Below are 55,806 nucleotides of genomic sequence, written 5' to 3'. Positions count from 1 at the left end.
CGCCGACGAGGGCGCGCTGGCCGAAGCCGCCGTCCCCGTCGCCGGCGACCTCTCCGCGGGCCTCGGCCAGAGCGTCTCGGTGCCCCACGCCACCCTCGTCGCCGCCGACGCCGAAGCCGGCGGCGACCCGAAAGCACTGGTCACCGCCCTCGAGGATCGCGGCCTCGCCCTGTGGGAAGCCCAGGAACTCGCCGGCATGCTGCTCGGCCAGGAAGCCCGCGGCCAGTTCACCGCCGAACGCACCCTCCGCGACGGCACGATCCGCCGCTCGCCCCACCCCACCGCCTTCTTCGACACCGACGCGGGCCGCTACCTTTTCCAACTCACCGACGACCCCGACGGCCACACCTGGGCCACCATCACCCCGGCGGACAACGCGGTGCTGGTGGAACGGGTACGGGAGCTGCAATCCGCGTTATGAGGCCTTCTTGATGTTCGCCGAGACCACTTCGGCGAACTTGCGCGTGGTGTCACAAGTCGGCCCCGAGGGCGTCGTGTCCTCGGGCCCGATCACCACGATTTCGTCCCACCAGCCGGCTTCGTGCTGCGGGTAGGTCCATTCGACCGTGCACCCTGCTTGGTCGGCCTCGTAGTACACCTGGATGTCACCGACTTGGGTGCGCTGTGGATTGGAGATACCAGCACCGGGCTGCGTCACGCGGTCGACTGAGATGTCAAAGAGCTTGTTGCCCTGCCAATAACACCGGTGGATACCTTGGACCTCGGTCCGCAAGTTGTCTTGGACGGCTTCTTCGAGCGGCTGCCTGAGCTTGGGTGAACAAAGATCGGCGTCGACCAGGCTGCCCGGTGGAAACGGATACGTCGGTCAAGGTGCACCCGATGGCGTCTTGGCTTTGGTGGCGTTGAACGAGCCGACGTTCGTGCGGTCCCCGGCTTGAACCCGCGAGCGACGCACCGAGAGAAATGTTGAGGCTCGACACCTCGGCGTAAGTCGGGGTCTTTTCGAGGTAAAAATCGCATTGCTCAAAGGGCTCTGAGGTGAGGGCTTGAGGATCGGCCCTGTCTTCGGCAGCGAATCGCGGGTCAGCAGTTGGCACGGGTCCACGCGACGGAGCGCAGCGAGATCGCACCGATTGCACCGGGAGCGGGCCGACGGCGTCGATCGCCTGTCGCAGCGACGGGCCGGCCACGAACACCGACGCGAGCCACGGCAGGTCGGCGTCGGGATCGGCGTCCATCACCGCGGCCGTGTACGCGCCGGACACCATCCGCGACGTCTGAACCTCTCGCCGGAACCGCGAGCGGAACCCGGGATCGTGCGCGAACCCGGGATGAACCTGCTTGACCGCGGCAAGCCGACCGTCCTGCGACACCCCCAGCGCGACGCGGCCCATTCCCCCTTCGCCGAGGGAAGCGACAAGACGATAGCGCCCGACTTGTCGTACTTCGCCCGGATTCAATGGCTTCACTTCTGCTCTTACCTCCCCGATGATCATGCTAGTGCGGTGCACGCGGGTGGAAGTTCCGGAGATCCACACCGGCGGTGTGGCCGAGGTCTTAAAGTGAGCGGGAACCGGCCTGGTCAGGTGCGCGTCTGATCGGACGGGAAGCGGAAGGGGATGACGCACGGTGCCTGTTTACGACCCGGACTCCATGGCCATCGTGGCCAAGAAGGTCGAGCAGCTGAAGGACGAGTTCGAGAAGTCCCGGCAGCACCTCACCGGAGTCGACGACGAACCTGAAAGTCCTTTCGGAACAATGGGGGGTTCGAAGGACGTGCACGGTGCCGTCGGTCAGTTCAAGCAGGGTGTGCACGGTGAATTCGAGGCCGCCGGGAAACTGATGGAGGCGACCGGCTTCATTCTCCGCAAGGCCGCCGGCCTGATGGCGGAGACCGATGCCGTGGCCAAGAGCGACCTGACCGTTCACGAAGACCGGAACTGAGGCTGGGACGCATGCGTGAGGGGGCAGCAGGGTGGCGTTGATCGACTTTCCGCCCAACTGGCAGACGGTGACGCAGAAGGCGTCGAAGGTCGACGGGATCAAGCCCGAGGCGATCGAGAAGGCGGCGCAGCAGTTCAAGGACGCCGCGCAGCAGGCGGGTGACCACAGCGCCGCGCTGAAGTCGTCGACCGATTCGCTGGCGAGTGGCGTGTGGAAGGGCGACGCGGCCGATTCGTTCGTCGCGTACGTCCGGCAGATCACCACCGCGGGTGACAAGGTGCAGGGCCACCTCACCGACGTCGGCAACGACCTCAGTCAGCTGTCGTCGAACTTGAGCACCCTCAAGGGCAAGGTCGTCACCGCCAGGGATCAGGCGCACACGGCGATCCAGAACCGCATCAACACCGAAACGCCCAAGGTGCAGGCCGCGCAGAAGGCCGAAGCCGACTACGCGAACTCGGACAAGAAGGGCGCGGCGCCGAGCCCGACTTCGCAGTCGATCATCGACGCGGCGAACGCGGCGAACCTCAAGGACGCCACGGCCGCGGAGCAGACCATCGACCCGCTGCTGACCCAGGCGGACGGCATGGTCAAGAGTTCGCAGCAGTTGATGCAGACGCAGATCGAGGGCGGCTACTCGAAGGTTCCCCTCCCCGGTAAGGACGGCACCGTCCCCCAGAGCACCGGCGGTCTCCACACCAGCTCCCACCACGGCGGTGGCGGCGGAGGAGGCGGCGGCGGTGGCGGTGGGGGTGGCGGCCTCGGACCCAGCGGCGGCCCGCCCGGGTCCCCGCCGCCGGGCAACGTGCAGGAGTGGATCGACGAGGCCATCAAGATCCTGCAGGCCAACGGTGTGAACGTCACGGAAGCCGACGTCAAGAACATCTGGGCGATCATCCAGCACGAATCGGGCGGTAACCCCAACGCGATCAACAACTGGGATTCCAATGCTGCCGCCGGGCACCCTTCCAAGGGTCTGATGCAGTGCATCGACTCGACGTTCCAGGCGCACAAGCTGCCGGGGCACGACAACATCTACAACCCGGTCGACAACATCATCGCGGGTGTGCGGTATTCGCTCGATCGGTACGGCTCGATGAGCAACGTGCCGGGCATCGCCGCGATGGCGCACGGCGGCGCGTACCGCGGGTACTGAGCAGGGCAGCAAGGCACGACAGCACAGCAAGACAACCGAAGCGCGGCTCGTGAGCGGCAACCGTTGCTCACGAGCCGTGCCCGGTTAGCCTGGCGGCATGGTCGACATCGGTGCTTTCGGTGGGCCCGCGCTGCGGGCCGGCGTTCCCCCGTTCCACGTGATGGACGTGCTGTCCGCGGCGCAGGCGAGGCAGCGCAGTCACGGGGACCTGGTGTCGCTGGCGGCGGGGCAGCCGTCGGCGCCTGCGCCGGAGGCGGTGCGGCGGGCGGCGAAAGAGGCGCTGGACAAGTACACGCTCGGCTACACCGAGCAGCTCGGCATCCCGGAGCTGCGTGAGGCCGTCGCAGGGCATTACCGCAGTACGTACGACGTGGATGTCAGCGCGCAGGACGTGGTGATGACCACCGGTTCGTCCGGGGGCTTCCTGCTGAGCTTCCTCAGCGTGTTCGACCCCGGGGCGCGGGTGGCGATGGCGCGGCCCGGTTACCCGGCGTACCGGAACCTGCTCAAGGTGCTCGGCTGCGAGGTCGTGGAGTTCGCAACGACCGCGGAGACCAACTTCCAGCCCACCGTCGACCTGCTGGACGAGCTGGGGCCGCTGGACGGCCTCATCGTGGCGAGCCCCAGCAACCCGACGGGCACGGTCCTGCCGCCCGGGGAGCTGGCGGCCATCTCGGGCTGGTGCGCGTCCCACGGGGTGCAGCTGATCAGTGACGAGATCTACCACGGCATCTCCTACGAAAAGCAGCTCGACTGCGCGTGGCAGTACGGCCGCGAAGCGCTCGTGCTGGGCTCGTTCTCGAAGTACTTCGCGATGACGGGCTGGCGGCTGGGCTGGATGCTCGTGCCGCAGCGGTTGCACCGGGCCGTGGACGTGCTCACGGGCAACTTCACGATCTGCCCGCCCGCGATCGCGCAGCACGCGGCCGTCGCGGCGTTCACGCCGGAGTCGTATGCGGAGGCCGACGCGCACGTGGAGCACTACCGGCGCAACCGCGATCGGCTGTTCGCGGGGCTCAAGAAAATCGGTCTCGACAAGCTCGCCCCCGCCGAAGGGGCCTTCTACGCGTACGCCGACGTCTCCGCCTACACCACCGACAGCCTCAGCTGGTGCCAGCGCCTGCTCGCCGACACCGGGGTCGCGATCGCGCCGGGCGTGGACTTCGACCCGGTCGACGGCGGGAAGTTCGTGCGGTTCTCGTTCGCCGGGGCCACCGAGGACGTCGACGAAGGCGTCCGCCGCCTGGGGGAATGGCTCAGGTGAACCGGTCAGGGGGAACCCCGATATCCCCCTGAACGTTGGCTGGACGGAGAGAGTTTTCGCGCCGCGGGTGGCACGCTGGACAGCACCGGGCCGGCGTGGCGCGGAAACGTCATGGAGGAGCCATGTTCTGGAAGATCGTCGGAGGGCTCATCGTCGCCTGGATCGCCTTCATGGTCCTCGGCGCGGTGATCGGCTTCGTGTTCAAGGCCGTGCTGTGGATCGCGATCATCGGCGGCGTGGTGTTCCTGGGCACCGCGGCCTACGGCGCGATCAGCGGCAAGAAGGACGCGAAGCGCATCGGGCGCTGATCACTCGGGCTTCAGGGGGACGCGACCTTCGGTGCGGCGACCGGCCACGACGGCTGGGCGCCGCATCGACGTTTTCGCACCCTGACCTGATCCTCATCGCTTCCTCACATCGGTCCGCCACCGTGGAGCGCGTACCGCTCCGCCGAGGAAGGACCGATGACCACCACTCGAACCGCCGGGTCACTACTCGTTCTGCTGTGTGCACTCGCCGTCACGGCGTGCTCGGCCAACTCCAACGCCGCCGCCAACCCCAACGCCACCGCCCCTGACCAGCCGGAACAGCAGACCTCGACGCGGCAGACCTCCACAAAACCACCGGAGACCCAGCGGCCGCCCGCCACCCCGCCGCGGCCGTACGAGGTCACCGTGCCGGAGCGTACGCGCAAGACCGCGTCGGGTTTCCCCGTCAACACCTGCGTGCCCGACCGGCTCGATCCGCAGGTGCTCAGCCTGACCACGTCGGACGGCTTCCACCTGCCGGCGATCGAGCTCGGCTCCGGTGACCGCGGGATCCTCCTCGACCACGAGTCCGGCTACTACATCTGTTCCTGGCTGGACACCGCCGAGAAGCTCGCGGCCAAGGGTTACCACGTGATGGTGTTCGAGTACCGCGGCCATGGCGCGGCGCAGAAGAACGACGGCTCCGTAACCGGCAATTTCGACACCGACACCAGCGCAGCCCTCGCCGAGCTGCACCGGCGCGGCGCGAAGTCGATGCTGCTGGGCGGCGCCTCGTGCGGCGGCAGCTCGGCCGCCCGGCTCGCGGCCAAGGAACCGCAGTTGGTGGGCCTGCTGATCCTGTCCTCGCCCAGCAACTGCGGCGGCGACTCGGTGGCGGCCATCCGCACGGTCACCAAGCCGGCGTTCTTCGCCGTCGAGCCGGACGACTACAGCGGCAACATGATCGGCGAGGTGAAGAAGCTGTACGAAGCGTCCGGGGCGCCGCCGGCCGACAAGCACCTGGAGATCCTGCCCGGCGGAACCCACGGCACCGACATGTTGCGCGACCCCAAAACCCAGGACCGGCTGGAAAAGCTGATCTTCGACTTCGTCGACTCGTGTTTCCGGCGGAACTGACCACAGTGGACTAAGGAACTCGCGCGACCCCGGCCAGCGTCGTGAAGTTCGTCGGTGTGAGCGGGGCCAGACGCGGGCCGCCCGGCCACCACAGGTGGGGGTACGTCAGGCCAGGCGGCAGGATCTCGAGCCCGGTGAAGAGCGACGCGATCTCCTCGCGCGTGCGGTAGAGCGTGTCGAGGCCGGCGGTGGCGAAGCGGGATTCCAGAGACGTCGCCAGCTCGGCGGCCGCGCTGCCGTCCGCGGGGTTGTACTGGTGCAGCAGCACGACGTACGAGCCGGGCGCGAGCGCGTCGACGTACGCCTTCACCACCGCACGCGCCACGGCGAAGTCGGGGATGTGGTGCACCACCGCGCACAGGATGAGGCCCAGCGGACGCTCGAAGTCCAGGTGGGCCGTCACGTCCGGGTGCGCCAGCGTGCGCTCGGGGTCGAGCAGATCGGCGCCGACCATGTGCGTGTAGTCGTTCTCCGCCAGCAGCGCGCGGCCGTGGGCCTGCACCACCGGGTCGTGGTCGACGTACACCACGTGCGCCTCGGGGTTCACGCGCTGCGCGACCTGGTGCGTGTTCTCCACCGTCGGGAAACCCGAGCCGAGGTCGAGGAACTGGTCCACGCCCAGGCGGTCGGTGAGCATCCGCACCGCGCGCACCAGCCACTGCCGCACTTCCTGCGCCATCGTCTGCGCCGCCGGCGCGAGCTCCAGGATCTGGTGCAGCACGGCGCGGTCGGCGGCGTAGTGGTCCCGGCCGCCCATCAGGGCGTCGTACACCCGCGCGTTGCTCGGCCGGTCGAAGTCGACCGGCGCGAGGTGGTCGGCCACAGGGCACCTACCGGGGAAGATCCGTCGGGACGCGCACAGCTTAGGTGATCGGGTTCACGCCGGGTGGGCGGCCGGGTCGCGAGGGTGCGGCCTCAGTCGAGCGCGGCGCGGGCGGCCTCGGCGCCGTCCCACAGCTGTGCCCGGATGCCGACGGCGCGCGCTCCCTCCACATTGGACTCGCGGTCGTCGAAGAACAGGCACTCCTCCGGCTTCGCGTCGAGCTTTTCCAGTAGCAGGTGGAAAATCTCGGGGTCGGGCTTCGCGAGTTTCACGTCACCCGAGAACAGCGTGACGCGGAACAGCTTCGCCCACTCCTGCTCGCGCACCCAGTTGCCGAAGGACGAAGGCGCGTTGGACAGCAGCGCCAGCGCGGCCCCGGCTTCCGACAGCGCTTCGAGCAGCTCCAGCGACGACGGTGCCAGGTTCGACCAGCCCGCGACGTCGATGGCGGTGAGCTCCTCCGACATCGTGTCGTCGACTCGTACGCCCACGCGGTCGCCGATCGACGTCCAGTACTCGAGGTCACTCGAACCGCGGTCGTACGCCTCGCGCACCGCCCAGTAGACGGGCTCGAACTCCTCGGCGGGCACGCCCATCGTGGCGGCGAGCTTCGGCAACGCGGTGGTGCGCGTGCAGAGGACCTCGCCGTAGTCGAAGACGATCCAGTTCATCGCGAGGCCGCCTTGATGCGCTGCAGCGCGTCTTCGACGGCGGTGGGTTCGAGGTCGCGGTGCAGCACGAAGCGCACCTTGCCGGCCATCGGCAGCGCCTGGATGCCGAGCGAGCCGAGCCACTCCAGGGCCACGGCGCGGTCGGGGACCTCGGCGAGCACGATGTTGGTGTCCGGCGTGGCGACGCCCCAGCCGTGCTCGGCCAGGCCCGCGGCCAGGCGCCGGGCGTGCTCGTGGGTCTCGGCCAGCTCGCCGACGTTGTCCAGCGCGACCAGGCAGGCCGCGGCGAGAACACCGCCCTGGCGCACGCCGCCGCCGAGCATCTGGCGCATCCGGCGCGCCCGCTCCACGAACTCGACGCTGCCCGCGACGACCGAGCCGACCGGCGCGCCGAGGCCCTTGCTGAAACACGCGCTCACGCTGTCGACACCGACGGTCAGCGCCGCAGGCGGCACCCCCAACGCGACCGATGCGTGCCAGATGCGCGCGCCGTCGAGGTGGACGTTGAGCCCGGCCTCCTTCGCGACGGCCACGAGCTGCGCGTGCTCCTCGGGCGGGGTGACGGCGCCGCCGGCCGCGTTGTGCGTGTTCTCCAGGCAGAGCAGCGTGGTGCGCAGTGTGAAATACGGACCGGGGTTGCCGATGGAGGCGCGCAGCAGGTCGGGCGTGGGGCGGCCGGGGCCGGCGTCGTGCTCCAGGATGTCGGGCATGCCGCCGGCGAGCCACGCGGCGGAGCCGAGCTCGTTGGTGAGCACGTGGGCGCCGCGCGTCGCGAGGAAGCGGTCGCCGCGCTGGAGGTGCACGGACAGGGCGATGAGGTTCGCCATGGTCCCGCTGGGCGTCCACAGCGCGGCGGGCATGCCGAGCGTCTCGGCGGCGCGCTCTTCGAGCCGGGCGATGGTCGGGTCGATGCCGATCACGTTGTCGTCGACCTCGGCCTCGGCCATGGCGGCCCGCATGCGCCGATCCGGGCGGGTGACGGTGTCGGAGCGGAAATCGAGCGGAGTCGAGGTCACGCCGCGATCACATCACACCGCCACCCGCGCGATCAATGCGGCGGGGGGTGGAGGGAATCGGCGGTCTCGTGCAACCGTGGACGCCCCCGGTTCCGTCATTGAGGACGGATGAGCAGAAGAGCGGAGCAGCAGACCGCGTGGACCAGCGCGACGAAGACGAGTTCGCGGAGTACTTCTCCGCGAAGCGGGACGCCGTGCGCCGGACCGCGTACTTGCTCTGTGGCGATTGGCACAAGGCCGACGACCTCGCCCAGACGGCGTTCGTCGCGCTGCACCGGAGGTGGAAGAAGATCAGGGACCGCGCCGCGACCGACGCGTACGTCCGCAAGACGCTCGTGCGCGCCGTCATCGACGAGTCGCGCCGGCCGTGGCGCCGGGAGTGGCAGACCGAGGTCATGCCGGAGCCGGCACCGGACGGCCCCGGCCTGGCCGACAGCGTCGCGACCAGGGAAGACCTGCTGGCGGCGTTGAAGGAAGTGCCGCCGAAACAACGCGCTGTGCTGGTGCTGCGGTTCTTCGAGGGCCTGGACGTGACGGCCGCGGCGAAGGCGCTGGGCTGCAGCGAGGGCAACGTGAAGAGCCAGACCGCGCGAGGGCTGGCGAACCTGCGAGAGGTGCTGGAACGGGAGGTGGAGGCCAATGGATGAGCGTGAGTTGTTCTCCACTCTGCCTGGCGAGGTGCCGCCTGCCACGTTCACGAAGGACGACGTCGTGCGCGAGTCGCGCCGGCTGACGTTGCGCCGCCGCAACCGCATTGCCGCTGGTGGCAGCGCTGTGGTCCTGGCTTTGCTGGGCTTCGGAGCGTACGGGCTCGTGGCCGGTACGGGCGGTAAGCCCGATTCCGCCGCTGTCATGAATTCGGCCGAAGCTCCCGCGCAACCCGGTGTGTCGGCTGCGCGTCCTTTGGGTACTGGGGAGGGGAACTTCCCGGCTCTGCCGCCTCAGCAGGGAGGCAGTGGAGACGGGAGGACCGGCCCTCGGGTCGAAGGCGCCTCCGGGTGCGAAAAGGTGGACTGGGAGCTCGCCACCGCCCTCGCTGGCGAGCTCCCAGGCCACTTCACCGCCACGGAAGCCTCCCAGGGCAGCGTCTGTACGACGGGCGCCCGCGGCGCCGGGTTCCCCCTGCCGGACGGCGCGATCTCCGTGGCCGTCTTCCCGCGCGGGGCGCCGGTGACGTACCCGGCCCAGTCGGCCGGAGCGGTCACCGCGCGTGCTGCCACCGGTACCGGCGGGACCCTCGTGCTGGTGAGTGTGCCGGGGACGTTCGGGCACCCCGCGCCGTACGCCGGTGAACTGGCGCGCTTCGCCGCCTCGCTGGCACCCCGGTTCTGACGGCCCGTTGATGGCGCGGCTGGCAGAATGACCGGCCATGACGGCAGCAGCAACCACCCCCAAGGGCGAGCGCCGCCGGGCCACCCTCGTCGAAGCCGCGGCGGAGCTGCTCGCCGAAGGCGGGTTCGACGCGGTGCGCCACCGAGCCGTCGCCGAGCGGGCCGGCCTGCCGCTCGCGTCCACGACGTACTACTTCGACTCGCTCGAGGACCTGGTGACCGCCGCGGTCGAGCACCACTCGCAGGTGGAGCTCGCCAACGGGCGGCAGCAGCTGGAGGAGCTGGCCACCCGCAACCGCGGCGTCTCGGCGACCGTGGAGCTCGTGCTCGACCTCCTGCTCGGCCCGCCCTCCGGCGACCCGGAAGCCGACGCCGAGGCCGTGCTACTGCGCTACGAACGCCTCGTGGCCACCGGGCGGCGGCCGTATCTGCGACCGTTGATGCGGACGCTGTCGGACCAGCTGAACGAACTGCTGCTGGAGATCTTCACCCGCTCGGGCACGCCCGTGTCCGCGGCGGAGCTGGAGCGCCTGGTCGCACTGGTCGACGGCGCGGTGGTGAACGCCCTGATCGCCATCGACCCGGCGCCGCGGGCCGCTGCGGCGAGGATGTTGCAGGCGGCGCTCGCCGAAAGCTGACCGCCTACCGCCGCGACTTCTTCGCCTTGTCCAAGTCGTCCCGGGACTTCGTCACCAACGCGAACATCGCACCCTCCGCCGCCCCCGGATCTCGGGCCAGGATTGCGTCCAGGACCTTCCGGTGGGAGGGCACGGGGTTGTCCGAGGGCCCCGATCCGTGCACCAGCTTGTCGCGCTCGGCCAGCCCGATGGCGATGACGCGTTCGACCTGAAGCAGGAAGTTGTTGTGCGTCGCGGTCATCAGGGCGCGGTGGAAGGTCAGGTCGGCGCGGACGCTGGCTTCGGGGTCGTCGCCGGCGGTGGTCATGTCGTCGAGGGCGGCCTGCAAAGCCGCGAGATCCACGGCGTCCGCGCGTTCGGCGGCGATGCGGGCGGCGGCGGGTTCGACGACGGTGCGGACCTCGGTCAGCTCGTCGAGCAGGCCCGGGTTGTCGCTGGCCGCGGTTTGCCAGCGCATGACGTCGGTGTCGAGCATGTTCCACTGGTCGCGGGGCTGCACGAAGGTGCCGCGCTTCTGGCGCGCGTCGATCATTCCCTTGGCGGCCAGCACTTTGAGCGCCTCGCGCAGCGCGGTCAACGAGATGTCGAGCTCTTCGCGCAGCGCGGGCAGGTCGAGCACGGTGCCCTCGCCCCACTCGTCGGACAGGATCCGGGCGGCGAGCGTCTCCACGGTCTGTCCGTGCAGACCGCGGGGCCGGTGTTCGGACAATGGAGGTCCCCTCAGTCGGCAGTGCGGAGTCATCGTACCTCGGACGCGATTACGTCATAAATTATGAATACATCTTGACAGCCGCCAGCCCGGTTGCAAGTCTGTGCCAGCAGTCACTCCCCCGCAGGGGAGCGACGCTCCATTCAGACAAAGGGGTCACAGCGATGACGACTGCAGCAGGCCTGTCCCGCCGTCATTTCCTGCGCAACGCCGGCCTCGTCGGCCTGGGAGCACTCGGTTCGAGCAGCTTCCTCGCCGCGTGCGCCACCTCGGCCTCCAACGGCCCGGTGAAACAGGCCGCCGGTGCGGTCACCGTCCAGTCGAACCTCTCCTCGCCGCAGGCGAAGGTCGCCATCGAGGCGCTCGCCAAGGCGTTCGGGGACAAGGGCGGCGCGACCGCGACGGTCAACACCGTCGCGTCGGAGACCTTCCGCACCCAGCTGCCGAGCTACCTGACCTCGGCGAACCCGCCCGACACGTTCACGTGGTACCCGGGTTCGCTGCTGTCGGGTTACGCGAAGAAGGGCCTGCTGCTCGACGTCGGCGACGTGTGGCAGACGATGGGCAACTACTCCCAGGCCATGCGCACCCTGTCGGGCGACGGCGCGGGCCACCAGGTCTTCGTGCCCACCAGCTACTACTGGTGGGGCTTCTTCTACCGCAAGTCCAACTTCGCCAAGTGGGGCGTGAAGCCGCCGACGAACTGGAGCGAGTTCCTCGCGCTGTGCGAGACGTTGAAGGGCAAGGGCATCTCGCCCATCGGCCTCGGCGCGGGCGGCGGCACGCAGTGGACCGCCTCGGCGTGGTTCGACTACCTCAACATCCGCATCAACGGCGCGCAGTTCCACCGCGACCTGCTCGCCGGGCGCGGCCGCTTCGACGACCCGAAGGTCAAGAAGATCTTCGACCCGTGGCGCCAGGTGCTGCCCTACACCGACCCGAACGGCACGGCGCTCGCGTTCCAGGACGCCACCACCGTGCTGCTGCAGGGCAAGACCGGCATGGTGCTCACCGGCACCTTCTTCGCCGACGCCGCCCCGAAGGACGCGATCGACGACCTCGACTTCTTCCAGTTCCCGATCCTCGACCCGAGCGTGCCCGTCGCCGAGGAAGGCCCGACCGACGGGTTCTTCGCCAGCGCCCGCACGCCGCACGTGGCCGAGGTCAAGGAATGGTTCAAGTACGTGGCCACGGCCGAGGCGCAGGAGCTCTACATCAAGAACTCCTCCGGCACCGTGCTGCCCGCGAACCCGTCGGCCAAGGACTCCGGCACGCCGCTGGTCCAAAAGGGACGGAAGCTGCTCAACGACGCCAAGGAGCTCACGCAGTTCTTCAACCGCGACTCCTCCGACGCGCTGCAGCCGACGGCCGACGCCGCCCTGATCCGCTTCATCCAGAAGCCCAACGAGCTCGACTCGATCCTGAGCGACTGGCAGACGGCCGCGGCGAAGGTCTGGCAGGGGCAGTCCTGACATGGCGGTGCTCGCTGCCCCGGTGAAGCGTCGACGGCGCGCGGTCCGCCGCGTGCCGCCGACGCTCCTCCTGTTCGTGCTCGTGCCCGTCGCTGTCGAGGGCTTCTGGGTCTTCTGGCCGGCGCTGCAGGGGTTCTACCTGTCGCTGACGAACTGGGACGGGGTCTCCGCACCGACGTTCGTGGGGCTCGACAACTACGCCGAGATGTTGTCCGACGACATCTTCGGCACGGCCGCGCTCGACACGGTGATCTGGATCGTGCTGTTCGGCGGGTTGTCGGCGGCCGGTGGGCTCGGGCTCGCCATGCTGCTCAACCGCGAGCGCAAGGGCGTCGGCTTCTACCGGGCCGCGCTGTTCACGCCCGTGGTGTTCTCACTGGTCGCGACCGCGCTGATCTGGCAGGCGATCTACCAGCCCGACGGCGTCTTCAACAACATCCTCGGCGCGATCGGCCTGGACAGCTGGAAACACTCGTGGCTCGCCGATCCCGACACGGCGCTCTACGCGGTGCTGGTGCCGGCTTTGTGGCGCCAGCTCGGTTACGTGATGGTGCTGTACCTGGCCGGTCTCAAGGGCATCGACCCCGCGCTGTACGAAGCGGCCAAATTGGACGGTGCCACGGCCTGGCAACAGTTCCGGCACGTGACGTGGCCGCAGCTGCGCAGCGTCAACTCCGTGGTCCTGTCGGTGATCATCATCGACTCGCTGCGGTCGTTCGACGTGGTGTGGTCGATGACGAAGGGCGGGCCGTACCACTCGTCCGAGCTGCTGAGCACCTATATGTACTCCACCGCGTTCCAGTCGCTGCGGCTCGGTTACGCGTCCGCGCTGGCCGTGGTGATCTTCGTCCTCGCGTTCGGTGTGATCGTGACCTACCTCGTGCGAGCGTTCCGGGAGGACCAGTGAGCGTGACCACGACCCGGCCGGCAGCTCCTGCCGCGCCGGAGGAACGAGTCCCGGCCAAGCGCGGCCACGGCAAGCAGGGCCGCACGTTCGGTTTCCACCTGGTCGCCGGCGGCCTGTCGGTCCTGTGGCTGCTGCCGATCGTGCTGGTCATCACGACCAGCGTCCGGTCCTTTTCGGACATCGCGAGCAACGGCCTCGGCGCGCTGCCGCACTCGTTCGACCTCAGCTCGTTCGGTGAGGCGTGGGGCGTCGGCGGCGGCGGCCACGCGATGCTCAACAGCTTCATCGTCACGATCCCGACCGTGCTGCTGTCGCTGCTGCTCGCGTCGGCCGCGGCGTTCGCGCTGAGCCGTTACCAGATCCCGTTCCGCCGCACGATCATCCTCGTGATGCTGTCGGGCAACCTGCTGCCGCCGCAGATCCTGCTGGTGCCGGTGTCGAAGCTGTCCGAGCTGCTCGGCATCTACGACACGCTCACGGCGCTGATCATCGTGCAGGTCGGCTTCGGGCTCGGCTTCTACACGTTCGTGCTGCAGGGTTTCATGCGGTCCATTCCGGACGAGATCCAGCAGGCGGCGCTGATCGACGGCGCCGGGCCGATCGCCATCTTCTGGCGCATCATCCTGCCGATGACCCGCCCGGCACTGGCGGCGCTCGGCGCGCTGGCGTTCACCTGGACGTTCAACGACCTGCTGTGGTCGATCACCGTGCTGCGCACGGAAACCGTGATGCCGGTGACGCCGGCGTTGCTCGGCCTGCAGGGCCAGTACGTGTCCAACTGGAACGTGATCGCGGCGGGTTCGGTGATCGCCGCCGTGCCGACCGTGGCCGTGTTCCTGCGGTTCCAGAAGCACTTCATCTCCGGGCTCGCGATCGGGGCGATCAAGTGAACCAACGGTGGACGCTCGAACTCGAGTCCACTTCGTACACCGTCACGCTGGAGCCGGGGAACCGGTGGCTGGAGCTCGTCGCGTGGGGTCCGCGCGGCGTCGAGCGTGGTCCGTCGCCGCTGGCCAATCGTGGTGACGTGCACTTCATCACCGACGCGGACGCCGCGCCGGTCGAGTACGCGCCGCGCGGGCTGCGGCCGTTCTCGGGCGCGGACCTCGCGGTGGCGGGGGATTCGTGGTGGCGCTTCGACGCCGACGAGTCCACCGAAACCGTGCTGCGGCTGGCGTTTGTCGACGAGGTGACCGGGCTGCGGGCGGTGCAGTGTTACCGCGCGGAACCGGGCACCGACGTGCTGTGCCGGTGGGTCGAGTTCACGAACACCGGCAGCGCGTCCGTCGAGATCGACCGGCTCGGTTCGGCGGGCGTGTGCGTGCCGACCGGACTCGACGGTGCACGGCTGACGTACCTGACCGGCCAGTGGTCGCAGGAGTTCACGCGCCGCACGACCGTGCTCGAAGCCGGCGGCTTCCGCATGGAGAGCCGGTTCGGCGTGCCGGGGCACCAGTACGTGCCGTGGCTCGCGGTGCAGGACGCGGGTGAGCCGGACGGTCCGGCGTACGGCGTTTCCCTGGCCTGGTCGGGTTCGTGGGAGCTCGACGCCGAGATCGAGCCGAGTGGTCTCACGCGCGTGCGCGCGGGCCGGCTGGCCAATCCCGGCCCGATCCGGCTTGAGCCCGGCGCCGCACTGTCCACTCCGGAACTGGTCTTGGCGTCCAGTGTGGATGGACTCGCGGGCCTGGCCGACGTGTGGCACGCGTACTCGCGCAAGCTCGCCGGGCCGCGGCTCGAGAAGCGCCGCCCGGTGCTGTACAACTCCTGGGAAGCCACCGGGTTCGAGGTCAACGGCGCACGGCAGCTCGACCTCGCCAAGCAGGCCGCGGACCTGGGCGTGGAGCTGTTCGTGGTGGACGACGGCTGGTTCGTCGGCCGCGACGACGACACCGGCGGCCTCGGCGACTGGACGCCCGAGGAATCGTCGTTCGAGGGCGGTTTCGGCGCGTTCGTCGACTCCGTGCGTGGGCTGGGGCTGGACTTCGGCCTGTGGGTGGAGCCCGAGGCGATCAGCCCGAAGTCGCAGCTCTACGCCGAGCACCCCGACTGGGTCTACCGCCTCGACGGCCGCCCGGCGACGCTGATCCGCAACCAGCTGCTGCTCGACCTCGGCAAGCCCGAGGTGTTCGAGTACGTGCGCGGAGTGCTCGACGAGCTGCTCACCGCGTACCCGATCTCCTACCTCAAGTGGGACATGAACCGGCCGCCGACCGAACGCGGCCGCCCCGGCGCGCCGGCGGCGGACCTGGACGCCGAGCACGTCGCCAACTACCACCGGCTGCTCGGCCACCTGCGCACGACGTACCCCGACCTCATCGTCGAGTCGTGCGCCGGCGGTGGTGGCCGCACGGACCTGGCGACGGTCTCGCGCAGCGACGTCGTGTGGCCCAGTGACAACACCGCGCCGCTCGACCGCCTGCGCATCCAGGACGGGTTCCTGCTGATGCACGCGCCGCACCTGATGAGTTCGTGGGTCACGGACGCACCCGGCGTGTTCGACCCGCGGCCGCGTTCGCTGCGGTTCCGGTTCGTGCTCGCGATGGCGGGAGTGCTAGGCATCGGGGCCGACCTGTCGCACTGGAACGCCGACCAGCGGGCAGAAGCCGCAGAGCTGATCGCGCGGTACAAGGCTTTGCGGCCGATCCTCCACACGGGACGGTGCCGCGTCCTTTCCGGACCGGAGAAGCCGACGGCGGCCAACCAGTACACGCTGGGCGACGAGATCGTGGTCTTGGCGTGGAACACCGGCCAGGTGATCGGCACGCCACTCGTGCCCGGTCGCTCGTCCCGCATCCGGCTGCACGGCCTCGACCCGGCCGCCGCTTACCGCGACGAGGCGGGCAAGGAGTACTCCGGCGCCCACCTCACGCACGTCGGCCTGCCGGTCGAATGGACCGCGGCGCACGACGCGGACGTGTTCGTCCTGACCCGGGTCTGAACACAGAACAACGCCCTGCCGGCTTCACCGAGCCGGCAGGGCGTTGTTCGTTCTCCGAAAGACTTACAGGTCCAGCGGCAGCACGAAGCTCGGCGAACCCGTCGGGTACTTCACGACTTCGGCCTTCCCCAGCTGACCGAGCGGGAACGCGGTGATCGTGTCGTCCGACTGCGCCGCGACGTAGCAGGTGCCGTCCGCCATGGCGAAGTGGCGCGGGTGCGCGCCGCAGGGCTGGTCGGCGACGGCGGCCAGCGGTGAGCCGGCGAACGACGTGATGCAGTCCGCACCGCGGTTCGACAGGTACACCTCGGAGCCCAGGATCTCCAGCTGCGCCACGATGTTCTCGCCCTCGAAAGCGCCGTGCGTGGCCGGTGTCGAAGCCACGACCTCGAATGCGCCCGGGGACGTCTCGCGCACCGTCAGCACCTCGCTGGACAGCTCACAGGCCACGTAGGCCAGGTCCGAGCCGGGAATCCGCACGAGCTGGCGAGGCCCGCTGCCCGGGGGCAGCTTCGACACGGCGAGCGGCGACAGCGTGCCTTCGGAGGACAGCGTGTAGCTGCGGATCTCGTCCGTGCCCAGGTCCACGGCGCTCACCACGGAGCCGTCGGCGTTCGGCACGGCCATGTGGACGTGCGCGGACTCCTGGCGTGCGGAGTTCGGGCCGGTGCCGCTGTGCTGCACCAGGTCCGTGCGGCCGGTGATGCGGCCCTCACGCGACAGGCCGAACACCGCGAGGCTGCCGCCGGTGTAGTTGGCGCACAGCAGGAACCGCCCGTCGGGAGTCACCGCGAGGTGGCACGGGTGCGCGCCGCCGCTGGGTACCTCCTCGTCGAGCAAGGACGGCTCTCCGTCCACAAGCGACACCGAGCTGACCGCGCCCTCGTCGGTCTCATCGGTGGCGTAGAGCACCGGCAACGTCGGGTGCTTGACCAGCCACGACGGCGACCTCAGCACCAGCGTCGACTCCCAGGTCAGCCCCCCGGCCGAGTCCCGGCGGAACGTGGCGATGCCACTGCCCTTCCCGCCCATCTCGGCGGTGTAGCAGCCGACCAGCACGACGTCCGTCACGAGCCCTCCCTCACCATCGCGGCCACGCGGGCCCTGATGTCGTCGGCGGTCCCGCGCGTGAGCGCCGAGCCCATGCCGACCGCGACCGCGCCCGCCGCGAGCCACTCTGGCACGTCCTCGGGAGCGATTCCACCCGTCGGCACGAGCGGCGCCTGCGGCAGCGCCGCGCGCACGTCCTTGACCCATCGCGGGCCCAGCGCCGTGGCCGGGAAGACCTTCACCGCGTCGGCGCCCTCTTCCAGCGCCCGCACGATTTCCGTCACCGAGCCGGCGCCCGGGAACGCGGCCGCGCCGTACCGGTGAGCGGTGCGGATCACGGCGGCCTCGAAGTTCGGCGACACCAGGAACCGCGCTCCCGCACGGATCGCGAGCACGGCGGAGGCCTCGTCGAGCACGGTGCCGGCACCGATCACGGCGTCGGGGTACGCCGCCGTGAGCTCCTCGATCGCCGCCAGGGCACCGGAGTTGGTGAGCGGGACCTCGATCGACCGCAGGCCCGCGTCCACGGCGGCACGAGCGGCGACCACGGCGGACGCGGCATCCGCGGTCCGCACGATGCCCACGACCCCTTGCCGCAGGGCGGCGTGCGTGATCTCCCAGCGGTAGCTCATCGGTGTACCTCCTCGCCGCCACCGAGGGCGGCGCTCGTGCGGGCCAGTTCGGCCCGGTCGGGCAGTCCTTCCAGATCCGTGCGCGTGCCGACGACCAGCGCCGCCGACACCGCGCCGGCCAGCAGCGCTTCGGCGGGCGAACCACCGCGCAGCCAGGACGACAGGTAGCCGGACGTGAGCGCGTCGCCTGCGCCCACCGGGTCGACGACCTGCGTGACCAGGGTTTCCTGGCTCCACTCGTACTCGGCCGTGACCGCGCGCGCCACCTTGTCGCGCTGCTTCACCACGACCGTGCCGACACCCTTGGCGACCAAATCGGCGGCCGAAGCGTCGAGCAGCTCCAGCTCGTCCTCGCCGGCGAACACCAGATCCGCCTGGTGCAGCAGCGGTCCCACGGTCTCGCGCCACTGCGCGGGCGACGCCAGCTTGAGCCGCACGTTGGGGTCGAACGCGATCGTCGCCCCCGCCGCGCGCGCCAGCTCGAACAACGCCAGCACCGCGTCGCGCGCGGACAGCGACAGCATCGCCGTGATGCCCGAGACCAGCACGAGCCGCGCGCCGCCGAGGCCGGCGGCGCGGACGTAGTCGGCCGACAGCGAGCACGCCGCCGAACCCGCGCGGTGGTACTGCACGTCGATGCCGCGGCCCGGGGTGTCGTCGCGCAGCAGCAGTCCGGTGAACCCGGCCGGGTCCACCTCGACGCCCGAGACGTCCACGCCTTCGGCCCGCAGCGTGCTCAGCACGGCGGCGCCGGACGAGTCGTCGCCGACGCGGCTGAGCCAGCGCACGCGGTGGCCGAGCCGCGCGAGGCCGACCGACACGTTGGCTTCGGCCCCGGCCACGGACGCGGTGAAGGTGTGCGCGCGCCGCAGCGCGACGCCGGGTTCCGCGAGCAGCAGCCGCATCGCTTCGCCCAGGGTGAGGACTTCGATGTCGTTCATCGCAGGCAGCATACCGCGTGAAATCTTAATTTAGGATTTATTCTTGACGCGACCTCCGCGACCCCGGCATGCTGCTCGCGGGCCGGACGATCACGGCCCCCTTCGGCGCTGTTTCGACGACGAAAGGTGTCGCCACATGCTCCCGCGCTCCCCACGCAGATCCCGCAGGGCACTCACGATCACGGCGGCGGCCGCGGCCGCCGCCACCGTGGTCGGGCTCGCGACCCCCGCCTCCGCGGCCCCGGCCGCGCTCTTCCCGCAGCAGTCCACCGCCGCCGACCAGGGCGCCCCGGACTACTACAACTCCGGCCTGGCGCAGACGCCGTACATGGGCTGGAACAACTACTTCGGCATGCCGACCGTGACCGAGGCCGGCGTGAAGGGTGTCGCCGACTACCTCGTCTCCAGCGGCCTGGCCAAGGCCGGCTACAAGTACGTCTGGATTGACGGCGGCTGGAACGCCAAGGTCCCGCGTGACGCGCAGGGCAACCTCGTGCCCGACCCCGAGCGTTTCCCGTCCGGCATGTCCGCGCTGGTCAAGTACATCCACGACCGCGGCCTGCTCGCCGGCATCTACACCGACGCCGGCCCGTCCGACGGCAAGAACTGCGCCGCGGGCAGCCAGGGCTACTACGAGCAGGACACGAAGCGCTTCGCCACCTGGAAGTTCGACGCGATCAAGGTCGACTTCCTCTGCGGCATCGCGAACAACCTCGACCCGGCGAAGGCGTACACCGAGTTCAGCGCGGCCCTGCAGAAGGCGGGCCGCAAGATGATCCTGAACATCTGCAACCCGGTGACCGACGACTGGGGCGTGCCGCACACGCCCAGCCAGACCGCCGGCGTCTCCTACACCTTCGGCCCGCTCGTGGCCGATTCCTGGCGCACCAACACCGACGTGGCCTTCGGAACCCCGTACGAGGGGATCTACAAGGACATGCTGCGCAACGCCGACGTCAACGCGGCGCACCCCGAGGCCAACGGGCCCGGCCACTGGAACGACCCCGACTTCCTGATCCCGATGCGCAAGACCGAGCAGGGCACCCTCGAGATGAACGAGGAGGAGTCGACCACGCAGCTCGTGCTGTGGGCGGAAATGGCTTCCCCGCTCATCATCGGCTCCGACCCGCGCACGCTGCCGCAGTCGATGATCGACACGCTGAAGAACCCCGAGATCATCGCCGTCGACCAGGACAAGCTCGGGATCCAGGGCGTTCGCGTGGCTTCCAACGGCTCGACCGACACCTACAGCAAGCGGCTCTCGAAGGACGGCGACCGCGCGGTCGTGCTGCTCAACCGCGGTGACGCGGACACGCAGATGACGCTGAACTTCGCCGACGCCGGCCTCACCGGCAAGGTCTCGATCCGCGACCTGCGCGCCCGCGCCGACCGCGGATCGGCGACCGGCACCTACACCGTCACGGTTCCCGCGCACGGCACGGCGTTCCTGAAGCTGCACGGCACGGACCTGGTGCCCGGCACCAGCGTCGCGAGCGGTGCTTCGGCCAGCCCGGCCGTGGTGCGCACCGGCGACAAGACCGTGACGTTCACCCGCGGCCCGCTCGGTGTGCTCCAGACGCAGGGCCTCGGCAAGGGCACCTCGGTCATCGGCGGCCCGTTCCTCGGCCAGCCGGCGGCGAACGCGCACGGCTCGGCCATCGACGTCTACGTCCGTGGTCTGGACAACGCCGTGTGGCAGCTGACCTACGACGGGAAGCGCTGGGGCGCCTGGCACCGGCTCGGTGGCAACCTCACCGACTCGCCGTCCGTGACCGCCGACGGCACGCTCTACACCCGGGGCACCGACGGACAGGTCTGGACCCGCACCACCGACGGCCGCTGGTCCTCGCTCGGCTCGCCGAACGGCGCGCAGATCTACGGCCGCCCCGGCGCCGCGACCTCGACGGCCGGCACCACGGTCGCCGTCCGCACCCCGGACGACGGCGTGTGGGTCCGTACCCGCGGCACCGACGGCACGTGGTCGGACTGGACGTCGATCGGCGGCACCGTCTCGAGCAGCCCGACGCTCGTCGCGCAGGGCGACAAGGTCTCGGTGTTCGCGCTGGCCAGCGACTACACGCTGTGGCAGAACGACCGCACCGGCACCACGTGGGCCGGCTGGTTCAAGCAGCCGAAGTACCCGTCCGGCAGCGTCGTGGGCACCCTCGGCGGTGCGGCTGACGCGAATGGCGTCTGGCTCGGGGTGCGTGGTCCGGACGACCATGTCCGCGTAGACAAGCTCTGAGTACCAGGCTCTGAGCACGAGGAGGATTTGGCGATGTCCACACCAGACAACCCGACGGCCGTGGTGACCGGTGCCGCGTCAGGCATCGGCGCGGCGACGGCCCGGCGCCTGCAGGCCGACGGCTACCGCGTCGTGGGTGTGGACCTCGCCCCCCTCCCCGACGACCTCGCCGGCGTGCGCGGCGATGTGACCGCCGACGAGACCTGGGCGCAGGTCGTCGCGATGGCGGGCGAGGGCGGGGGCATCACTGCGCTGGTCAGCAACGCGTATGTACCGACCACCGGTCCGCTGCACGAGATGCCGCGCGAGCAGTGGCAGCACCAGCTCGACGTGAACCTCACCGGTTCCTACCTCGCGGTGAAGGCGTGCCTGCCCTCGCTGCGGGCCCGGCGGGGTTCCGTCGTGCTGGTGTCTTCGGTCCACGCGCGGTTCGGCCTGCCGGGCCACCCGGCGTACGCGGCGAGCAAGGGCGCGCTGGTTTCGCTGGCCCGCCAGCTCGCCGTGGAGTACGCGCCGGAAGTGCGCGTGAACTCGGTGCTGCCCGGTCCCGTGCGCACGCAGGCGTGGGACCGGCTCACCGAAGAGGACATCGAACGCAGCGCGCGGGCCACGCCCGTCGGACGGCTGGGCGACCCGGGCGAGGTCGCCGCCGTGATCGCGTTCCTGCTCTCGCCGGCGGCCTCGTTCGTCACGGGCGCCGACCTGACCGTCGACGGCGGCTGGTCGGCCGCCAAGGATTCCGCTTAGACCGCGTCTCTTAGGAAGTGGGGGTCAGGTGAAGATCACCGGTATCGAGACGTTCCTCGTCGCACCACGTTGGTTGTTCCTGAAGGTGAACACCGACGAGGGCATCTCCGGCTGGGGCGAGCCCGTGGTCGAGGGCCGCGCCGAGACGGTGCGCGCGGCGGTGCACGAGATGGCCGAGCTGCTCGTCGGCCAGGACCCGCTGCGCATCGAGGACCACTGGCAGACGTTGCGCCGCGGCGGGTTCTACCGCGGCGGGCCCGTGCTCTCCAGCGCGCTCGCGGGCTTCGACCACGCGCTGTGGGACATCGCCGGAAAGGTGCACGGGGTGCCCGTGCACGAGCTGCTCGGCGGGCCCGTGCGCGACCGCGTGCGCGTGTATTCGTGGGTGGGCGGCGATCGTCCTTCGGGCATTTTCGACGCCGTGTCCGCGCAGGTGGAGGCCGGTTTCACGGCGGTGAAGATGAACGTGGCGGGACCGCTCGCGCCCATCGCGTCACCCGCCGAAGCCAACGCCGCGCTGGCCCGGGCGCGTGAGGCGCGTGAGGCGCTGGGCCCGGAGCGCGACCTCGCCATCGACTTCCACGGCCGCGTCTCGCCCGCGATGGCGCGGCGGCTGGTGAAGATGCTCGAAGAGGTCCAGCCGATGTTCGTCGAGGAGCCGGTGCTGCCGGAGACGCAGGGAGGCGCGCTGGCGTCGGTCGTCTCCGCGTCGACGGTGCCGATCGCGGTCGGCGAACGGCTGTACTCGCGCTGGGAGTTCAAGCCGGTGCTCGACGCGGGCGTCGCCGTGGTGCAGCCCGACCCGTCGCACGCCGGCGGCATTTCGGAGCTGCGGCGCATCGCCGCGCTGGCCGAGGTCTACGGCGCGAGCATGGCCCCGCACTGCCCGCTCGGCCCGATCTCGCTGGCGGCGTCGATGCAGGTGGCCTTCGCGACGCCGAACTTCCTGATCCAGGAACAAAGTCTCGGCATGCACTACCACCAGGGCACCGAGGCGCTGAGCTACCTCACGGACTCCGCGCTGTTCCGCTTCACCGACGGCTACGCCGCGCGGCCGACCGCCCCGGGCCTCGGCATCGAGGTCGACGAGGAAGCCGTGCGCCGCGCCGACGAGGTCGGCCACCACTGGCGTTCGCCGGTGTGGCGCCTGGACGACGGCGGGCTCGCCGAATGGTGACCGACGTCGTGTGGCTCGACAACGGTGTGCTGCGGCTCGGCGTCGTCCCGGCGCTGGGCGGGCGGCTGTTGTCGCTGGCGCACGGAGACGTCGACCTGCTGTGGCGCAACCCGGCGTTGCTGAGTCCCGACCTGCAGCCGCTCGACGGTCACGTCCTGGCCCCGAACTCCGGCCGGATGGGCGACTGGGTCAACTACGGCGGAGACAAGACCTGGCCCGCACCGCAGGGCTGGGACGGGCCCGGCCAGTGGGCGGGGCCGCCGGACCCCGTGCTGGACTCGGGCCCGTACTCCGTCTCCGGCCTCACCGGGTGCTCGGTCACCCTGACCAGCGGCGTCGAACCCCGCACGGGCCTGCGGTTCACGCGCGAGCTGACGCTGGGCTCGGGCGCTTCGTACACCCTGCGGCTCACCGCGGCGAACTGCTCCGAGGCGCCGGTGCGCTGGGCCCTGTGGAACGTCACCCAGCTCCCCGGCGGCGGCACCGTCACGGCGGGCCTGACCGGCGTGCGCACCCCGGCCGTCGTGGAGCTCGTGGCGGGCACCGGAAACCCGAAGTACACAGTGGACGGTGGCACGCTCGTGGTGCCGGCGCAGGACGTCGTCGGCAAGCTCGGCGTGCCGGACACCGCGGGCTGGGTCTCGTGCACCATCGGCGAGACCACGCTCACGCTGTCCTTCGACGTCGACCCGGCCGCGGAGTACCCCGACGCCGGGTCGCCGCTGGAGATCTGGCTGGAACACCCGCTGCCGGAACCCCTCGCCGACCTGGGCGACCTCGACCCGCCGGCGCGCATCGTGGAGCTGGAGGCGCTCGGCCCGCTGACCACGCTCGCTCCCGGTGAGACGACGTCGCTGACCGTGACCGGAACCGTCTCGGGCTGACGGCTCAGGCGTTCCAGCCGGGCGCGCGCGACGTGGTTCGTGCCCGTTCGTCACCGTGAGTGCCTCCGATAAATCCCTCGCGCACCCGCGGTCGGGTGTGTCAGGCTCTCCGCCGGCTCGGTGCACGGGGTGCCGAGGCCTTCGCGAGGCCGAACCGGTGGGAGTCACTGTGATCCCACCGGCCCCGCCCACGTCTGACCTGCGCGGGTATCGTGGCCGCGTGACGGACAAGCCCCGGATTCCCAACGTGCTCGCTGCCCGCTACGCCTCGCCCGAGCTGGTGCGGCTCTGGTCGCCCGAGCAGAAGGTGGTGCTGGAGCGGCAGCTGTGGCTCGCCGTGCTCCGCGCGCAGAACGAACTGGGCGTCGAGGTGCCCGAAGGCGTGCTCGCGGACTACGAGCGCGTGATCGACGACGTGAACCTCGAGTCGATCGCCGAGCGCGAGCGCGTGACGCGCCACGACGTGAAGGCCCGCATCGAGGAGTTCAACGCCCTCGCCGGCCACGAGCACGTGCACAAGGGCATGACCTCGCGCGACCTCACGGAGAACGTGGAGCAGCTGCAGCAGCTGCGGTCGCTGGAGCTCATGCGCAGCCGTGTCGCCGCGGTGCTCGCGCGCCTGGCCGCGCTGGCCGTGGAGCACTCCGACCTCGTGATGGCCGGGCGCTCGCACAACGTCGCCGCGCAGGCCACCACGCTGGGCAAGCGCTTCGCGACCGCGGCCGACGAGCTGCTGGTCGCGTTCTCCCGCCTGGACAACCTCATCGAGCGCTACCCGCTGCGCGGCATCAAGGGCCCGGTCGGCACGGCGCAGGACATGCTCGACCTGCTGGGCGATGAGTCCACTTTGGACCTCCTGGAATCCAAGATCGCCGAGCACCTGGGGTTCCGCAACCACTTCGTGAGCGTCGGGCAGGTCTACCCGCGTTCGCTCGACTTCGACGTGCTGTCCACGCTGGTGCAGCTGGCCGCGGCGCCGTCGAGCCTCGCCAAGACGATCCGCCTGATGGCCGGCCACGAGCTCGTGACCGAGGGCTTCAAGCCGGGCCAGGTCGGCTCGTCGGCCATGCCGCACAAGATGAACACGCGCTCGTGCGAGCGGGTCAACGGCCTCGCGGTCGTGCTGCGCGGGCACCTGTCGATGATCGGCGAGCTCGCGGGCGACCAGTGGAACGAAGGCGACGTGTCCGATTCGGTCGTGCGTCGCGTCGCGCTGCCCGACGCGTTCTTCGCGCTCGACGGCCTGCTGGAGACCTTCCTCACGGTGCTGTCCGAGTTCGGCGCCTTCCCGGCCGTGGTCGAGCGTGAGCTGGATCGCTACCTGCCGTTCCTCGCCACCACGAAGGTGCTGATGGCGGCCGTGCGCGGCGGCGTCGGGCGGGAGACGGCCCACGAGGCGATCAAGGAGAACGCCGTCGGCGTGGCCCTGACCATGCGCGAGCGCGGTGCCGAGAACGACCTGCTCGACCGGTTGGCGGCCGACGACCGGCTGCCGCTCGACCGCGGTGACCTCGACAAACTCCTCGCCGACCGGATCTCGTTCACGGGCGTGGCGCCGGCGCAGGTCGAGGAGGTGGCCCAGCGCGTGGAGACCGTGCTGGAGCGCTTCCCCGAGGCGGCGCAGTACGCGCCGGGACCGATCCTGTAAGCGGAACTGACGGGACCCGACGGAAAATCCGGCTACTCCGGAGCGAGGCTGCTTCCTAGCCTCGGGGCACTGGCGACAGAAGAGAGTCGACGATGCCCCTCGCCCGCCGTGGCCTGGTTCTCCTGCTCACCGCCGTGCTGGCGGCCGCGTGTTCGAGCGGCCCGCCGGCCGCTCCCGCCCAAGCTCCGGCGCCGGCGTGCCGGGTGGTGAAGACCCCGGTCTCGGTGCCCGGCGTGGCCGCGCCGGGCCAGCTCACCGGTGATCTGTGCACGCCCCCGAGCGGCAACGGCACCGTGCTGCTGCTCGTCGCCGGGGGCGGCGAGAACGCCGACTACTGGGACCTGCCCGAGCTGCGCTCGAACAGCCTCGTGCGCGCAGCCCTGGCCGAGGGCTACGCCACCTACGCGCTCGACCGGCTCGGCACCGGCCGCTCGACCGTGCCGGCGTCGAGCAAAGCGGTGACCTACGACGCGCAAGTGTCCACTGCGGACCAGGTGGCGACGGCCTTGCGCAGCGACGCCCAGGTGTTCGGCACGACCTGGCACACCGTTGTCGGCATCGGCCACTCGCTGGGCTCCGGCACGCTGGCCGGCGTCGCGGCCAAGCACGCCGGAGTGCTCGACGCCCTGATCCTCACCGGGTACGGCGCCGCCGTGACCCCGGAAACCCTGCAGCTCGACAAGCTCTACCAGGTGCCGGCGCGGACCGTCGGGACCCGGTGGCAAGGCCTGGACGACGGGTACGTGACGGTGCTGCCGGACAAGGTCGAGCAGATCGGCCTCGTCCACGGCCCGGGCACCGACCCGAAAGCGCTACCGGTGATCGGCGCCCACCAGGGAATCCTGTCCGACACCGAGCTGTCGTCGCGGCCGCAGGGCGCCGCCGCGGCCGCGCAGGCGGCCCGGATCACGGTGCCGGCGCTGGTCGCTGTCGGCCAGTTCGACCGCCACTACTGCGAGGGCAATCCGGTGGGCGCGCCGCCGTCGCCGACGCCGCAGTGCGCAGGAGCGCCCACGTTCCAGAGCTACGAGAAGAAGCTCCTGCCGAACGCGTGCCTCGCCACGCACCTGGTCACCGGCAGCGGGCACGCGATCCAGGAGGAGCTCGCCGCACCGGCGGCGAACGCGTTGTACCTGTCGTGGCTGCGAACCACCTTCGGCGGCGGAAAAGCGCAGTGCGCGGAGACCGGCCCGATGCCGTGAGCTACCTCATTCGCGAGCGCCCGCGAAGCCCGCGAGTCCCGTTCACCGGGAAACCGGTTCCGGCTCGACCAGCGCCGGCGCGAATTCCTGTGACCGCGGGCACGAAGTCCACGTACTGAGACGAAGTTACCCGATCGGGCGAAATCCCTAATCTCGGACGCTGAACCCGGAAGCGCCAGGCCGCACCCCGCGGCCTGGCGGTTTTCATGTCCGTGAGCCAGGAAGAAGTCATGCGCAAGCTCCTCAGCACCCTCGCCGTCGTAGTCGCCTCTGCCGTCACGCTCACCGCGTGCGGCTCGTCGGACGCGTCGGGTCAGACGCTGCGCGTCGGCACCCTCACGGACGCGCCGCCGAGCATCTACCTCGAAAACGGCCAGTTCACCGGCTACGACAACGAGCTGCTGCGCGACATCGCCAAGCGCGAAGGGTTCCAGGTCGAGTTCGTCGGCACCGAGTTCTCCGGCCTGCTCGCCAAGGTCGCGGGCGGCCAGCTCGACATCGGCAGTTCCACGATTTCGGCCACCACCGCGCGCAAGAAGACCGTCGCTTTCTCCAACGGCTACGACACCAGCTACACCACCGTCGTGAGCAAGAAGGGCGCGAACCTGGCCGACGCGAGCGCGTTCGCGGGCAAGCGCCTCGGCGTGGTGCAGGGATCGGTGCAGGACGAGTTCGCGGGCAAGCTCGCGGGCGCCGAGGTCGTGCGCTTCCCCGACTACAACGCGGGTTTCGCGCAGCTGCGCGACGGCGGCCTCGACGGCTGGGTGGTGCCCAAGGACATCGGCCAGAAGTACCTCGACCAGAACCCGACCGTGCCGCTGGAGTTCGGCTACACCGTGCTGGACAAGGACACGCCCTCGGCCTACGCGGTCGCGAAGTCCAATCCGGACCTGCTGAACAAGCTCAACGACGGCCTCGCCAAGGCCGTCGCGGACGGCACCGTCGCCCGCCTGCACGCCCAGTTCTTCAAGCAGGCGCCCGTGGCCCCGGAGCTGGCCAAGGGCGGTCCCGGTCTGCCGGTGAAGAACGCGTGACTGTCTTATCCTGCATCGACGGTTCCGGCCGGGAAGCTGAGGAGTGACATGAAGAAGACATTGGTCACAGCCGTCACGGCGGCGGCCCTGCTCGCCACGCTCACCGCGTGCGGAGGGGGCAGCGGCAGCGACGGTGACACCCTGCGCGTCGGCACGCTGAGCGACTCGCGACCCAACGCCTACCAGGAGAACGGCCAGTTCACCGGGTTCGACAACGAGCTGTTGAAGGACATCGCGGCCAAGGAGAACCTGAAGGTCGAGTTCGTCGCGGTCGACTTCTCCGCGCTGCTGGGCCAGGTCGCCAACGGGACGTTCGACATCGGCAGCGCGGGCATCGCGCAGACCGACGCGCGCAAGCAGACCGTGGCGTTCTCCGATCCGTACAACTACCAGTCGCTCGGCATCGAGGCCAAGGAGACGGCGGGCATCACCGACGAGAGCTCCTTGGCGGGCAAGCGGATCGGCGTGGTGCAGGGCACCGTCTCCGACACCTGGCTCGCGGCCAACGCACCCAAGGCCCAGGCCGTGCGCTTCCCGAACGACGCGGCGGCGCTGAGCGCGCTGAAGTCGTCGGCGATCGACGGCGCGGTGTTCGACGCGGCCTCGGCGGAGGACTACTCGGCGAAGAACCCGGGCCTCAAGGTCACCAAGACGATCACCACGACGATCCCGCACGGGTACGCCGTGAAGAAGGGCAACACCGACCTGCTGAACAAGCTCAACGACGGCATCAAGAAGGTCGTCGCCGACGGCACCTGGAAGAAGGTGCACCAGCAGTTCGAGCCGAACGAGCCCGTGCCCACCGATTTCGCCACGGGGCAGTAGCGCGTTATGGATCAGTTTCTCGACACGTTCCTCAACTGGGACTACATCTGGCAGGTCTTCCCCGACCTGCTCAAGACGGGCCTGGTCAACACGCTGATCCTCGCCGGGGTGTCGGCGGTCATCGGCACCGTGCTCGGCATGGTGCTGGCCGTGATGGGACTGTCCAAGAAGATCTGGCTGCGCTGGCCCGCGCGGGTGTACACCGACATCTTCCGCGGTCTGCCCGCGATCCTGACGATCCTCGTGATCGGCCAGGGTCTCGGCACGCTCGCGCGGCCGATCGTCGGCCACAACCCGTACCCGCTGGGCATCACGGCGCTGAGCCTGATCGCCGCGGCCTACATCGGCGAGATCTTCCGCGCGGGCATCCAGAGTGTCGAAAAAGGACAGCTGGAGGCCAGCCGCGCGCTGGGCATGACCTACACCAAGGCGATGCTGCTGGTGGTGATCCCGCAGGGCGTGCGCCGCGTGCTGCCCGCGCTGGTGAACCAGTTCATCGCGCTGGTGAAGGACTCGACGCTGGTGTACTTCCTCGGGTTCCTCACCTCGCAGCGCGAGCTGTTCCGCATCGGCCAGGACCTGGCGGCCAACACGGGCAACCTGTCGCCGCTGGTGGCCGCCGGCGCGGTGTACCTCGTGATCACCGTGCCGCTCACGCACCTGGTGAACTACATCGACAAGCGCCTGCAGACCGGCCGCAAGGTCCGCGCCGACCCCGGCGACGACGGCGGCAGCAACCTGTCGCTCGTGAACACCGAGAGGGTGAGCCTGTGACCACCGCCGTGCGTTCGTCCAGTGTGGAGCTGCGCGACATCCACGTCAGCTTCGGCACGCTCGAAGTCCTGCGCGGCGTGGACCTGAGCGTGCCCAGCGGCCGCACCACGTGTGTCATCGGGCCTTCGGGCTCGGGCAAGTCCACGTTGCTGCGCTGCGTCAACCGCCTGCAGGAACCCGACAGCGGCGACCTGCTGCTCGACGGCACCAGCGTGATCCACTCGAACCCGGACGTGCTGCGCCAGCGCGTGGGCATGGTGTTCCAGCACTTCAACCTGTTCGGTCACCGCAGCGTGCTGGACAACATCGTGCTGCCGCTGCGGAGCGTGAAGAGACTGTCCAAAGAGGACGCGACGGCGATCGCGCACGCGCGGCTGGCCGAGGTCGGCCTGGAGGACAAGGCCCCGTACCGGCCGTCGGCGCTCTCCGGCGGGCAGCAGCAGCGCGTGGCCATCGCGCGGGCGCTGGCGATGGACCCCGAGGTGATGCTGTTCGACGAGGCCACCTCCGCGCTGGACCCCGAGCTGGTCAAAGGCGTGCTGAACCTCATGGCGGGCCTGGCCGAGCGGGGCCTCACGTTGATCGTGGTCACGCACGAAATGGGCTTCGCTCGCAGCGTCGCCGACGAGGTGGCGTTCATGGACGCGGGCCGGATCGTGGAGCAGGGCAGCCCGGACCAGATCTTCGACAACCCGCGCAGCCCGCGGTTGCAGCAGTTCCTTTCGCAGGTGCTCTGAGCGCTCTCGGCAATTTCCCCGAATCGTTCGCCCGTATCACGAAATTCGGTGACTTGACCGGAGAATTCCGGAGCGTAGTCTCGGCCCCGCACTTCATCGCATTCACGCTCGAGGCGAGAGCGAGGAAGCCGAGATGGGTGGAGCCGGGGAGCTCACCGCGCGGGTCAAGGGCGGCGTCTATTTTCCGGGCGACGTGGGATACGACCGGGAACGGGTCGGGTTCGACCGCGCGCTCGACCACCGGCCCGAGGTGGTGGTGGCGGCCGGGGCCGAGTCCGACGTGGTCGCGGGCGTGCGCTTCGCCGCGGAGCACGGGCTGGCCGTCGACGTGCAGGCGACCGGCCACGGCGCGCACCGCTCGATGGGCGGCGGCCTGCTCGTCACCACGCGGAGCCTGAACCGCGTCGAGGTCGATCCGCGCCGGCAGGTCGCGCGCGTTTCGGCCGGCGCCACCGCGGGCGACGTGCTCGCCGCCACCGCCGCACACGGCCTGACCGCACCGGTCGGGTCCGCGCCCGGCGTCGGCTTCGTCTCCTACAGCCTCGGCGGCGGCCTCGGGATGCTCGGCCGGCGCCACGGGTACGCCGCCGACCACGTGCGCCGCCTCGATGTCGTGACGGCCGACGGCCGCGAGCTCACCGTCACCGCCGAGCAGCACACTGACCTGTTCTGGGCCCTGCGCGGCGGCGGTGGCAACCTCGCCGCGGTCACGGCGCTGGAAACCCGCCTGGTGCCGCTGCCCGAGCTCTACGGCGGCGGCCTGTTCTTCACCGCCGAGCGCGCGCCGGTGGTCATCGAGCGGTTCCGGTCGAGCCTGGCGACGGCGCCGCGGGAGCTGAGCCTGTCGCTCGCGTTCCTCGCCTTCCCGGACGTGCCGGGCGTGCCCGAGCCGCTGCGGGGCCGGTTCTGCTGCCACCTGCGCGTGGCCTACCTCGGCGCCGCGGACGCCGGCCGGCGGTTCGTCGAGCCGCTGATCACGGCGGGCCCGTTCCTCGACACGGTGAAAACGATGCCGCTGACCGACCTCGGCTCGATCCACGCGGATCCGGTGGGCCCGATGCCGGTCGACAGCGAGAGCGTCGCGCTGACCGGCGAAGACGCGCTGGAGGTCGTGCCCTCGCTCGTGAATCCGCACGCGCCGTTCATGCTGGAGCTGCGCCACCTCGGCGGCGCGCTGGCCGACCGGCCGGCGATCGCGAACGCCGTCGGGCACCGCGCGGCGCGGCTGAACCTGTTCACGTCGGCCTACCCCGGCACCACCCCCGGGTCGCAGGCGCACGTCTACGACGCCGTTTCGGAATGGAGCGCGGGCGGTCCACTGAGGACGTTCCTGCCGACGAGCCACGTCGACGCGTCGTCCTGCTACGAACCGGCCACGGCCACGGAACTCGCGCGGCTCAAGGAGGTCTGGGATCCGGGTGACGTGTTCAGCTTCACGCCGGCCGTGGTGGCACCAGCTCTTCGAGCCAGTCGAACATCCGGTTCTCGGTGAGCAACCGGCCCATCGGCTGCACGTGCTCGTTGGCGCCCTCCTCGACGGTGAACCGCAGCAGGTCGGCGCGGCCGCCGCGCCCGCGCACCAGCTCGGCGAGCCGGCTGGACTGACCGGGCCAGAACTGCTCGTCGTCGGGGTCGGCGATGAGCAGGGGCGTGCTGATGGCGGCGACGGTTTCCTCGTCCAGCCGGTACTTCTCGACGGCCTTGAACAGGTCGTACCAGTCCTCGTGCGAGTACGGCCGCGCTCGGAACGTCAGGGTGCGGCGCAGGCCCGGCAGACGGACGGCGAGGCCCATGTCGCGGTTGAACGCGTCGCGCTCGCTGTGCGCGAGCGCCGACCGCATGCCCCTGGACAGCGGGTGCATCCACGACGCCGACACGTCGACCACACCCGGGTCGAGCACCGCGGCGGCCAGGCGGTGCTCGAACGCGAGCGCACGGGGCAGCCAGTAGCCGGCCTGGCTGATGCCGTAGCCGGCGAGCTCGGCGACGTCCGGACGGTCGACGAGCGTGTCGACGACCGGGGTGAGCACGGCTTCCCAGTCGTGGCGGAAACACGTTTCGCTCTCGAACAGCATCGACTGCTGGCCGGGGCCGTCGTAGAGGAACGCGTTCCAGCCGCGGGCCAGCGCGCCGGCGGCGGCGGAGGTCCACAGGTCGCTGAGGGCGCCGTCGCTGCCGTTGGTGATGACGAGCGTCCGGCGTGCGGTGCCGGAGGCGTCGGGGCGCAGGAGGTAGCCGGGCAGCTCTGTGCCTTCGTAGGGAACCGGTACGCGGAGGAAGGCGCCGTCGGAGCAGTCGACCACGGCTTCCCAGCATTCCCGGTGGTGGCGGAACGCTTCGGTCAACGCGGCCGTGTCGTCCCCTGTGGACAGTCCGTCGACGACGCAGGCCCAGTACGTCGCCGCGCGCAGGTAGTGGGAGCCGGCGCTGACCAGGTGCCCGGCTTCGCGCGCCTTCAGGGCTTCTTCCTGGACGCGGCCCGCGGTCCGTTCCCATTCGCGCGCCCAGTCCGCTTGCCGGCCGACGCGGGCGATCGTCGCCAGCACCTCGCCGACCTCACTCGCCCCGCGCACCGCTCGGCCGAGCACCCCGCGCGTCGCGAAATCGAGCTCGTCGTCGCGGAAGAACCCCGCGGAAATGACCTTGTTGCCGTGGGAAACCAACGCCGCCATTCGTGCCTCCCCATTTTTCGTCCACACTCGCCTCTCGGTGCGGGCGTTGACAAGGCGGCGTTCTGCTCAGCCGGTGGGGGAAGCGGTGATCGTGCATTCCTCGGCGGCGCCCAAATTCAGCACGGCAGCAGCGGATCCGCCGTTGACGGCGACCGCCAGGTGGCCGGCGGAGTCGGTGAAAACCAGGTTCGCGCCCGGGGGCACGTCGCCGAACGTCCGCCCGATCGTCGCGGACACCGCGACGCGTTCGCTGTGGACCGTGACGCCGCCCGCCAGCCCGGTCAGCTCCAGGTCGGCGGGGGTGGCGGCGAGCTGGACGTTGCCGAAGTGGTCGACCGTCAGCACGTCCGACACGAGCTTCCCGGGGAACGCGGCGATCAACGGCTCCGGCAGCCGGACCAGGTCGTCGACCTCAGGCCCGAAGCTCGCGGGTTCGGCCCCGAGCGCGAGGCGCGCGGCGGCGGGGGCGAACACGTCGCGGCCGTGGAAGGTCGCCGACGCCGGGCCGGGCACGTCGATCTCGTAGGCCTCGGTCACACCGCCGAGGGCGGCCGCGGCGGGCAGGAGCAGCCCGTTGTCGGGCCCGACCAGCGGACCTCGGGGGGTGACGACGACCAGTCCGCGCCGGGTGGTCCCCACGCCGGGGTCCACCACGGCCAGGTGCACGGCATCGGGCAGCGAGGGCACGGTCTGCGCCAGCACCGCCGCGCCCGGGCGCACCTGGTGCGGTGGCACGAGGTGCGTCACGTCGAGCACCCGGACGTCGGGCGCCAGGCGCGCGATCACCCCGTGGCAGGCCGCGACGAAGCCGTCGCGCAGGCCGTAGTCGGTGGTGAACGAGATCCAGCGGTAGCGCATGACCTGCATCATCCTCGGTTCCGACGGCCTCGGGTTAGGGTGCAGCCGTGACGACGCTCGCCGAATACCCGAAGATCGCCGCCGGCAAGGTCCGGGAGCTCTACGCCGTGGGGGACGACCACCTGTTGCTGGTCACGTCCGACCGCATCTCGGCGTACGACTTCGTGCTGGACACGCCCATCCCCGACAAGGGCCGCGTCCTCACGGCGATGAGCGTGTTCTGGTTCACCCAGCTCGCCGACCTCATCCCGAACCACCTCGTGGCCTGGGACGACCCGCGCATCCCCGCCGAGGTTCTGGGCCGGGCGCTGCTCGTGCGGCGCCTGGACATGCTGCCGGTGGAGGCCGTCGCGCGCGGGTACCTCACGGGGTCGGGTTTCTCGGACTACCAGCGCAGCGGTTCGGTCTGCGGCGTCGAGCTGCCGGGCGGACTGGTCGAGTCGGCGCGGTTGCCCGAGCCGATCTTCACGCCGGCCACGAAGGCCGAGCTGGGCGAGCACGACGAGAACGTGTCGTTCGAAACGGTCGCCGCGCAGATCGGCGCTCCGCGCGCGACCGAGGTCCGCGACGCGACGCTCGCCATCTACCGCCGCGGCGCCGAGTTCGCGGCCGAGCGCGGCATCCTACTGGCGGACACGAAGTTCGAGTTCGGCCTCGACGCCGAGGGCCGGCTCGTTCTCGCCGACGAGGTCCTCACGCCCGACTCGTCGCGCTACTGGCCGGCCGAGGGCTACGAGCCCGGCCACGCGCAGCCGTCGTTCGACAAGCAGTACGTGCGCGACTGGCTCACCGGTCCGTCCGGCTGGGACCGTGCGTCGAACACCCAGCCGCCGCCGCTGCCGGACGACGTCGTGGCCGCCACGCGCGCGCGGTACGTCGAGGCCTACGAGCGGATCAGCGGGCTTTCGCTGGCCGACTGGCCGGGCGCCTGAAACTGTCGGTGGTCGCTGGCAGACTGGGGGCCATGAGCGAGGCTTTGGTACTGGGCGGCGGCGGGGTCGCCGGAATCGCGTGGATGACGGGCCTGCTGGCGGGCCTGGCCGACGCGGGGCGTGACGTCAGCGGGGCCGACCTGATCGTCGGCACTTCGGCGGGTTCGACCGTCGCGGCGCAGATCGGCAGCGGGTTGAGCCTGGGCGAGCTGTACGTCCGCCAGACCGACCCGGCGCGCCAGTCCCCGGAGATCCCGGTCGAGGTGGACCTGGAGAAGTTCGGCGAGCAGTTCGGCGCCGCCGTGTCGGCCGGCTCGGTGCTCGAGGTCCGGCGCGCGGTCGGCGAGTTCGCGCTGGCGGCCTCGACGGTGCCCGAGTCCCGCCGCCGCTCGGTGATCGAGGCGCGGCTGCCCTCGCACGAGTGGCCCACCCGCGAGCTGGCGATCGTGGCCGTCGACGCCGCCTCCGGCGAGCCCCGCGTCTTCCGCAACGACTCGGGCGTTCCGCTGGTCGACGCCGTCGCCGCCAGCTGCGCCGTGCCGGGCATCTGGCCGCCGGTCTCGATCGAGGGCCACCGCTACGTCGACGGCGGTGTGCGCTCCGCCGACAACGCCGACTACGCCGCGGGCTACGGCCGGGTGCTCGTGGTCATGCCGCTGGGCTCGGCCGACGTGTTCCCCACGGAAAAGCCCTTCGCGGACGTCGTGGCCTCGCTGCGCGCCGGTGGTGCTGCCGTTGCCGTCGTGGAACCCGACGAGGCCTCCCTCGCGGCCATCGGCCAGAACCCCCTCGACCCGGCGACCCGCCGCCCCTCCGCCGAAGCGGGACGCGCGCAGGGGAAGGTGTTGGAGATCGTCTGGTCGTGATCGCTTCGCCCGCCGGCTGATCGAGAGTGAGGAGCCGGCGGGAAGCGACAACACCAACTGACTGTTACGCAGTACTTCCCGGAGAGCACCTCACGCCGTCTTTGCTCGTGGCGATCGGCGCGACCGCCTGGGCCGGGTTTACCGCTCGGCCCCAACAGCCCGGCCGCTCGCCGTCCGGCCACGGAGGCAGGGCGAGCGCAGGGGAGGGCCGGGGATCGCCTGGTGGTGACTCGACGTTCCTCGCGGTTCGCCCGACTTCTGGCAACTCCGTCCTCAGACTTGTCCACACCTATCCACCCGAGCCGCACTTGTCCACAGGTCCTGTACGCGCCGTTTTTCGGGCGCCGGCGTCGATAAGCTGGGACGGGGAGGCCCCGCCGGAAGGGCGAGGGCTTGTCCGCGGTGTGATCACTTCATGAGTGAGGCAGAAAACAGGCGGCCGACTCGACTTTCACTGGCAGACTGGCGCCCGTGATCCTGCTCATCTGTGGCAGTCTGCGGGGCGGTTCGGTGAACGCGGCGGTGATCGGGACCGCTGCGGGGTTCACCGAGTCCAAGGTCTACGCGGGCCTCGGCGACCTTCCGCACTTCAACCCCGACGACGACCAAGATCCCCTGCACCCGGCCGTGGTGGCGTTGCGCGCGGAGGTCGGGGCGGCCGACGGCGTGCTGATCTGCACGCCGGAGTACGCGGGCGGCCTGCCGGGGTCGTTCAAGAACCTGCTGGACTGGACCGTCGGCGGCGGCGAGATCTACGGCAAGCCCGTGTCGTGGATCAACGCGTCGTCCGTGGCGGCCCCGACCGGCGGCGCGGACGCCCACGAGTCCCTGCGCAAAGTCCTCACCTACGCCGGCGCGCGCATCATCGAAGACGCCTGTGCGCGCATCCCGATCCCGCGCCACACCGCGTCCGGTGGCGTGATCACCGACCCTGACCTCCGCGGCCGGATCGCGATGGCCGTGAGCCGGTTGGTGGAGGCCACCAAAGCCTGACACTGCGTAACTCTCATGTGTCCTTTCTGTGCAGTTCACGGCGTTGTCAGGCACGCGCCACCGGGCTGAGGCGCAATGGGACACGTGGATGCTCGCCTGCTGGTATCGCTGTCCGGGGCCACCCCGCGCACGCTGCACCGCTGCGCCGACCTCGCGTCGGAGCTGGAGCGGCGGCGGGTGCCGCTGTCGATCCTGCACGTCGCGCGGACCGAGGACGGTCCCTTGACCGCGTGGGTGCGCACGCGCGCCGCCGCGGGCGACTCGGTGCTGCTGCACGGCTACGACCACCGCATCACGCCGACGCACCGCACCGTCCAGCTCGGCCGCCGCGCGGAGTTCGCCGCGCTGCCCGCGCACGAGGCGCGCCTGCGCCTGATCGCCGCGAAGGCCGCGCTCGACACCACCGGCGTCGCCGTCGACGGTTTCGCGCCGCCCCGCTGGCTCGCTTCGCAGGGCACGCTGCAAGCGTTGCGGGAACACGGTTTCACGCTCTGCGCCGACGCGGGTTCCGTCCGTGACCTCGTGACGGGCGAGGTGCGGCGGGCGCGCGTGCAGGAGTTCACGAGCCAGTCGCACCGCACCGAAACGGTCCGCTGCTTCGCCCTCGTGCTGGCGTCGGCCCGCGCCGCCCGCCGAGGCGGACTGGTCCGCCTCGGCATCGACGCGGCCGACCTGACCCGCCCCGGCCTGCGCCAGGCCCTGCTCGACGCGGTCGACGTCGCCATCGAAAACCGCGCTTTCGGCAGCACCTACGGCTCCCTGCGCCGCGCGGCCGCGGCCTGATCACTCCGCGCCGAGGCCCGTCGCCGCCCGCACGCGCAGCTCGGTGAACTTCGTGTCGTCCTCGCGCGCCCGGCTCAGCTTCGACCCGACGACACAGCCGAGGAAGCCCAGCGGGATCGACACGAGCGTCGGGTAGTCCAACGGGAACGGCGCGTGCGCCGCCCCGCCCGGCCACACGGCGGGGCTCAGCACGATCAGCACCACCGAGCTCACCAGCCCGCTCGCGATGCCGGCCAACGCGCCCCACGTGGTGAACCCGCGCCACGACAACGCCAGCACGAGCGCCGGGAAGTTCGCGCTCGCCGCGACGGACAACGCGAGCCCCACGAGGAACGCGACGTTGAAGTTCGGCCCCGCCAGCAGCGTCACCGCCACCGCGATCGCGCCGATCACGGCGGACGACAGCCGCGCCACGAGCTTCTGCTCCCGCTCGGTCGCGTCGCCGCGCCGGATCACGTTCGACCACAGGTCGTGCGAAGCCGAACCCGACGCCGACAGCACCAGCCCGGCGACGACCGCCAGGATCGTCGCGAACGCGACCGCGCCGACGAACGCCATGAACACCTGGCCGCCGAACGCGTCCGGCCCGCCGCCGAGGTGCTGCGCGAGCAGCGGCGCCGCCAGGTTCGCCCCCGGCCCGGCCGGCTTCTCGCCCGCGGACCCGAGCAGCGCGCGAGCGCCGTAGCCGATGATCGACGTGAGCACGAAGAACGTGCCGATCAGCCCGATCGCCCAGCCCACCGACGCCCGGGCCGTCTTCGCGTCGGGCACGGTGAAGAAGCGGATCAGGATGTGCGGCAGCGCCGCCGTCCCGATCACGAACGCGACCGCCGCGGCGACGGTGTTCAGCGGGGTGCGGTGCGAACCGCCGGGCGCGAGGTACGCGTCGCCGAGCGGGTGTGCCGCGGCGGCGCGGTCGAACAGGCTGATCGGGTTCCAGCCGACCTGGCTCAGCACCCCGACCGCGAGGGCCAGCCCGGCCGCCATCAGCAGCGCGGCCTTGATGATCTGCACCCAGGTCGTGGCGAGCATGCCGCCGAACACCACGTACAGGAGCATCGCGGCGCCCGTGATGATCACCGCCGGCGTGAACGCGAGGCCCGTCAGTGCCCGGATCAGCACACCGGCGCCCACCAGCTGCGCGATCAGGTAGATGGTGACGATGAACAGGTTCGCCGACGCCGTCATCGCGCGCACGGGCCGCGCGCGCAGCCGGTACGACAGCACATCTGCGACGGTGAACTGGCCCGCGTTGCGCATGCGCTCGGCGAAGAGCAGCAGTACGAGCAGGAACGCGACGGCCGCGGCGATCGCCAGCACCCAGCCGTCGAAGCCGCTGAGGAAGATCAGCCCGGTGAACCCGAGGAAGGTCGCGGCGGACATCAGGTCGCCCGCCACCGCGAAGCCGTTCTGCGCCGCGGAAATCCCGCGGCCCGCGGCCAGGTATTCGGTGGTCGTGCTGGTCCGGCGGGCCGCGAAGAACGTGACCACCAGCGTCACCACGATCAGCACCGCGAACGCGGTGAGCCGCACGGCGTTCACCGGGCCACCACCGCGGTACGGCCGAGCGCGGCCGTCTCGAGCGGGTCGAACACCCGGGCCGAGCGGCGCAGGTAGGCCCACGTGATGACCCCGACCAGCGCGAATTGGCTCAAGCCGAGCGCGTACGCGAGCGTCAAGCCGCGGAACACCGACGAGCCCAGCGAGCCCGGCAGCCACGCGACGAGCACGAGGAACAGCGCGAACCAGCCGAGGCCGGCCGTGAGCGCGACGGCCACGAACCGGCGCCGCGACCGGACGAGCGTCTGGAACGCGGGCGTGGCTTCGACCTGCGCAAACTCGGTGTCCAAAGAGGAGGGGGAGGGAGTCGGCATGGACTGCTCCTTTCAAAGTGGACAGAGGCTAGCTAACGCTCGTAAGTAAGACAAGTGTCCGGTTCGCGAAGTTGGTTCCGGCCCCGGTCGGGTGACTGCGCTCGCCGCTTCGGGGAGCTGGAATCATGGACCCATGGCTCCAGGGGCGGTCGGCAAGTCCGAAGCGAAGACGACGGTGAGCCCGGCCGCGGTCCGGGACGCCGCCCTCACGCTGTTCGCCGAGCGCGGCTACCACGGCACGGCCCTCAGTCAGATCGCGGCGGAGCTCAAGATCCGCACGCCCAGCCTGTACAACCACATGCGCGCCAAGCAGGACCTGCTGCGCGACATCGTCGCCGACACCACCGAGCAGGTCTGGGCCGACTACGAGGAAGCGGTCGAGGGCGTCGACGACGTCGCCGAGCGGCTGCGGAACGCGACGCGCGTGTACGCGTTGCGCCACGCCACCCACCGCCGTGAGGCTCTCGTCGTCAACCGTGACATCGCCAGCCTCGAAGAGCCCGCGCGCAGCAATGTGCTGGAGCTGCGCCGCCGCCACGCGCAGGCGTTCCGGAGCCTTATCGAGGAAGCGGGCGGCGCGGATCGGGAGTCGGCGACGCTCGCCGCGTTCGGGATTCTCGAGATGTGCGTGAGTATCGCCCGCTGGTTCCGCGAGGATGGCCCCCTCACAGCCGAAGAAGTCGCGGCGAAGTACAGCGAGTACGCGCTGCGCGTCGCCGGTTTGGCGTAGCGAACACACCTTGCCTCGGCTCCGGCCGCTCTCTACACTCCAGCAACTAACTATCATTAGTTAATATCGTGGTGGAGATGCCGATGCTCAGAGTCGAGTTGATCCGTCCCATCCCCCAGCTGCTGGTCGGGCACGCGGCGCGCTTCGGCGGGAAGGTCGCGTTCTACGACGACCGCCGGTCGGTCACCTACGCGGACCTGGCGGAACGCACGCGGCGGCTCGCGGGGAACCTCGTGGACGAGGGTGTGGTGCACGGCGATCGCGTGCTGATCTACCTGGACAACAGCGTGGAGACGGCCGAGTCGTACTTGCTGACGACCCGGCTGGGTGCGGTCGGGGTCTGCGCGAACCCGAACGCGGCGCCGGCCGAGGTCGCCTACCAGCTGGGCGACAGCGCCGCGCGCGTGGTGATCACGGACGACGCGCACCTCGACCACGTCCGCACGATGGTCGCGGCGCGCGGCGTCGACACGCTGGTCCTGCTGGTCACCGACGGGGCCGTCCCGCCGGACGCCCGGTCGTACGAGAAGTTCGCGACCACGGAACCGAAGAGCTCGCCCCGCGACGACCTCGGGCTGGACGACGTCGCGTGGATGCTCTACACGTCCGGCACCACCGGCCGGCCCAAGGGCGTGCTGCTGACGCAGCGCAGCTGCCTGTGGGTGGTCGCCGCGTGCTGGGCGCCGATCGTCGGGCTGACGCCGGCCGACCGGGTGCTCTGCCCGCTGCCGCTGTTCCACTCCTACGCGCTGGACCTGTGCGTGCTCGGCGTCTTCGCCGTCGGTGCCACGGAACGGATCCTGCCGCGGTTCACGACGTCGCGGGTGCTGGAGCTGCTGACCGAGGAGCCCTTCACGTTCATGCCCGGCGTGCCCACGATGTTCCAGTACCTGCTCCACGGCGCGCGCGGAAAAGGCTTCCACAGCACCACGCTCAGGATGTGCGTGTCCGCCGGCGCGATCATGCCGGCCGCGCTCAACGCCGAGTTCGAGCAGGAGTTCGGGGTGCAGCTGCTGGAGGGCTACGGCATCACCGAAACGTCCACAATGGTCACCATGAACACGCCGGGCGGCGGCCGCGTGCTGGGCTCGTGCGGGCTGCCGCTGCCCGGCGTCGGCGTGCGGCTGGTCGACCCGGTGACCGGCGAGGACGTCGGTGTCGGCGACGAGGGCGAGCTGTGGGTCAGCGGCCCGAACATCATGCAGGGCTACCACAACCGCGCCGAGGCGAGCGCCGAGGTGCTGCGGCTCGGCTGGTACCGCACGGGTGACCTCGGGCGGCGCGACGCCAACGGGTTCCTCACGATTTCGGGGCGCACCAAGGAACTCATCATCCGCGGCGGGGAGAACATCTACCCCGCCGAGGTGGAGGCGGTGCTGCTGAAGGTGCCCGGGGTGGCCGATGCGGCCGTGGTCGCGCGCAAGCACGCCGACCTGGGCGAGGTGCCCGTCGCGTTCGTCGTGCCCGAGCGGCCGGGCAAGCTCGACGAGCCGGCGCTGCTGGCCGCGTGCCGGGAGGAGCTTTCGCACTTCAAAGTGCCCGAGCGGATCGTCGAGATCGACGCGATCCCCCGCACCGGCTCGGGCAAGATCATGCGCTTCCGCCTGCAGGAACGCCTGATCGACGCGTGACGCGCGCCGCCCCGGGTTGACCGGGAGCGGCCGTGCTCGTAGTCTACAAACTAACGTTAATTAGTAAGGTGGTGTGCGTGGACCTCTCCAATACCTTCACCGTCGACCTCCCGGTCGACGACGCCTGGCGAGTGCTGACGGACCTCGAACGCGTGGCGCCGTGCATGCCCGGTGCGGCGCTGCTCGGCGTCGAAGACGGCGTGTACCAGGGCGCGGTGAAGATCAAGGTGGGCCCCGTTTCTGCGAAGTACCAAGGGACGGCGCGCTTCGTCGAGAAGGACGACAGCGCCCACCGAGCGGTGCTGCGGGCCGAGGGCAAGGACGTCGGCGGCCAGGGCAACGCGGCCGCCACCGTGACCGCGACCCTCACCGCGCAGGGCAGTGGGACCAAAGTGGACGTGCGCACGGACCTTGCCTTGTCGGGACGGGTCGCGCAGTTCGGCCGCGGCGTGATCGCCGACGTCACCGGCAAGCTGCTCGGGCAGTTCGTGCAGCGGCTGGAGGCGGAAGTCGCCGGCAAGCCGGCCAACGTCCAGCCCATCAACGGCAAGGCCGTGAACCTCGACGACGTCGAGCCGCTCGACGTGATGGCGAGCGTCGGCGGCACCATCGCGAAGCGCGCGCTGCCCGTCGCGGCTGTGGCCCTGGTGCTGGCCCTGCTGGCGATCCTGGTGGCGCGCAAGGGAAAGGGGACCGAATGAGTGACCTGGTGCGCGAGCCCCACCTGTACGTCGGCGGCCGGTGGATCGCCGGTGGCGGCGACGACTGCGAGGTCGAGAACCCGGCGACCGAGGAACCGGCGGGCGTCGTCACGCAGGCCTCGTCCGCCGTGGTCAACCTCGCGGTGGCCTCGGCGAACGCGGCGTTCGACGGCTGGGCCACCACCCCCGCCACCGAGCGCGCCGCCGCGCTGCGCCGCCTGCACGACGTGATCACCGAGCGCGCCGACCGGTTCGCCGAGCTCATCACGCTCGAACAGGGCTCACCGCCGCCGGTGGCGCGGAAGCTGCACGTCGACACGCCGCTCGCGGTGCTCGCCCGGACGGCCGACGCGCTGGACGAGTTCGAGTTCCGCAGCGAGCTCGGCAACTCCGTGATCCTGCGCGAGCCGGTGGGTGTGGTCGCCGCGATCACGCCGTGGAACCTGCCGCTGCACCAGATCATCGTCAAGGTCGCGCCCGCGCTGGCCGCCGGCTGCACCGTGGTGCTGAAGCCCGCCGCGCTCACGCCGCTCACCGCGTTCGAGCTGATGCGCGCCTTCGACGCCGCGGGATTCCCGGCCGGCACGATCAACCTGGTCACGGGCAGCGGGCGCGACGTCGGCGACCAGCTGACGCGCAGCGCGAGTGTGGACCACGTGTCGTTCACCGGGTCCACGCCGGTCGGTGCGCAGGTCGCGGCGGCCGCGGCGGAGACGATCAAGGGTGTCACGCTGGAGCTGGGTGGGAAGTCCGCCAGCGTCGTGCTGTCCGATGTGGACGACGCACTGCTCGCCAAGGCCGTGAAGGTCACCGTGGCCAACTGCTACCTCAACGGCGGCCAGACGTGCACCGCGCTCTCGCGCCTGATCGTGCCGGCCGACCGGTTGCAGCAGGTCGAAGAGCTCGCGGCCGCCGCGTCGGCGAAATACGTGCCGGGCGAGCGGCTCGGGCCGCTGATCTCGGCCGGGCAGCGCAAGGAAGTCGAGAGCTTCCGCACGGACGAGGCCCGGGCGATCACCGGTCCGGCGGAGCTGCCGGAACGCGGGTACTACGTCCAGCCGACTGTCTACAGCGGAGTCGACCCGGACTCCCGGCTCGCGCAGGAAGAGGTCTTCGGCCCCGTGCTGGCGATCCTCGCCGCGGAGTCGGACGACGAGGCCATCTCCATCGCCAACAACTCGCGCTATGGGCTCGGCGGTGCACTGTGGACCGGGGACCCGGACCACGCCCTCGACCACGCCGCGCGCATCCGCACCGGCCAGGTCGACGTCAACGCCGCGCCGTTCAACCCGCGTGCGCCGTTCGGCGGCTACAAGGCCTCGGGCGTCGGGCGCGAGATCGGCGACTACGGGATCGAAGACGTGCTGGAGATCAAGGCGGTGCAGCTGTGACCGAAGTCAACGCGTTGGTGCTGCGGGAAACCGGCGCGCCGATGACCGTGGAACGCATCCGCCTGCGCGACGTCGGGCCCGGCGACGTGCGGGTCCGCATCGACGCGACCGGTGTCTGCCACTCGGATCTGTCGCTGGCCCGCGGCGTGCTCGCGCAGCAGCTGCCGGCCGTGCTCGGCCACGAGGCGTGCGGCACGGTGCTGGAAGCCGGTGCGGAGGTCACGGACCTGAGCGTCGGCGACCGCGTGATCCTGCTGTGGATCACGCCGTGCGGCGAATGCGTCCACTGTAGACGCGGCGAAGCCCACCTGTGCGTGAACGGGTCCGCGCGCGGTGCCGAGCCGTACGCCCAGGACGCCGACGGCAACCCGGTCTACGCCGGGCTCACGGTCGGCTCGTTCGCCGAGCAGACCGTCGTTCCGGCGGCGGCCGCGGTGAAGGTGCCCGAGGACATCAGCTCGGCCGACGCCGCGCTGCTCGGCTGCGCGGTGACCACCGGCGTCGGAGCCGTCACGAAGACCGCGCAGGTCACGCCGGGTTCGTCGGTGCTGGTCGTGGGCCTCGGCGGGGTCGGCCTGGCGGCCATCCAGGGCGCGAAACTCGCCGGGGCGAGCACCGTGATCGCCGTTGACCGCAACGTCGCCAAGGCGGCGTACGCGACGAAGCTCGGCGCGGACCACTTCGTGCCGGCCGACGACACGACGAAGAAGGCCGTGCGCGCGCTGACCGGCGGCGAGGGGGTGGACTACGCGTTCGACTGCGTCGGCTCCGCTCGCACGATCCGCGACGCGTGGGGCATGACCCGCCGCGGCGGCACGGCGTGCGTGGTCGGCGTCGGGGGCAAGGACGACCAGGTGTCGTTCAGCGCGCTGGAGCTGTTCCACTTCGCCCGCACCCTCGTCGGCTGCGTCGCCGGCTCACTCGACGCGGCCCACGACCTGCCGCGGTACTTCGACGACGTCCGCGCCGGCCGCCTGGACCTGGCCGCGATGGTGACCGGCCACGGCGGGCTCGCGGACATCGAGGACGCCTTGACCGCCATGGCCGCCGGACAGGGCGTGCGGACGCTGGTGGTGCCGTCATGAAGGTCGGGGCACTGAGCATCGAACCGGTCTACGACGGCTACGGGCGCGAGCCGGGCCGCGAGGTCCTGACCCGCCCGGGCGACGCCGACGCGTGGGCCTGCCACGAGCACCTGCTCGACGAACGCGGCGACCTCGACCTCACGCTCGGCGGGTTCCTGCTGCGCACGGGCGACCGCGTGGTGCTGGTCGACGCCGGCGTCGGCACGATCGACAACGACAAGTACCACGGCGGGCAGTTCCTCGAAAGCCTGCGTGAACACGGCGTCGCTCCCGACGACGTGACCGACGTCGTGTTCACGCACCTGCACTTCGACCACGTCGGCTGGGCCACCAAGAAGGGCCAGGTCGTGTTCCCGAACGCGACCTACCGCGTGCACGCCGACGACTGGGCGCACTTCGTCGAGAGCCCGGACGCCGAACCCGGCGCGGTGCGCAAGCTGTCGCCGCTGGCCGAGCGGCTGGAGCCGTTCACCTCGGACACCACGCTCGCGCCCGGCCTCGACTCGCGGCACGTGCCCGGCCACACGCCCGGCTCCACGATCTTCGTGGTGTCCAGCGAAGGCGAGCGCGCGCTGCTGCTCGGCGACGTCGCACACTCCACAGTGGAGCTGACCGACCCGACGTGGGAAGCGATCTTCGACGTCGACCGCACCGCCGCCCGCCGGGTGCGCGCCGGGCTGATCGACGAGCTCACCGACAGCTCCGACGCGGTCGCCGCCGCGCACTTCCCGGGCCTGCGCTTCGGCCGGGTGGTGACCGTCGCCGGCGAGCGCCGGTTCGAGTTCATCTGAAAGGGGACCTCGTGGACCTCAAGCTCAACGGTAAGAACGTGCTGGTCACCGGAGCCGGCCAGGGGCTCGGCCGCGCGCTCGGCATGGCCTTCGCCCAAGAGGGCGCCAACGTCGCCTTCCACTACAACACCTCGGCCGACGGTGCCGAAGCGGCGGCGAAGGAGGCGGCCACGCTCGGCGTGAAGGCCATCGCGGTCGGCGCGAACCTGCGCGACGCCGACTCCGTGCGCACCGCGATCGACGACGTCGCGACACAGCTCGGCTCGATCGACGTGCTGGTCAACAACGCGGCCGCCACGCAGAGCAAACCGTTCCTCGAAACCACCGAAGAGGACTGGGCGCCGCAGATCGGCGTCACGGTGGAGGGCACGCTGCGGATCACGCAGGCCGTGGCCAAGAAGATGGTCGAGGCCGGCGGCGGCGCGATCGTGAACCTCATGGGCGACTCCGGCCGCGTCGGCGAGTCCCGGCTGCTCGTCACCGCCACCACGCGCTCGACCACGGTGGGCCTGACCAAGTCGCTCGCGAAGGAGCTGGCGCGCCACGGCATCCGAGCGAACGCCGTCTCGATCGCGCTCGTGCAGACGTCCAGTCTGGACGACCACACCGGACACGCCGACGACGCCAAGATGAAGAAGATCCTGTCCGCCTACCCGCTGCGCCGCCTCGGCCGGGCCGAGGACGTCACCCCGACCGTGCTGCTGCTGGCCTCCCCGCTCTCGTCCTGGACCACGGGACAGATCGTGTCGGTCAACGGCGGCTACACGATGCCGTGACGACCATGGAGGAGAAGCCGGCCGGCGCCATCGGAAAGGTCGTGCGCCGCAAGGAAGACGCGCGGCTGATCACCGGGCGCGGGCGGTACGTCTCCGATCTGCAGCTGCCCCGGATGCGGCACGTCGCGTTCCTGCGCAGCCCGTTCGGCCACGCGCGGATCACCCGCCTCGACGCGTCGGCCGCGCGCGAGCGGGCCGACGTGTTCACCGGCGACCAGCCGGAGTTCGCGACCGTGCCGCTGCGGGCGCTGTCGGCTCTTCCGTCCTATGTGGAGACCGAACAGCCGTTGCTGGCGCGGGACAAGGTGCGGTTCTCGGGTGAGCCCGTGGCCGCCGTCGTCGCCGCCGACCGCTACCGCGCCGAAGACGCGCTGGAGCTGATCGACGTCGACTACGAGCCGCTGCCCGTGAACGTCACGGCATGGCTGCCGCCGACAGAGCCGCTGCACGCCGAAGCGCCGGACAACGTGCTGCTGGAGCGCACCTTCGACACCGGCGAGGTGCCCGACGCGCTGGCCGGGGCGCACCTCGTGGTCGAACGCGAGCTGATCACCAACCGTCACGCCGGCAACCCCATGGAGTGCCGAGCGGGGGTCGCGCTGTGGGACCCGGCCGACGACAAGCTCACGTTGTGGTCGGGCACGCAGGTTCCCCACATCGCGCGCAACATGATCGCGGAGCTGCTCGGCATTCCCGAGGGCAACGTGCGGGTGATCGCGCCGGACGTCGGCGGCGGCTTCGGCGTGAAAGCCGTGGTGTACCCGGAGGACGTCGCGCTGTGCGTGATCGCGCGCCAGCTGCGCGGCACGCCCGTGAAGTGGGTCGAGGACCGCGCCGAGCACCTGCTCGCGGCCACGCACGCGCGTGACCACCGATACGTCGTGAAGGCCGGGTTCACGGCCGACGGCGAGCTGGTGGCGCTCGACGCGGACGTGACCTGCAACGTCGGCGCGTACTCGGTTTACCCGTGGACGGCCGGGATCGAACCGCTGATGGCCGGCGGGCTGCTGTCCGGGCCGTACCGGCTGCAGCACTACCGCTGCACCGTGCGCGGGGTCGCGACGAACACCGCACCGTCCGGGCCCTACCGCGGGGTGGCCCGGCCGGCGAGCGTGTTCGCGATGGAGACGGTGCTCGACGCGGCGGCGGCCGAGCTGGGACTGTCCGCTTTGGACATCCGGCGGCGGAACCTGATCACGCCGGAGGAGATCCCGTACCGCATGCCGTCGCGGCTGGTCGACGACTCCGGTTGGTACGGGGAATGCCTGGAGAAGGCCGTCGAATCGATCGGCTACGACGAGTTCCGCGCGGAGCAGCGGCGCCGGCGCGAGGAGGGTGAGAACCCGATCGGCCTCGGGCTCGCCTGTTACAACGAGCTCACCGGTCTCGGGCGCGCGGCCGCGGCCGGGCCGCGGATGCCGTTCCGCACCGGCCACGACGCGTGCACCGTGCGCGTCAACCCCGACGGCCGGGTCACCGTGCTGTCCGGCGTGACGTCGCAGGGGCAGGGCCTCGAGACGACCGTGGCGCAGATCGTCGCGGACACGGTCGGGGTGTCCTATGCGGACGTCGAGGTGCGGATCGGCGACACGAACGAATCGCTGTGGGGCTTCGGCGCGTTCTCCTCACGCCAAGCCGTGATCGGCGGCGGCGCGGCCCACCGGTCGGCGGTCACCGTGCGGGAGAAGATCCTGCGGCTCGCGGCCGAGCTGTACGAGGCCAATGTGGACGATCTCAGCCTCGTGGACGGTGACGTGCGCGTCGCCGGAGAGGCCAAGCCGCTGGGCACCCTGGCGGAGCTGGCACGCGTTGCCTACCTGGAGTCCAACCGGCTGCCGCAGGGCATCGAGCCCGGCCTCGAGGCCACGCAGTTCTACGACCCGATCCGCGGCGCGTTCGCGGCCGGGGCGCAGGCGGCGGTCGTCGAGGTGGACCGGGCGACGGGCGCGTTGAAGATCCTCAAGTACGTGTGCGTGGAGGACGCCGGCACGGTGATCAACCCGCAGGTCGTCGAAGGCCAGATCGCCGGCTCGATCGCGCAGGGCATCGGCGGCGCGCTGTACGAGCACCTCATCTACGACGAGGGCGGCAACCTGTCCACGGGCACGCTGATGGACTACCTGATGCCCACGAGCGCCGAGGTGCCGGAGCTCGTGATCGGTCACCTGTCGCACCCCGCGGACAACCCGCTCGGCGTCCGCGGGGTCGGCGAAGGCGGCACGCTCGGCCCGAACGCCGTGCTCGCGGGGGCGATCACCGACGCGCTGGGCGTGCAGGTCACGCACCTGCCGCTGACACCGGCCGCGATCTGGGAGGCGCTGCGATGATCACCTCCGAGGTCCGCGACGACGTCGGCGTCGTCGCGATCGACCGGCACGAACGGCGGAACGCCCTCGACGTCGAGCACCTCGACGAACTGCGTGCCGCCGTTGAGGACGTCGGTCCTCGCGTGCACGCGCTGGTGATCACCGGCCGGGGCACGAGCTTCTGTGCCGGAGCCGACCTGCGGGGCGTGCACGGCGACGGTTTCCGCACCGCGCTGTACGCCGCCCTGCACAGCATCACGGCGCTGCCCGTGCCGGTGCTCGCGGCTGTCAACGGCCCGGCCATCGGCGCGGGCACCCAGCTCGCGATCGCCTGCGACCTGCGGGTGGCCGCACCGTCCGCGGTGTTCGCGGTGCCGACCGCGCGCAACGGGCTGGTCGTCGACCCGTGGACGGTCCGGCGCCTCGCGCTGCTGGCCGGCGGCGGTGCGGCGCGCACGATGCTGCTGGGCTGCGACCGGCTCGACGCTTCGCTCGCCCACGCTCGGGGGCTCGTCGACCGGCTCGGCGACCTCGACGAGGCGTTCGAGTGGGCGCGCGAGATCGCCGGATTCTCACCGTCTTCGTTGCGGTATTCGAAGCTGGCCCTGGACACGTTGTTCGAAGGCCCCTGGGAGACCACTTTGGATACCGAGTTCGAGGACAGCTGGCCGAAGGAGGTGCCGACGTGAAACCCGCCCCGTTCGACTACGTCCGGGCGCGCAGCGTCGACGAGGCCGTGCGGACGCTCGCCGACGCCGACGGGGACGGCAAGCTCCTCGCCGGCGGGCAGAGCCTGATGCCGGTGCTCGCGCTGCGCATGGCCCGCCCTCGGGTGCTCGTGGACGTCAACCGGATCCCCGGCCTGGCCACGATCACGCCGACCGACGACGGCGTGCGGCTCGGCGCCCTGGTGCGGCACGCGCGCCTGCTGGAGCAGCCGCACCACCCGTTGCTGGCCGAGGCCGCGCGCTGGATCGGCCACACGGCGATCCGTTCGCGCGGCACGAGCGGCGGCAGCATCGCACACGCCGACCCGTCGGCCGAGCTGCCGGTGGTCGCCGCGGCGCTGGAGGCGACCGTCTACATCGCGGGGCACGGCGGGCAGCGCTCCGAGGTGGCCACGGACTTCTTCGCCGGGCCACTGGAAACCACGCTCGCGGACGACGAGATGATCACCGCGATCGACCTGCCGGTGCCGTCGCGGTGGGGGTTCGCGGAGTTCTCCCGGCGGCACGGCGACTTCGGCCTCGTGCTCGTGGTCGCCGCGGAGGTCGCGGGCCGGTGGCGGCTGGCGATCGGCGGCGTCGGCGGGGTGCCGCTGCGGCCCGCGGAAGCCGAGCAGCTGCTCAACGACGGCGCGGACCTCGACGCGGTCGCAGCCGCCGCCGCGGCGGAAACCCAGCCGCAGAGCGACATCCACGCGTCGGCCGACTACCGGCGGGCGATGACGGCAGAGTTCGTCCGCCGCGCGCTGACGCCCCACGGGAAGCGAGCCGCCGCATGAAAGCCGAATTCACCGTCAACGGCACGCGCCACGACGTCGACGTCGAACCACGCCGGACGCTCGCCGACGCGTTGCGCGAGGACCTCGGCCTGACCGGCACGCACCTGGGGTGCGAACACGGCGTGTGTGGCGCGTGCACCGTGCTGGTCGACGGCGAGCCCGTGCGCGCGTGCCTGATGCTGGCCGTGCAGGCCGACGGGTGCTCCGTCAGCACCATCGAGGGCCTCGCGGCCGACGACGGCACGCTGCACCCGTTGCAGGAAGCCTTCTGCGGCAAGCACGGGCTCCAATGTGGATTCTGCACACCCGGCATGCTGATGACTGCGCTCGACCTGCTGGACCGGGAACCGGCGCCGGACCGCGAGCGCATCCGCGAGGAGATGTCGGGCAACATCTGCCGCTGCACGGGGTACGTCGGCATCGTCGACGCGGTGGAGGCCGCCGCGCGCGAGCTCGGCCGATGAAAACCGCCGCGTGGCTGCGCCTGTCGGGCGTGCCCGTCGAGGCTGCGCGCCGCACCTGGCGCGAACTGGACGGGCACGGCTGCTCGACCTTCTACGTCGAGGGCGACCTCGGCCTGTGCGCGGCGCTCGCGGTGGCGACGGAATCCTCCCGCATCTGCTGTTTCGTCCCACCCGGCCGCCCCGAGCACGTGCTGGCGGGTGCGCGGACGGTGCAGTACCTCAGCGGCGGGCGGTTCACGCTCGGGCTGCGGCCGGCCGATGACGACGACGGCGCGTTCGGCTCGGTCACGGCGTTCGCGCGGCTGGCCGAGGAGGTGCGGGACGTGCTCGGCGGTTTGCCGATCACCGTGGCCGGAACCGGGCGAGGTACCGTGCGATTGGCGGCCGAGTTCGCGACCTGCTGGCAGACCACGGACGTTCCGGGCGAACCGGACGTGATGACGGCCGGCTGCGCGGAGTTCGGCAGACCGGCGCCGGAGAGATCCGTGGTGGTGACCGACACGCGGCGGCGGGAATTCGCCGTCGACGAGGTGGTGCTGCCGGTCGACCGGCCGCTGACGGGTGCCGAGTTCGGCGGTGCCGGGTGTTTCGCGTGACGGGGAGGAACCGGTGACGGCAGTGCGCAGCGCGGTCAGCGAAGAGGTCGTGCTCGACACGGCGCTCACGCTGTTCGCCGAGCGGGGGTACCACGGCACCGCACTCAGCCAGATCGCCGAGGTGCTGCAGATCCGCACCCCGAGCCTGTACAACCACATGCGGTCCAAGGAGGACCTGCTGCGGGCCATCGTGGACCGCACCACTGCGGGGGTGCTCGAGGATTTCGAGCGGGTGACCGGCGAAGACGACGACTGGGCGGCGCAACTGGCGCGCGCCACTCGCGTGTACGCCTTCCGCCACGCCACCCACCGCCGCGAAGCCCTCGTGGTCAACCGCGACACCGACTGCCTCGGCGAACCGCACCGCACGCAGTTCCAGGCCCGCCGCCGGCGCCACGAGCACGCCTTCCGCGCGATCATCGCGTGCGGGGTCGACGCGGGCGTGTTCCACGTGGAGTCCCCGGCGCTCGCGTCGTTCGCGATCCGCGAGATGTGCGTGAGCATCGCACGCTGGTTCCGGGACAACGGCGCCATGACGGCCGAGTCCGTGGCCGACGAGTACAGCCGGTACGCGCTGCAGATCGCGGGCTCCCAAACCGGTCATCGGTGAATATTTCACCCTAACGGGTAGAACGGGTTGACTCTTCCCGTCCCCCTTGCTTTGATTCATGCCACTAACGAACGATAGTTAGTGAATTTCAGAGTTCCTGTGGCGGCGCAGACTCCGCGTCGCGCGGAACCCATTTTCCGGAAATCAAGCACCGGTGTGCCCACCCGGCTTTTCGAACCGGGCGGTGATTGTTGTTCATCCGATCAACGGTGACGGTTGATCGACGTCTGGGAAAGAGTCTCCCCATGCGCAAGAAAAGGTTTCTGGCTGTGTCCGTCGCTGCCGTGGTGGCCGCGCTCATCGCCGGAACCACCACGTCCGCGGCCGCCGCGGAACTGGCGCCCCCGTTTTTCCAGGGTGCCGCGAACGGTGGCGTGACCACGGCCAAGAGCGACCCGGCGAAGTTCAAGAACTGCGCCGACCCGAAGAAGGGTGAGCCGTTCGGCACGGCGACGCCGCAAGAAGTCGGGCTCGATCCGGCGGTGCTGGACCAATTGGCGACGACACATCTGCTTTCGCTGCAGCGCACGCTGTACGTGGTGCGCTTCGGCTGCCTCGTGAAGACCGGGCCGCTCAACGCGTTGTTCGAGAACACGCCACAGCACGTGTGGAGCATGACGAAGGGCTTCTCCACTGCGGTGATCGGCCGCGCCGTGACCATGGGCATCTTCAACGTGCACGACACCTTCGGCAAGTATTTCCCCGACCTCGGCGACGCGGTGCACCGCTCCGTCACCGCGCAGCAGCTGCTGCAGCACACGTCGGGCGTGAAGATGAACTGGGCCAACGAAATCCCGGGCGTCGAGTTCGACCGCCTGAAGGCGTGGAGCTCCGCGCCGATGCAGCACGCGCCCGGCACCTACTTCGAGTACAGCCAGAACGGCCCGGCGACCGTGAACGCGATGGCGGAGAAAGCCATGCAGCAGCACGGGTACAAGGATTTCCAGGACTTCGCGCAGCGCGAGCTGTTCGACGAGATCGGCATCGACCGCGACAACTACTTCTGGATGCGCGACCAGGCCGGGCACACCGAGGGGTACGCCGGGCTCCACATGCGGCCGATCGACATCGTGCGGTTCTCGTTGCTGGAGCAGAACGGCGGCGTGTACGGCGGGCGGCGGCTGATCTCGCCGGAGTTCATGCGCGAGGCGGGCACGGGTTCGGAGGCGAACCCCGGCTTCGGGTACCAGACGTGGGTGAACTCGGCGCCCTGGTACAACACCGTCGGGCTCAACGGGCTCAAGGAGAAGATCGACCAGCCGCTGATCGCGAGCGCTCCCACGGACATGACGTACGGCTGGGGCTGGCGCGGCCGGCACTTCTTCACCATGCCGAACCTGGGCCTGGACATCGTGACGACGTCGATCGAGCACGACTTCGAGTACGACCCGGCGACCGCGGGCAGCGAGGTCGCGGTGCAGGGTGAGCAGCTCTCGGGCTACCACGAGTTCTTCCGCACGGCGATGCACGCGGTGACCGACCAGAAGGTGCCGGACCCCGGTCCGTACACCGGCCGGTCGGCGAGCCTGACCGCGTTCAACCCGGGCAACTGGGTCGACCCGATCTACACCGTGCAGGGGCGGTTGGCGGCCGGGATGCTCGACCCGAACAAGCCGGGCATCAAGCAGAACGTGGCGGACCTGGTGCGCGTGATGGCGCACACGGGACCGTTCGTGCTGTACAACTGACCGGCTCCCGGGGTGGCCGCCATTGCATGGGCGGCCACCCCGGGTCTTTCACAGCTTCGTGGCGACGCCGCGCTCCACGACCTGCACCTCGGTGCCCTGCGGCGCGAGGTTCTCGAACAGGCCGTAGTGCAGCGCGGGGCTCGACAGCACCGCCTCGTGGATCGGCACGGACTTGCGCGGCGCGACCGCCCGCAAGAAGTCCACCGCCTCGCCGGCCTTGAGCCACGGCGCGCCCGTCGGCAGGCCGAGCACGTCGATCTTCTGCTCGGGCACGAAGAACGAGTCGCCCGGGTGGTAGAAGGCGCCGTGGTCCAGCACGTAGCCGATGTTGGGGATCACGGGGATGTCGCTGTGGATGACGGCGTGTTCACCGCCCACCACGTTCACCGCGGTGCCGCCGATCTCGAAGGCGTCGCCGACGTTCGCGACCTCGTACTGCAGGTTCAGCTTCTGCACGGTCTCCACGGAGCCCGGGTCGACGATCAGCTTCGCGTCCGGGTTCGCCGCCAGCACCTTCGGCAGGCGCTCGCCGTCGATGTGGTCGAAGTGCTGGTGGGTGATGAGGACAGCCGACAGTTCGCGCTCGCGCTCGAAGTCGGTGGAGAACGCGCCCGGGTCGATCAGGATCCGCTCGCCGTCGGTCTCCAGAAGTACACAGGCGTGTCCGAAATGGACGATCCGCATCAGGATTCTCCTTCACACATGGTCACATTCACCCTATGCCCGCGCAGAGCGCGTCGCCAAGCTCGGTCCGCCGGTAGAGCACGCGGTGGCCCTGGCGCGTCGTCGCGGTCAGACCCGCGGCCCGCAACGCCGTGAGGTGCGCGGAAACGGTCGCCTTCGCCAGCCCCAGCCGCGCGGCGAGCTCCGTCGTGGCGGCCGGGCGGTCCAACGTGGTGAGCAACATCGCCTTCGTCCGCCCCACCACCCCGGCCAGCGCTCCCTGCGCTGTGGATGGCTCTGTCCACAGGCCCGCCACCCCCCTCGCGGGGTACAACAACGTCGGCTGCCACGGCGCCACCGTCACCACCCCGACCGACGGCCACGCGAACACACTCGGCACCAGCAGCAGGCCGCGCTCGTCCAGTTCCAGCCGCTGCCGCGCCGCTATGTCGACCAGCACGGAGTCGCCGGTGAGCCGCACCCTCGGGTGCAGCCCGTCGAACACCCCCGCCACACCATGCTCACCCAACCGCCGCGCCCGGTAGGCGATATCCGCCGCGAGCACCTCCCGCATCCGCGGCCACTCCGGCTCGACGACGTCGCGCCACACCCTCTCGAGCTGCTCGGCCAGCAAATCCCTCGCCTCGCCGGCCCGTGCCGGCAGCCCGCTCAGATCGGCATCCACCATCCCCAACTCGACCCGCACCTGCCCCGGCGGCGTCCCCCGCACCCTCCGCAACTGCTCGGCCGCCGTCGTCTCGGCCGTCTCCGGCGGCGGCGAGAGGAACTCCGTGATGTAGTGCCGCGCCCCCAGCACCGCCGCCAACTCCGGCACGTCTACCCGCGGCCCCCCGAGCCACCCACCCCCACCGGGCAACCGCCGCCTCCCGAGCCACCCCCGCACCACCCCGATGACTTCCTCCAGCGGCGAGATCGCAAACCGGACACCGGCGGTGCTGAGAACCAACTCGACCATGGATTCGGATATACCCGAACGCCGGCTGCTTCACGCTGCTTGCGGGGGTTTCGGCTTCTTGTGCTCGCGCTTGCCGCCTGCGTTCACCACTGCGCCCGTGCTGCTCGCGCTTGCCGCCTGCGTTCGCTACTGCGCCCGTGCTGCTCGCGCGCGTCGCCCGTCGCTATTGCGCCCGTGCTGCTCACGCTCACCGCTGGGCGCTCGCCGCCGCGTGCGTGTTCGCCCGCGCCGCCGGTACTCGCCGCCCCTTCGCCGCCGCACCCGTGCTGGCCCGCAGCGCCGGCACTCCCCACTGCGCCCGTGCTGCCCGCGCTAGAACAGCCACTGACCTGTGCCCTGACCAACCCCGCCGCGAGACAGGCCCCCGCCCTCCCGAGGGGGGCGTCCCCAGACCCATTCTACCGGGCGGCAACGACTCAAACGGACAAAAGACCCAGGTAAGCCATCAGTTGTCCACAACTCGCCACACCCTGTGGATAAGTCCAGAGGCAAGCCGGAACATTCGGTCGCAGGCGAATCTATTCCGGCGAGGCCGCTCGCCACGCGAGGCTCGGAAGCATGTTCACCACCACGTATTGGCGCTGGTCAGCAGGGGTCCAGTTCGCGCGGTTACCCGCCGGGATGGCCCCGCTCACGTTCACCACATTGGCCGCCGCCATGACCGGGTCGTACCGGCTCGGCGGTGCGTTGATGGCCGTCTACGTGGTGGCCGAGATGGCAGGGGCGGTGCCCGTCGGGAGGTTGCTCGATCGAGTCGGGACGGCGCGCGGTCTCAAAACGCTGCTCGGCGCGGTCGCACTGG

General features: G+C 70.7%; 57 protein-coding genes and 1 pseudogene (2 of these 58 cut by a window edge). 43 read left to right on the top strand and 15 right to left on the bottom strand.

What is annotated here, in order from left to right; genetic code table 11:
• A protein-coding gene (locus tag ACQPXB_RS48245) for an ESX secretion-associated protein EspG (RefSeq protein ID WP_386944256.1) crosses the window boundary here: on the top strand, positions 1-421 show its 3' portion. Its footprint begins 338 nt before the window's first position; only the last 421 of its 759 coding nucleotides appear in the window; its start codon lies off the left edge, out of view; its stop codon occupies positions 419-421.
• Here the strand turns inward: ACQPXB_RS48245 and ACQPXB_RS48240 are convergent.
• Positions 416-658 carry a hypothetical protein gene (locus ACQPXB_RS48240; protein ID WP_432848770.1) on the bottom strand — a complete coding sequence of 81 codons (243 nt, stop codon included), beginning with the start codon at positions 656-658 and terminating at the stop codon, positions 416-418. The two genes, ACQPXB_RS48245 and ACQPXB_RS48240, sit on opposite strands and share 6 nt — an antisense overlap.
• Positions 659-1,085: 427 nt before the next feature.
• A pseudogene (locus ACQPXB_RS48235) lies at positions 1,086-1,430 on the bottom strand (serine/threonine-protein kinase); the annotation flags it as partial.
• 160 nt (positions 1,431-1,590) lie between these two features.
• Here ACQPXB_RS48235 and ACQPXB_RS48230 point away from each other — a divergent pair.
• The 5 genes from ACQPXB_RS48230 (at position 1,591) to ACQPXB_RS48210 (ending at position 5,710) form a co-directional block, all read left to right on the top strand.
• Entirely contained in the window at positions 1,591-1,905 is a 315-nt protein-coding gene (locus ACQPXB_RS48230) for a hypothetical protein (RefSeq protein ID WP_386944260.1), read from the top strand.
• 31 nt (positions 1,906-1,936) lie between these two features.
• Complete coding sequence (locus ACQPXB_RS48225) at positions 1,937-3,061, top strand: WXG100 family type VII secretion target (RefSeq protein ID WP_386944262.1); 1,125 nt, start codon at positions 1,937-1,939, stop codon at positions 3,059-3,061.
• A gap of 97 nt (positions 3,062-3,158) precedes the next feature.
• The gene (locus tag ACQPXB_RS48220; RefSeq protein ID WP_432848767.1) at positions 3,159-4,325 is read left to right on the top strand and encodes a pyridoxal phosphate-dependent aminotransferase; all 1,167 of its coding nucleotides are present in this window, start codon (positions 3,159-3,161) and stop codon (positions 4,323-4,325) included.
• Between the two features lie 122 nt (positions 4,326-4,447).
• Positions 4,448-4,633 (top strand): hypothetical protein, encoded by a 186-nt coding sequence (locus ACQPXB_RS48215; RefSeq protein ID WP_220245147.1) that lies wholly within the window; start codon positions 4,448-4,450, stop codon positions 4,631-4,633.
• A 156-nt stretch (positions 4,634-4,789) separates the two neighbouring features.
• Positions 4,790-5,710: an alpha/beta hydrolase gene (locus ACQPXB_RS48210; protein WP_432848765.1), complete on the top strand. Its 921-nt coding sequence runs from the start codon at positions 4,790-4,792 to the stop codon at positions 5,708-5,710.
• 10 nt (positions 5,711-5,720) lie between these two features.
• Here ACQPXB_RS48210 and ACQPXB_RS48205 read toward each other — a convergent pair whose 3' ends face one another.
• From ACQPXB_RS48205 to ACQPXB_RS48195, 3 genes are all read right to left on the bottom strand, one after another.
• Positions 5,721-6,533 (bottom strand): SAM-dependent methyltransferase, encoded by an 813-nt coding sequence (locus ACQPXB_RS48205; RefSeq protein WP_432848763.1) that lies wholly within the window; start codon positions 6,531-6,533, stop codon positions 5,721-5,723.
• A gap of 92 nt (positions 6,534-6,625) precedes the next feature.
• Positions 6,626-7,204, bottom strand: a complete 579-nt coding sequence (locus ACQPXB_RS48200; RefSeq protein ID WP_432848761.1) for an HAD family hydrolase — start codon at positions 7,202-7,204, stop codon at positions 6,626-6,628.
• Entirely contained in the window at positions 7,201-8,220 is a 1,020-nt protein-coding gene (locus ACQPXB_RS48195; RefSeq protein ID WP_432848759.1) for a threonine aldolase family protein, read from the bottom strand. Before ACQPXB_RS48195 ends, ACQPXB_RS48200 begins: the two co-directional genes overlap by 4 nt.
• A 137-nt stretch (positions 8,221-8,357) precedes the next feature.
• On the opposite strand from ACQPXB_RS48195, the gene ACQPXB_RS48190 reads away from it, so the two are divergent.
• From ACQPXB_RS48190 to ACQPXB_RS48180, 3 genes are all read left to right on the top strand, one after another.
• Positions 8,358-8,867 carry a SigE family RNA polymerase sigma factor gene (locus ACQPXB_RS48190; RefSeq protein ID WP_386944271.1) on the top strand — a complete coding sequence of 170 codons (510 nt, stop codon included), beginning with the start codon at positions 8,358-8,360 and terminating at the stop codon, positions 8,865-8,867.
• 361 nt (positions 8,868-9,228) lie between these two features.
• On the top strand, positions 9,229-9,552 hold the full coding sequence (locus ACQPXB_RS48185; RefSeq protein ID WP_366580358.1) for a hypothetical protein: 324 nt from the start codon (positions 9,229-9,231) through the stop codon (positions 9,550-9,552).
• Positions 9,553-9,589: 37 nt separating this feature from the next.
• Positions 9,590-10,189 (top strand): TetR/AcrR family transcriptional regulator, encoded by a 600-nt coding sequence (locus ACQPXB_RS48180; RefSeq protein WP_366580359.1) that lies wholly within the window; start codon positions 9,590-9,592, stop codon positions 10,187-10,189.
• Between the two features lie 4 nt (positions 10,190-10,193).
• On the opposite strand, the gene ACQPXB_RS48175 is transcribed toward ACQPXB_RS48180, so the two are convergent.
• A complete protein-coding gene (locus tag ACQPXB_RS48175) occupies positions 10,194-10,898 on the bottom strand; it encodes a FadR/GntR family transcriptional regulator (protein WP_366580361.1) in 705 nt (234 codons plus the stop codon).
• Positions 10,899-11,062: 164 nt separating this feature from the next.
• Between ACQPXB_RS48175 and ACQPXB_RS48170 the strand changes: the two genes are divergently transcribed.
• From ACQPXB_RS48170 to ACQPXB_RS48155, 4 genes are read left to right on the top strand one after another with little or no spacing between them, the layout of a single operon-like run.
• Positions 11,063-12,370 (top strand): ABC transporter substrate-binding protein, encoded by a 1,308-nt coding sequence (locus ACQPXB_RS48170; RefSeq protein WP_386944278.1) that lies wholly within the window; start codon positions 11,063-11,065, stop codon positions 12,368-12,370.
• Between the two features lies 1 nt (position 12,371).
• Positions 12,372-13,277 carry a carbohydrate ABC transporter permease gene (locus ACQPXB_RS48165; RefSeq protein WP_366580364.1) on the top strand — a complete coding sequence of 302 codons (906 nt, stop codon included), beginning with the start codon at positions 12,372-12,374 and terminating at the stop codon, positions 13,275-13,277.
• Positions 13,278-13,279: 2 nt separating this feature from the next.
• Positions 13,280-14,167: a carbohydrate ABC transporter permease gene (locus ACQPXB_RS48160; RefSeq protein ID WP_366580366.1), complete on the top strand. Its 888-nt coding sequence runs from the start codon at positions 13,280-13,282 to the stop codon at positions 14,165-14,167.
• Positions 14,164-16,218 (top strand): alpha-galactosidase, encoded by a 2,055-nt coding sequence (locus ACQPXB_RS48155; RefSeq protein WP_432848756.1) that lies wholly within the window; start codon positions 14,164-14,166, stop codon positions 16,216-16,218. Before ACQPXB_RS48160 ends, ACQPXB_RS48155 begins: the two co-directional genes overlap by 4 nt.
• A 63-nt stretch (positions 16,219-16,281) precedes the next feature.
• Here ACQPXB_RS48155 and ACQPXB_RS48150 read toward each other — a convergent pair whose 3' ends face one another.
• Genes ACQPXB_RS48150 through ACQPXB_RS48140 form a run of 3 tightly spaced genes read right to left on the bottom strand, consistent with a single transcriptional unit; the run spans position 16,282 to position 18,841 of the window.
• Positions 16,282-17,289 carry a lactonase family protein gene (locus ACQPXB_RS48150; RefSeq protein WP_432848754.1) on the bottom strand — a complete coding sequence of 336 codons (1,008 nt, stop codon included), beginning with the start codon at positions 17,287-17,289 and terminating at the stop codon, positions 16,282-16,284.
• Positions 17,286-17,900, bottom strand: a complete 615-nt coding sequence (locus tag ACQPXB_RS48145) for a bifunctional 4-hydroxy-2-oxoglutarate aldolase/2-dehydro-3-deoxy-phosphogluconate aldolase (protein ID WP_386944283.1) — start codon at positions 17,898-17,900, stop codon at positions 17,286-17,288. Before ACQPXB_RS48145 ends, ACQPXB_RS48150 begins: the two co-directional genes overlap by 4 nt.
• Positions 17,897-18,841 carry a sugar kinase gene (locus ACQPXB_RS48140; RefSeq protein WP_366580372.1) on the bottom strand — a complete coding sequence of 315 codons (945 nt, stop codon included), beginning with the start codon at positions 18,839-18,841 and terminating at the stop codon, positions 17,897-17,899. The genes ACQPXB_RS48145 and ACQPXB_RS48140 overlap by 4 nt, the downstream gene beginning before the upstream one ends.
• Positions 18,842-18,977: 136 nt before the next feature.
• Between ACQPXB_RS48140 and ACQPXB_RS48135 the strand changes: the two genes are divergently transcribed.
• From ACQPXB_RS48135 to ACQPXB_RS48085, 11 genes are all read left to right on the top strand, one after another.
• Positions 18,978-21,086, top strand: a complete 2,109-nt coding sequence (locus tag ACQPXB_RS48135) for a hypothetical protein (RefSeq protein WP_432848751.1) — start codon at positions 18,978-18,980, stop codon at positions 21,084-21,086.
• A 33-nt stretch (positions 21,087-21,119) separates the two neighbouring features.
• Positions 21,120-21,833: an SDR family NAD(P)-dependent oxidoreductase gene (locus ACQPXB_RS48130; RefSeq protein ID WP_366580376.1), complete on the top strand. Its 714-nt coding sequence runs from the start codon at positions 21,120-21,122 to the stop codon at positions 21,831-21,833.
• 28 nt (positions 21,834-21,861) lie between these two features.
• Entirely contained in the window at positions 21,862-23,010 is a 1,149-nt protein-coding gene (gene dgoD / locus ACQPXB_RS48125) for a galactonate dehydratase (RefSeq protein ID WP_366580377.1), read from the top strand.
• The gene (locus tag ACQPXB_RS48120; protein WP_366580379.1) at positions 23,004-23,894 is read left to right on the top strand and encodes a DUF4380 domain-containing protein; all 891 of its coding nucleotides are present in this window, start codon (positions 23,004-23,006) and stop codon (positions 23,892-23,894) included. The genes dgoD and ACQPXB_RS48120 overlap by 7 nt, the downstream gene beginning before the upstream one ends.
• Before the next feature lie 220 nt (positions 23,895-24,114).
• Entirely contained in the window at positions 24,115-25,542 is a 1,428-nt protein-coding gene (gene purB / locus ACQPXB_RS48115) for an adenylosuccinate lyase (protein ID WP_432848748.1), read from the top strand.
• Between the two features lie 92 nt (positions 25,543-25,634).
• On the top strand, positions 25,635-26,744 hold the full coding sequence (locus tag ACQPXB_RS48110; RefSeq protein WP_432848746.1) for an alpha/beta hydrolase: 1,110 nt from the start codon (positions 25,635-25,637) through the stop codon (positions 26,742-26,744).
• A 230-nt stretch (positions 26,745-26,974) separates the two neighbouring features.
• Positions 26,975-27,778, top strand: coding sequence for a substrate-binding periplasmic protein (locus ACQPXB_RS48105; protein WP_366580385.1), 804 nt, complete (start codon positions 26,975-26,977; stop codon positions 27,776-27,778).
• Positions 27,779-27,826: 48 nt separating this feature from the next.
• On the top strand, positions 27,827-28,603 hold the full coding sequence (locus ACQPXB_RS48100) for an ABC transporter substrate-binding protein (RefSeq protein ID WP_432848744.1): 777 nt from the start codon (positions 27,827-27,829) through the stop codon (positions 28,601-28,603).
• Positions 28,604-28,609: 6 nt separating this feature from the next.
• Positions 28,610-29,377, top strand: a complete 768-nt coding sequence (locus tag ACQPXB_RS48095) for an amino acid ABC transporter permease (protein ID WP_366580388.1) — start codon at positions 28,610-28,612, stop codon at positions 29,375-29,377.
• Positions 29,374-30,114: an amino acid ABC transporter ATP-binding protein gene (locus ACQPXB_RS48090; protein WP_386944295.1), complete on the top strand. Its 741-nt coding sequence runs from the start codon at positions 29,374-29,376 to the stop codon at positions 30,112-30,114. The genes ACQPXB_RS48095 and ACQPXB_RS48090 overlap by 4 nt, the downstream gene beginning before the upstream one ends.
• Before the next feature lie 133 nt (positions 30,115-30,247).
• Entirely contained in the window at positions 30,248-31,606 is a 1,359-nt protein-coding gene (locus ACQPXB_RS48085; RefSeq protein WP_432848741.1) for an FAD-binding oxidoreductase, read from the top strand.
• Here ACQPXB_RS48085 and ACQPXB_RS48080 read toward each other — a convergent pair.
• Together ACQPXB_RS48080 and ACQPXB_RS48075 are read right to left on the bottom strand one after the other, a co-directional pair.
• Complete coding sequence (locus ACQPXB_RS48080) at positions 31,548-32,786, bottom strand: alpha/beta hydrolase family protein (RefSeq protein WP_432848739.1); 1,239 nt, start codon at positions 32,784-32,786, stop codon at positions 31,548-31,550. The two genes, ACQPXB_RS48085 and ACQPXB_RS48080, sit on opposite strands and share 59 nt — an antisense overlap.
• Before the next feature lie 66 nt (positions 32,787-32,852).
• Positions 32,853-33,644: an SAM hydrolase/SAM-dependent halogenase family protein gene (locus ACQPXB_RS48075; protein WP_432848737.1), complete on the bottom strand. Its 792-nt coding sequence runs from the start codon at positions 33,642-33,644 to the stop codon at positions 32,853-32,855.
• A 47-nt stretch (positions 33,645-33,691) separates the two neighbouring features.
• Here ACQPXB_RS48075 and ACQPXB_RS48070 point away from each other — a divergent pair, with 47 nt between their 5' ends.
• The 4 genes from ACQPXB_RS48070 to ACQPXB_RS48055 all read left to right on the top strand — a co-directional run bounded on the left by ACQPXB_RS48070 (position 33,692) and on the right by ACQPXB_RS48055 (position 37,218).
• On the top strand, positions 33,692-34,576 hold the full coding sequence (locus ACQPXB_RS48070; RefSeq protein ID WP_366580397.1) for a phosphoribosylaminoimidazolesuccinocarboxamide synthase: 885 nt from the start codon (positions 33,692-33,694) through the stop codon (positions 34,574-34,576).
• A gap of 32 nt (positions 34,577-34,608) precedes the next feature.
• Positions 34,609-35,442, top strand: coding sequence for a patatin-like phospholipase family protein (locus ACQPXB_RS48065; RefSeq protein ID WP_366580399.1), 834 nt, complete (start codon positions 34,609-34,611; stop codon positions 35,440-35,442).
• Positions 35,443-35,964: 522 nt separating this feature from the next.
• Positions 35,965-36,435 (top strand): NADPH-dependent FMN reductase, encoded by a 471-nt coding sequence (locus tag ACQPXB_RS48060; RefSeq protein WP_386944848.1) that lies wholly within the window; start codon positions 35,965-35,967, stop codon positions 36,433-36,435.
• 75 nt (positions 36,436-36,510) lie between these two features.
• Complete coding sequence (locus tag ACQPXB_RS48055) at positions 36,511-37,218, top strand: DUF2334 domain-containing protein (RefSeq protein ID WP_432848734.1); 708 nt, start codon at positions 36,511-36,513, stop codon at positions 37,216-37,218.
• On the opposite strand, the gene ACQPXB_RS48050 is transcribed toward ACQPXB_RS48055, so the two are convergent.
• Together ACQPXB_RS48050 and ACQPXB_RS48045 are read right to left on the bottom strand one after the other, a co-directional pair.
• The gene (locus tag ACQPXB_RS48050) at positions 37,219-38,760 is read right to left on the bottom strand and encodes a solute symporter family protein (RefSeq protein WP_432848733.1); all 1,542 of its coding nucleotides are present in this window, start codon (positions 38,758-38,760) and stop codon (positions 37,219-37,221) included.
• A complete protein-coding gene (locus tag ACQPXB_RS48045; RefSeq protein ID WP_386944306.1) occupies positions 38,757-39,092 on the bottom strand; it encodes a DUF485 domain-containing protein in 336 nt (111 codons plus the stop codon). Before ACQPXB_RS48045 ends, ACQPXB_RS48050 begins: the two co-directional genes overlap by 4 nt.
• A 133-nt stretch (positions 39,093-39,225) precedes the next feature.
• On the opposite strand from ACQPXB_RS48045, the gene ACQPXB_RS48040 reads away from it, so the two are divergent.
• From ACQPXB_RS48040 to ACQPXB_RS47975, 14 genes are all read left to right on the top strand, one after another.
• On the top strand, positions 39,226-39,822 hold the full coding sequence (locus tag ACQPXB_RS48040; protein WP_366580406.1) for a TetR/AcrR family transcriptional regulator: 597 nt from the start codon (positions 39,226-39,228) through the stop codon (positions 39,820-39,822).
• A gap of 77 nt (positions 39,823-39,899) precedes the next feature.
• Positions 39,900-41,453: a class I adenylate-forming enzyme family protein gene (locus ACQPXB_RS48035; protein WP_366580408.1), complete on the top strand. Its 1,554-nt coding sequence runs from the start codon at positions 39,900-39,902 to the stop codon at positions 41,451-41,453.
• Positions 41,454-41,530: 77 nt separating this feature from the next.
• Positions 41,531-42,154, top strand: coding sequence for an SRPBCC family protein (locus ACQPXB_RS48030; RefSeq protein ID WP_432848730.1), 624 nt, complete (start codon positions 41,531-41,533; stop codon positions 42,152-42,154).
• Entirely contained in the window at positions 42,151-43,545 is a 1,395-nt protein-coding gene (locus ACQPXB_RS48025) for an aldehyde dehydrogenase family protein (protein ID WP_432848729.1), read from the top strand. The genes ACQPXB_RS48030 and ACQPXB_RS48025 overlap by 4 nt, the downstream gene beginning before the upstream one ends.
• Positions 43,542-44,630, top strand: a complete 1,089-nt coding sequence (locus ACQPXB_RS48020) for a zinc-binding dehydrogenase (RefSeq protein ID WP_432848727.1) — start codon at positions 43,542-43,544, stop codon at positions 44,628-44,630. The genes ACQPXB_RS48025 and ACQPXB_RS48020 overlap by 4 nt, the downstream gene beginning before the upstream one ends.
• Positions 44,627-45,421, top strand: coding sequence for an MBL fold metallo-hydrolase (locus tag ACQPXB_RS48015; protein WP_432848725.1), 795 nt, complete (start codon positions 44,627-44,629; stop codon positions 45,419-45,421). The genes ACQPXB_RS48020 and ACQPXB_RS48015 overlap by 4 nt, the downstream gene beginning before the upstream one ends.
• A gap of 11 nt (positions 45,422-45,432) precedes the next feature.
• Positions 45,433-46,197, top strand: a complete 765-nt coding sequence (locus tag ACQPXB_RS48010) for an SDR family NAD(P)-dependent oxidoreductase (protein ID WP_432848723.1) — start codon at positions 45,433-45,435, stop codon at positions 46,195-46,197.
• A gap of 5 nt (positions 46,198-46,202) precedes the next feature.
• Positions 46,203-48,524 (top strand): xanthine dehydrogenase family protein molybdopterin-binding subunit, encoded by a 2,322-nt coding sequence (locus ACQPXB_RS48005; RefSeq protein WP_432848721.1) that lies wholly within the window; start codon positions 46,203-46,205, stop codon positions 48,522-48,524.
• Positions 48,521-49,192 carry an enoyl-CoA hydratase gene (locus tag ACQPXB_RS48000; protein WP_432848719.1) on the top strand — a complete coding sequence of 224 codons (672 nt, stop codon included), beginning with the start codon at positions 48,521-48,523 and terminating at the stop codon, positions 49,190-49,192. The genes ACQPXB_RS48005 and ACQPXB_RS48000 overlap by 4 nt, the downstream gene beginning before the upstream one ends.
• Positions 49,189-50,007, top strand: a complete 819-nt coding sequence (locus ACQPXB_RS47995; protein WP_432848718.1) for an FAD binding domain-containing protein — start codon at positions 49,189-49,191, stop codon at positions 50,005-50,007. The genes ACQPXB_RS48000 and ACQPXB_RS47995 overlap by 4 nt, the downstream gene beginning before the upstream one ends.
• Positions 50,004-50,471, top strand: coding sequence for a (2Fe-2S)-binding protein (locus ACQPXB_RS47990; RefSeq protein WP_366580420.1), 468 nt, complete (start codon positions 50,004-50,006; stop codon positions 50,469-50,471). Before ACQPXB_RS47995 ends, ACQPXB_RS47990 begins: the two co-directional genes overlap by 4 nt.
• Entirely contained in the window at positions 50,468-51,067 is a 600-nt protein-coding gene (locus ACQPXB_RS47985; RefSeq protein ID WP_432848716.1) for a hypothetical protein, read from the top strand. The genes ACQPXB_RS47990 and ACQPXB_RS47985 overlap by 4 nt, the downstream gene beginning before the upstream one ends.
• Before the next feature lie 13 nt (positions 51,068-51,080).
• Entirely contained in the window at positions 51,081-51,677 is a 597-nt protein-coding gene (locus ACQPXB_RS47980) for a TetR/AcrR family transcriptional regulator (RefSeq protein ID WP_432848714.1), read from the top strand.
• 269 nt (positions 51,678-51,946) lie between these two features.
• A complete protein-coding gene (locus ACQPXB_RS47975; RefSeq protein WP_432848712.1) occupies positions 51,947-53,365 on the top strand; it encodes a serine hydrolase domain-containing protein in 1,419 nt (472 codons plus the stop codon).
• Between the two features lie 48 nt (positions 53,366-53,413).
• Here the strand turns inward: ACQPXB_RS47975 and ACQPXB_RS47970 are convergent, their stop codons facing one another.
• Together ACQPXB_RS47970 and ACQPXB_RS47965 are read right to left on the bottom strand one after the other, a co-directional pair.
• Positions 53,414-54,049: an MBL fold metallo-hydrolase gene (locus ACQPXB_RS47970; protein WP_386944326.1), complete on the bottom strand. Its 636-nt coding sequence runs from the start codon at positions 54,047-54,049 to the stop codon at positions 53,414-53,416.
• 28 nt (positions 54,050-54,077) lie between these two features.
• Positions 54,078-55,004: a DUF5937 family protein gene (locus tag ACQPXB_RS47965; RefSeq protein WP_432848710.1), complete on the bottom strand. Its 927-nt coding sequence runs from the start codon at positions 55,002-55,004 to the stop codon at positions 54,078-54,080.
• A 558-nt stretch (positions 55,005-55,562) separates the two neighbouring features.
• On the opposite strand from ACQPXB_RS47965, the gene ACQPXB_RS47960 reads away from it, so the two are divergent.
• Positions 55,563-55,806, top strand: partial view of an MFS transporter gene (locus ACQPXB_RS47960; protein WP_432848708.1) — the beginning only. It continues 956 nt past the right edge of the window; only the first 244 of its 1,200 coding nucleotides appear in the window; its start codon is at positions 55,563-55,565; its stop codon lies off the right edge, out of view.

This window comes from Amycolatopsis sp. CA-161197, from assembly GCF_050942255.1.
In the GTDB taxonomy this organism is placed as follows: domain Bacteria; phylum Actinomycetota; class Actinomycetes; order Mycobacteriales; family Pseudonocardiaceae; genus Amycolatopsis.
The sequence above is the reverse complement of the archived record's forward strand: the minus strand, read 5'-3'. Positions and strand labels throughout refer to the sequence as shown.

Excerpts from the sequence above, each read along its gene's own strand:
- ACQPXB_RS48220 (WP_432848767.1), top strand. The coding sequence starts at position 3,159 with ATGGTCGACATCGGTGCTTTCGGTGGGCCCGCGCTGCGGGCCGGCGTT.
- ACQPXB_RS48215 (WP_220245147.1), top strand. The coding sequence starts at position 4,448 with ATGTTCTGGAAGATCGTCGGAGGGCTCATCGTCGCCTGGATCGCCTTC.
- ACQPXB_RS48210 (WP_432848765.1), top strand. The coding sequence starts at position 4,790 with ATGACCACCACTCGAACCGCCGGGTCACTACTCGTTCTGCTGTGTGCA.
- ACQPXB_RS48200 (WP_432848761.1), bottom strand. The coding sequence starts at position 7,204 with ATGAACTGGATCGTCTTCGACTACGGCGAGGTCCTCTGCACGCGCACC.
- ACQPXB_RS48180 (WP_366580359.1), top strand. The coding sequence starts at position 9,590 with ATGACGGCAGCAGCAACCACCCCCAAGGGCGAGCGCCGCCGGGCCACC.
- ACQPXB_RS48170 (WP_386944278.1), top strand. The coding sequence starts at position 11,063 with ATGACGACTGCAGCAGGCCTGTCCCGCCGTCATTTCCTGCGCAACGCC.
- ACQPXB_RS48165 (WP_366580364.1), top strand. The coding sequence starts at position 12,372 with ATGGCGGTGCTCGCTGCCCCGGTGAAGCGTCGACGGCGCGCGGTCCGC.
- ACQPXB_RS48145 (WP_386944283.1), bottom strand. The coding sequence starts at position 17,900 with ATGAGCTACCGCTGGGAGATCACGCACGCCGCCCTGCGGCAAGGGGTC.
- ACQPXB_RS48140 (WP_366580372.1), bottom strand. The coding sequence starts at position 18,841 with ATGAACGACATCGAAGTCCTCACCCTGGGCGAAGCGATGCGGCTGCTG.
- ACQPXB_RS48135 (WP_432848751.1), top strand. The coding sequence starts at position 18,978 with ATGCTCCCGCGCTCCCCACGCAGATCCCGCAGGGCACTCACGATCACG.
- ACQPXB_RS48130 (WP_366580376.1), top strand. The coding sequence starts at position 21,120 with ATGTCCACACCAGACAACCCGACGGCCGTGGTGACCGGTGCCGCGTCA.
- ACQPXB_RS48120 (WP_366580379.1), top strand. The coding sequence starts at position 23,004 with ATGGTGACCGACGTCGTGTGGCTCGACAACGGTGTGCTGCGGCTCGGC.
- ACQPXB_RS48110 (WP_432848746.1), top strand. The coding sequence starts at position 25,635 with ATGCCCCTCGCCCGCCGTGGCCTGGTTCTCCTGCTCACCGCCGTGCTG.
- ACQPXB_RS48105 (WP_366580385.1), top strand. The coding sequence starts at position 26,975 with ATGCGCAAGCTCCTCAGCACCCTCGCCGTCGTAGTCGCCTCTGCCGTC.
- ACQPXB_RS48100 (WP_432848744.1), top strand. The coding sequence starts at position 27,827 with ATGAAGAAGACATTGGTCACAGCCGTCACGGCGGCGGCCCTGCTCGCC.
- ACQPXB_RS48095 (WP_366580388.1), top strand. The coding sequence starts at position 28,610 with ATGGATCAGTTTCTCGACACGTTCCTCAACTGGGACTACATCTGGCAG.
- ACQPXB_RS48085 (WP_432848741.1), top strand. The coding sequence starts at position 30,248 with ATGGGTGGAGCCGGGGAGCTCACCGCGCGGGTCAAGGGCGGCGTCTAT.
- ACQPXB_RS48080 (WP_432848739.1), bottom strand. The coding sequence starts at position 32,786 with ATGGCGGCGTTGGTTTCCCACGGCAACAAGGTCATTTCCGCGGGGTTC.
- ACQPXB_RS48075 (WP_432848737.1), bottom strand. The coding sequence starts at position 33,644 with ATGCGCTACCGCTGGATCTCGTTCACCACCGACTACGGCCTGCGCGAC.
- ACQPXB_RS48065 (WP_366580399.1), top strand. The coding sequence starts at position 34,609 with ATGAGCGAGGCTTTGGTACTGGGCGGCGGCGGGGTCGCCGGAATCGCG.
- ACQPXB_RS48055 (WP_432848734.1), top strand. The coding sequence starts at position 36,511 with ATGGGACACGTGGATGCTCGCCTGCTGGTATCGCTGTCCGGGGCCACC.
- ACQPXB_RS48045 (WP_386944306.1), bottom strand. The coding sequence starts at position 39,092 with ATGCCGACTCCCTCCCCCTCCTCTTTGGACACCGAGTTTGCGCAGGTC.
- ACQPXB_RS48040 (WP_366580406.1), top strand. The coding sequence starts at position 39,226 with ATGGCTCCAGGGGCGGTCGGCAAGTCCGAAGCGAAGACGACGGTGAGC.
- ACQPXB_RS48035 (WP_366580408.1), top strand. The coding sequence starts at position 39,900 with ATGCCGATGCTCAGAGTCGAGTTGATCCGTCCCATCCCCCAGCTGCTG.
- ACQPXB_RS48025 (WP_432848729.1), top strand. The coding sequence starts at position 42,151 with ATGAGTGACCTGGTGCGCGAGCCCCACCTGTACGTCGGCGGCCGGTGG.
- ACQPXB_RS48015 (WP_432848725.1), top strand. The coding sequence starts at position 44,627 with ATGAAGGTCGGGGCACTGAGCATCGAACCGGTCTACGACGGCTACGGG.
- ACQPXB_RS48005 (WP_432848721.1), top strand. The coding sequence starts at position 46,203 with ATGGAGGAGAAGCCGGCCGGCGCCATCGGAAAGGTCGTGCGCCGCAAG.
- ACQPXB_RS48000 (WP_432848719.1), top strand. The coding sequence starts at position 48,521 with ATGATCACCTCCGAGGTCCGCGACGACGTCGGCGTCGTCGCGATCGAC.
- ACQPXB_RS47990 (WP_366580420.1), top strand. The coding sequence starts at position 50,004 with ATGAAAGCCGAATTCACCGTCAACGGCACGCGCCACGACGTCGACGTC.
- ACQPXB_RS47985 (WP_432848716.1), top strand. The coding sequence starts at position 50,468 with ATGAAAACCGCCGCGTGGCTGCGCCTGTCGGGCGTGCCCGTCGAGGCT.
- ACQPXB_RS47970 (WP_386944326.1), bottom strand. The coding sequence starts at position 54,049 with ATGCGGATCGTCCATTTCGGACACGCCTGTGTACTTCTGGAGACCGAC.
- ACQPXB_RS47965 (WP_432848710.1), bottom strand. The coding sequence starts at position 55,004 with ATGGTCGAGTTGGTTCTCAGCACCGCCGGTGTCCGGTTTGCGATCTCG.